We start from the raw sequence: 57,671 nt of genomic DNA, 5'->3' as shown, positions 1-57,671 counted from the left end.
CTTTACCTGATTCATCGGTAAGACGGAGGATAATACCTTCACGAATATCCCACTTACCATGATTAGTGGTAAGCGATCGCAAAAATCTTCGCTGATAAGGACGAAATTCAAATCTGTAGTCATTAGTCATTAGTCATTTGTCATTCTCCCTCTACTCCAATGCTCCATGCTGAATGCCCAACTAAAGCATAAATCCCAATCCCAACAGCAAGCAAGCCCAGAAATGCACGGCTACAGCGATGAATTTACAGTTACTAACTTTGTCAGGCTGATTGTGATTTTCTTGGACGTGGCGGCATAATTTGAAGGCAAAGGGTAAACTTACCCAACTTAGTAACGTCCAAACTGGAAAAATCCCCAATAGCACAAACAGCAAGGTGAGGGGATAAATGCTACCAGTAAACAAAACTAAAAGTTGAGCACCTTTTGCTGTTCCGAGACGGACGATAGGCGATCGCTTGCCTGCGGCTATGTCATCCTTAACTTGGTGAAAGTGCGAGCAAAACAAAATTAAGGTTGTGGCAATCCCAACAATCACTGAGGCTGCTAAACTTGTCATTGACCAAGTTTGGGTTTGGCTGTAATATGCTGCCTCCACTGCTAATGGGCCAAAAGCAAAAAAGCAAATAATCTCGCCTAAACCCTGATATCCTAAGCGAAAGGGAGGCCCTTGGTACGTATAGCCTAAACCGCAGCACAGTAAAATTATACCGATAACAGTTAGGTCATGTTGCCAAAAGGCGATCGCTAGTATGCCCAGCAACCCCAAACCTAAACACAAATTTCCTATCCAAAATATTAATGCTTTATTGCCTGTTAAGTTCACCAGAGAATGGTGCTTATTTTGATCGATACCTGTTTCGGAATCAAACACATCATTACTGATATTTTCCCAGGCAATAATTAAGATTGCCGCAGCTACAAAAGTAGAAAAGACTACACCATTGAAAATTTTAGTTTCGGCAAATGCTACTGCTGTTCCTACCCAAATGGGCATAATGGCAACGCTATACATTGGCGGTTTAATCGCTGCCATCCATAACTTGGTGTTGGGATATAAAATTTGCTTGGTAGTCATCAGTTGTGATTAATTAAATTACCGGAATATTACTCACACTTGAGATTTTATGATTTCAAGAGACGTTAGATATGGATGATATACAAACAACTGTCACTTTTACTATGGCTTGTTAACTTTGTGTTATTAACACTCACCCTCACGTTGCAGTCTCAGGCTTAAACTGTCTTATCATAGTCTGAGAACACCACAAATAAGGCAAACCCTACGCTGGTGAAATGGCAACTTAATATATTACCTGTAAAAATACGACCACGATTAATTACACTTTAGGAAGTTAACTTAAAAAAAATTTACTATCGTTAAATCCATGACAGTTTTACCATGTCGTAGCAACTTCTTTGTAGAGCACAAAGATTTATATCAATTTCTGGTAGCAGTGCAAGAAAAGTGCGTCAAAAATGATTGCAAACAAATTGTCAGTATCTCCCAAGAAATTGATTTAGTTGACCCTTTACTTGTATTGGATAAACTTACACAAGCAAATGAAATAAATTTTTACTTTGAGGACAGAGGTAAAGGAGAAGCGATCGCAGCAATTGATGCTGTAGCAAAATTGCAGATTGATGGCTCAGACCGTTTTAGTCAAGCAGAATATTTTATCAAATCTTGTCTAAAAAATATAATTAATTTTGGTAACGCAAACCAACCTTTTTCTGGGCCTCACTTTTTTTGTTATTTCAGCTTTTTTGATAAAAATGCCCAAGTAGATTATCCATTTCCATCTGCTACCATTTTTCTTCCATGTTGGCAAGTAGCCGTAAAAAATCAGCGTTGCATATTAGTAACAAATATAATTATCAATGCAAATGTAAATATTGAAAAATTGTTGGAAAATATCCAAAACAAAATTGAATTTATCCAATCTTTAGAATATTACTCTGCTAATATTGATTACTTCCGAAGAAATTTCTATAAAAAATCTGTAACGAATGCTACACAATTTAAACGTTCAGTAGTATCTGCTTTAGAAAAAATTCGGTCTAGCCATTTAAGCAAAATTGTCTTAGCAGATATATTAGATGTCAAGTCAAGCAACTACTTTGACTTAGTTAAATCATTAAATAATCTTAGACAAAACCATCCTAATTGTTATATTTTTTGTACAAGTAATGGCAAAGGGCAAAATTTTATTGGTGCAAGTCCAGAAAGATTAATTAGTATTAATAATCAACAGTTAATCACTGATGCTTTAGCTGGTTCTGCACCACGAGGTAAAACCCCTGCTGAAGATGCAACTAATGCCAATCGCTTACTAAATAGTGAAAAAGAAAAGCACGAACATTCCCTAGTGCTTGATTTCATTACACAACGCCTATCCCAGTTAGGTTTATTACCGCAAATATTAGCACCACGGCTGCGACAATTATCGAATATCCAGCATTTATGGACACCAATCAGTGCTATGGTTCCTGCTGACATACACCCATTAAAGATTGTTGGACAATTGCATCCTACGCCAGCCGTTGCGGGTGCAGCACAAGATGTAGCTTGTGCTGAAATTCGTCGTTATGAAAACTTTGAAAGGGGTTTATATGCTGCACCTTTAGGTTGGATAGATTCTCAAGGGAACTGTGAGTTTATTGTGGGAATTCGTTCAGCATTAATTGATGGCGATCGCGCGAGATTGTATGCTGGTGCTGGTATCGTGGCTGGCTCTGATCCTGACAAGGAGTTTGCAGAGGTGCAGCTTAAACTTCAGGCGTTATTGAAAGCGTTAGTTTAAAGTTAATTACTAATCTTGTATGCCAGCTAAAGATATTTACCACAATTCTGTTAGAAACGCCCTTGAAAAAGAGAGTTGGCATATTACCAATGATCCATTTATCTTAAGATGGGGTACAAGAGATTTATATATTGATTTAGGTGCTCAAAGCTAATAGCAGCAGAGAAAAGCGGACATAAAATAGCAGTAGAAGTTAAAAGCTTTATCAGTGCTTCTCCAGTAACCGATTTAGAAAAGGCTCTGGGACAACATATTTTATACTACGATATTCTCAGTCGCTTAGAACCAGACCGCCGCTTGTATCTTGTTATTCGTCAACAAACATACTCAGAATTGTTCCAAGAACCAATTGGTAAGATATTGATAGAAAATCAGCGTCTTTGTTTACTCGTCTTCGATTCAGAACTAGAGGTGATTCTAAAATGGATACCTTAGATAATTATCGCAAAATAATTGAAAAAATATTAACCGAATATGCGCAACTTCCCTATGCTCATGGAGAACTAGAAAGACAGCTAATTATTGATGAAAATGCAAACCATTACCTACTACTCACACTTGGCTGGGAAAACAAACAACGGGTACATGGGTGCCTTGTCCACATTGATATTATCAAAGATAAAATTTGGATTCAAAGAGATGGTACCGAAGATGGTATTGCTAACGAATTCGTCAGTGTCGGCATTCCTAAAGATCGTATCGTTCTAGCCTTTCAACCTACCGAAATAAGAAAGTATACTGATTTTGCTGTTACATAAATTTTAAATCTGGCGATCGCGCGAGATTGTATGCTGGTGCTGGTATCGTGGCTGGCTCTGATCCTGACAAAGAGTTTGCAGAGGTGCAACTTAAACTTCAGGCGTTACTGAAAGCGTTAGTTTAACATTCAAAAAAAGACGTTTTTAAACAGACTATTTGAGTTGATTTTAATTATCCAAAGAATTGTAGGCTTCATTCAGTTTGGTGGCTGACTCTTCTAATAAGCGTTGTTCATGAGCATTTCTTGGTAACACCAGTTGGCGCTCAATACCTTGGGAGCTAATGATACATGGAAGTCCAAGAACTACTTCACCACCAACTCCATACTTAGAATCTGCTCTGGCTGATACTGGAAATATCTGCTTTTCATTTCGCAGGATGGTATCAACTAACTGACAAACTACTATTGATATGCCATAGCTAGTATTTCCTTTACGTTCAAAAATGTTATAGCCTCGCTTACGAGTTAACTCTGCGTACTCTTGCTGAATTTCTTCCAGCGTTGCTCCTTGTGGGATAGGAAATTCACTTAATGCAATTACCCCAATAAATGCACTAGACCAAACAACAAATTCACTGTCTCCATGTTCTCCAATCACATAAACACGAACGTCTTGTTTACTAACGTTCAGTCGCTTACCAAGTTGATATCTCAGTCTAGCTGTATCAAGAACGGTTCCTGAACCAAAAATTAGGTTTTCTGCTCTTGTGGAATTAGCTATCGCAATCCGTGTTAATACATCCACTGGATTGCTAACAATAAGTATGATTGAATTCGGTGCAACTCGATCCAATTCTTTTATTGTTGAACGCACGATCTCTGCATTATCGCTCAATATATCTAATCGGCTTTGTCCTTGTTTTTGCTGCACCCCAACAGTCACAACAATGATATCAGAATCCGCTAAATCTTCATACTGATTTGACGCTATAATCTCCATGTCTTTAAGTAGGGGAATGGTGTCTTCAATATCCCATGCTTGCCCCTCAGCTTTTGATAAAGTTCGGTCAAAAAGGACGACTGTTACACATTTACCGAGTAGCACTAAAGCATTTGCTACATCTGCACCCACATTCCCCGCACCAATAATACCGACCTTAGATATTTTGTTACTCATGCCAAATCTATTTTTTTGTAACTGGCCCGATAGGTTAATGTTAACTCCCGAACTAACCCTTTCGAGTCAAGATTCTTGAAGCGATTGCTTCGTCTCAAAGATTTGATGTGTTGACGTAAGACAGAATTGATGAATGTTTTGTGTTCGACACCCTGGAATTGAAACCAAGCTATCATTTTGGATCAATCTGAATTAAGTTCTGTGCTTGAGTTTCTGGCAATCTCAACATTGCCTTCTCAAAAAACTCATTGTTTAATAAGGGAATATTCAGAATAATCAACGTCGTCATCTGACATCGATTTCAATGCTTCCCAATTAGGATATGAGATATTGTTTAAATCGTTGGTACTCGTTATGTTTTAGTTTCAGTATAGTAGATGCTTTATGAAAATCGAAGTGGTAAAAGCTACTCAACAACAGAAGTCAGTGCTGTGTAATTTAATGGAACTATACCAGTATGACCTGAGTGAAATAGAAGCTAAAGATGTAGATACCTACGGCTTGTTTGGTTATCGATATCTTGATTAATATTGGACAGAACCTGAGCGACACCCATTTCTGGTTAAAGTTGATGATAAACTGGCAGGGTTTGTACTTATTAATCAGCACACTTACCTTTATCGAGATAACAATGCTAGGTCTATTGCTGAGTTCTTTATCCTCAGAAGATATCGAAGTCAGGGCATTGGTGAATAGGTAGCTACTCACATTTTTGACCAGTTTACTGGCAGTTGGGAAGTACGGCAGACTGCTTTTAACTTAGGTGCACAAGCCTTTTGGAGCAAGGTAATTAGTCAATACACTAATGGAGCCTTTGACGAGGTTTTTTTAAATGATCACCGATGGCATAGCCCAATTAAAACCTTTGACAACTCAGAAAAACTATTAACATAAAAAATACACCGATTTATCCGGTGTATTTTTAGCGTTACTAAAGCCCATAATTTTGAGAATCTTTTACACCAAATCCTGATGAATAAAAGCTTTAGCATTCGCCCCGGTGTAAGTAGCTACAATATGTCCATCGCCAGTCATTTGATATTTGTATGTGACTAATCCTTCTAAACCAACGGGGCCGCGGGGAGGCATTTGTTGCGTACTAATTCCTACTTCTGCGCCGAAACCATAGCGGAAACCATCAGAAAATCGGGTAGAACAATTGTGAAATATATTTGCTGAATTTACTAGTCCAAAGAAAGTTTCAACAGATGTTAAATTTTCAGAGATAATGGCATCGGTATGACGAGAACCATATTCGTTAATATGAGCGATCGCATCTTCTATAGAGTCTACAATCTTTATCGACAAAATAAAATCGCTATATTCTGTTTCCCAGTCTATTTCTGTTGCAGTTTTGATGTTAGGTAAAACTTCCAAGGTGTGTTTATCACCTCTTAATTCCACATGGCGTTCTTGCAAAGCCTCAGCAACTTTCGGTAAAAATTCTCTAGCAATTGATTGGTGAACTAGCAAAGTTTCAATCGCATTACAAACAGCAGGATATTGCGCTTTTGCATCGACAGTAATCGGAACTGCTTTAGAAAGATCGGCGGTTTTATCTATATAAATATGACAAATACCGTCGGCGTGACCTAGTACAGGAATGCGCGTATTTTCTTGTACAAATCTGACAAAGGAATTAGAACCTCTAGGAATAATTAAATCTACATACTTATCTAATTTCAAAAGTTCTAGAGTTTCTTCTCTAGTTGTTAGTAAGTGTACCGCATCTGGGTTAACAGCAGTTTGAGATAATCCCTGTTTAATTGCCTTAACTATCGCTTCACAAGAACGCACTGCTTCCTTTCCACATTTGAGGATTACACCATTTCCCGATTTGATTGCTAAGGAAACAATTTGAATCGCTGCTTCTGGACGGGCTTCAAAAATAATCCCCAAAACACCTAAAGGACAAGTGATGCGCTTTAGAACTAAGCCAGTGTCAAGTTCGCGGTGAATCTGGACTTTACCAATTGGATCGGCTAGCTTACCAACATCTTGCACCCCTGCGATCGCATCTCTTAATTTATGTTCATCCAACTGCAAGCGCTTATAAAGTGGTTGGGGAATTCCTTCAGCAGTCGCAGCTTTACAATCAGCAACATTTGCTTGTAAAATTTCATCTCTAGCTGATTCTAAAGCTTGAGCGATCGCAACAAGTGCTTGATTTTTGGCCTCAGTGGAGAGAATTGCTAGTTTACTTGCAGCTTGGCGGGTTTGTCCTGCGATCGTAATTAAGGGAGAAGCAATATCAAAAATAGTCATAGTACAAATCTTTACTTTTTCTTCATCTTATCAATCTCAGGTTATGTTCATCATTCGTCTTCCTCCAATCGGGTGAACCATTTGGGTAATCAATAATTACTCTCATCGGGTGAAGCAAGACTGGGTTCAAAACATTTATTCTCTAAATATCAAACATGGGCAAAGAAGTAGTAAGTTTACAGCGTCAAAAATATTATAAGTATTATTACTGTTTTTATTTGAAAATCTTAAAAATGATTTATGCGTTCCCCAGGCTAGAGAGACATAGTTATGTATGTTTCTCTAGTCTTTTACTTAAGTAAATATTTTATACTGTCATTAATTAAATTTTTCCGAAATTGTAGTGACGATCGCTGAATCTATTGAGTATTGATAGATCAAATACCACTCCTTCACTAGGGAGATCCTATGTCATTGCAATCTGCATTAAATGCCTTAAACCAAAAACGTTATCAAGAAGCGGCGGAATTACTCGAACAATTCTGCCGCGATTGCGCTGAACACAATTCTTCAGATTATCTTTCAGCACAGATGTGGCTGATCAAAGCCTATCAAGCCACAGGCGAAATTGAAAAAGCCAAGGCCCTGTGTCAAAAGCTAATGATGAGTGAAAACCCACAAGCTCGCAGTTGGGCAGAACAAGCTAGTCAATCCCTTTGCCAAACACCATCTAACGTTAGCCAAAAAGCTGGTCGCGCCGCCACAACTGGGATGAAATTAGCGATGGGGGGAGTGGGTGGTAGTTTGGCGTTAGCTTCTGGTGTCACCATGACCTTGTTGTTTGGCATGGTGTTGGCTTTAGGTTTGAGCTTAGTATTTATTTTGGGTAGCGATAATCCACTCCAAGGATTAGCGATCGCTATTGGTATTACCCTAGTTTTTAATATCGCTGCCTTTTTCATATCTCCATTCATCATGGACTTAACTCAAGGCTGGCTTTACCAAACTCGCTGGGTAGAGTTGGCAGAAGTTGAAACCCTCAGTCCAGAGACAGCTAAAGTTATTCGCCAAGTCTGTGAGCAGAAAAAGCTGAAAACGCCTCGTTTGGGAATTATTAACGACCAAAACCCCACGGCTTTTACTTATGGCTCATTGCCGAACAGCGCCCGCTTAGTCGTCAGTCAGGGACTTTTCACATACCTCGATGACGATGAAATTGCTACCGTCTACGCTCACGAGCTGGGGCACATCGTCCACTGGGATTTTGCAGTGATGACAGTAGCTTCTACCTTAGTGCAAATTTGTTACTTGATTTACAGTACAGCCAGAAGATTTGGGCGCGGCGGTGGCGATAGCAAAATTAAAGATGCAATGCAAACTGCTGCCTTGGTTGCCTACGTGTTTTATGTCGTCGGTACTTATCTACTGCTGTACCTCTCTCGCACACGAGAATACTTTGCTGACCACTTTGCAGCCGAAAGTACGGGTAATCCCAATGGATTATCCCGCGCTTTAGTAAAGATTGCTTATGGAATATTAGAAGAAGGTTCGCGGACACAAGAACCCAGCCGTTTAATTGAAGGAACTCGCGCCTTGGGTATCTATGACCATAAAGCCGCCGCTTCCACAGGAACCGCCTACCGGATTGCATCCGATACTCAAAAAGTTGGTCGCGTCTTTCTGTGGGATATGTTTAACCCTTGGGGCTGGTGGATGGAGTTAAATTCCACTCACCCCTTGACAGGCAAACGAGTTCGTGCACTAAGCAACTATGCTGAACAATTGGGTTTACCGACTGAGTTTGATATGGGGCGAGTTATTGGAGAAGGTAAAAGTCTGAATAAAAGTAGGCTTTACGGCAACTTCTTTTTAGATGTTGTATTGTACGGCGCTGAAACAATTGGTTTCTTCGTTGGCTTGGTAATGGGTGTGATTCTGTGGTCAAGTTCCCCAAATACAGGTTTAGTATTGGGTGCGCCACTAATTGGCTTAGGGATTGGAATTCTCATCAAAGCCTTGGTGATGTTCCCCAATTACAAACAAGCACCAGAAACCGATATTCTCACCCTGATGTCAGACGCTTATGCCAGTCCGTTGCGTGGACAATCGGCAAAACTTGAAGGTCAACTAATTGGTCGTGGTGACGCTGGTTATAAATTTGGTTCCGATTTAAAAATTCAAGATCGTAGCGGAATGCTTTATCTGCATTACGCCTCACGCTTTGGCCCTATCGGCAATTTTCTGTTTGGGATGAAGCGAGTCCAAAGCTTGATTGGCGAACAAGTTGGGGCTGTGGGTTGGTTCCGTCGAGGTGTTGCGCCTTGGATGGATCTAATTCAACTCCAGAGTAAAAATGGCACCATTGTCAACAGTTACCATCGCTTCTGGTCATTCATCCTTGGCGGTGGATCGATTATGCTGGGAGTGGTCTTGGCTATGTTTTTGAGCCGCAGCTAGCTGAGTTTCTAGCCTGCTGTCAAAGCATTTCTCAGTCCATCCAAGCTTTAATTTGTCAGGAGGTAGTTAGTAACTGCCTCCGTTTTTTTTAATAAGTCAAAATTGGCACAACCAAGTTGCTGATTAACAACGAACATGATATTTGATACAACGTGGGCATGATAAATAGATTATGCACACAAGCTTAAGAAAATTCTGATGATAAATGCGATCGCTATTAGATTTCGCCAACTTATGGCTGGGAAAAACAGCCCGATTGGCAGATATGACTCAAAAAACAAAATCAAGCTTTCTTTAGCACTGTATACCTGCATAGGATTAATAGGTGGAATTCTGACATTGTTATTAATCGCGTCCCCAGGAGTAGCGCAAAAACCACAACTCCAACAACCGTTATTAGTAGCTACACGAGTTATACCGCCTTTTGTGATACCAGACAAAGGTGAGCTATCGGGATTTAGTATCGACCTCTGGCGCAGCATCGCTAACCAAATAGGTGTAGAGTCTAAATTTATTGAATATTCCTCTGTGCCGGAACTGCTTTCTGCTATTAAAGACAACAAAGCCAACTTGGGAATTGCAGCTATCTCGATTACAGCCGAACGCCAGCAGAATTTTGATTTTTCATTACCCATTTTTGCTGGGGGGCTGCAAATTATGGTGAGAAACGCAGACAGCAACAAAAGTGCCTTCCCAAATCTTTTGCAATTGTTTTTCTCTACTAGTCTCTTGCAGGTAATAGGCATTGCCCTAGTACTAATTGTAGTAGCAGCCCACATTATTTGGTTATCTGAGCGTCATCACAAAGATGGGATGATTCCCAAATCATACTTTCCTGGCATTTTCAAAGCCTGTTGGTGGGCAGCAGCCACATTAGCAACCCAAGCTGATGAAATGCCCAAAGGAGTAATGGGACGCCTAGTAGGTATTATCTGGATGTTCATCGGAGTACTTTTTGCCGCCTACTTTACAGCCAGCGTGACTACCTCATTGACAGTGCAACAACTTCAGGGTGATATCAGGAGCATAGACGATTTACCTGGCAAGATAATAGCTACAACTGGGGGTAGCACAGCCGCCGCATACCTGCGAGAACATAAGATTTCAATTCTAGAAGTCCCCAAGATTGAGCAAGCTTACAATGCTCTGCAAACAAAAAAAGCTGATGCTGTGGTGTTTGATGCGCCTGTACTCCTCTTTTATGCTGCCAATGAAGGCAAAGGGAAGGTAGAGATTGTTGGCAGTATCTTGCGTGAAGAAAGCTACGGCATCATTCTGCCCAATAACAGTCGCTACCGCAAACCAATTAATCAGGCTCTGCTGAGTCTTAAAGAAAATGGCACTTATCAATCGCTATATGATAAGTGGTTCAGTGCTGAAAAATCTTGAAGAAGGGAATTGGGAGTGGGGAATGGGGAGTGGGGAGTGGGGAATTTGAGCCTTTGAGCCTGAAGCTTGAGTTTTTGAACCTGAAGCTTGCACCTTTGAACCTAAAAGTTGCACCTTTGAACCTGAAGCTTTAAGTTCTAAGCCTCCCCAGTCCCCAGTCCCCAATCCCCATTCCCTATTCCCCATTCCCTACTCCCCACTCCCCTGTTGAGCAAGTTGAGCTTTTGCCTGTTGCCAGAGAGTTTCTAACTCATTCAAACTGTAATCAGAAAGAGGACGGTCAACAACCGCCTCCATTTTTTCTAATCGCTGCACAAAGCGCTGATTTGTGCCTTGCAAAGCGGTGCTAGGATCGAGATTATGCCAACGGGCTAGCTGAATAACTGCAAATAGTAAATCGCCTAATTCTGCTTCTTGTCGTTCGGGTGTTTCCTCAGCTAAAGCTTGCTGGAACTCTCCCAACTCCTCATGAAACTTATCCCAGACCCCCTGAATATTTTCCCATTCAAACCCGATCGCCGCAGCCTTTTGAGAAATCTTCATCGCCGCCGTCAGTGGGGGAAGGGTACGTCCATAACGAGCGAGTTTAGCACTAAATTTTTGCGTATCTGGAGATGCTTCGCCCTTTTCCGCAGCTTTGATTTGTTCCCAATTTTGCCGCACCTCATCCACACTTGCCACGGACACATCACCAAACACATGAGGATGGCGGCGAATCAACTTTTGGGAAATCCCCTGAGTGATTTCCTTGAGAGAAAATTGCCCAGATTCACTAGCGATTTGGGCTTGTAATACCACCTGTAATAATAAATCGCCTAACTCTTCTGCGATCGCATCCTTATCCCCACTCTTAATCGCATCCACCACCTCATAAGCTTCCTCAATCACATAAGGTGTCAGCGTTTCGGGAGTTTGAGCCAAATCCCAAGGACAACCACCATCAGGCTCACGCAACTTCGCCACCACCTCAATCAACTCCTGCAACGCCGCCAAACTCTCATTTTTATCTTCCATACCTCTGCGTACCTCTGCGCTTCCCTTAGCGTCCCTTTGCGTTAAAAAAAATTACTTCTTCACTCTCGGTCGACGACCGCCACTCCTGACTTTCCGCCTCTTAATTTTGCCACTAGGAAGCAACCCCCGAACCCCCTGTTTTTGCACGCGTTTGTATGCCGATCCCCCCCAATCGCTCAGAGAATGACTCATCGCACCGAGTTCCAACCCTAAAAACAGGGCGATATATTCAGTATCGTAATCCACGAGCGATCGCCCCACAGTTTGTCCCAAATCCTGCCAACTAAAACTCAGATTCCACAACCTTTGGGCAATTACCAAAATGAAAATTGCCAAAATAGCAAGCAAACACCCCAGATAAAGTATCCGCAAAATCGTGCCGATAATCGGCCCGTGGGATAAAAAAGAACGATGGCGGAGACTTTTTTGATAAGGTAGCCAAATCCAGCGTAAGAAACCCCAGCGTTGGAATTGCACAGAGTAAATATCCAAATCAGGGCCAAACATCAGCCCGCCAAAGAGAAACCCGCCTGCAACCAACAAAGTCGCATTGCTACTGCGAGTCTGCCAGAAAGTAACGCCCGCCACGAACGGCAGAGCATACATAGTAATGCGATCGTGCGTCCGACCAGAGGGCATCCTAAATCCTGAGTAACTGAATACTGAGTCAGTATAAGAGAAAAAAAGATTTTCTTAAAACTACTAGCGCAATGCGAAATGTTTTGCTATATTGGTTAATGATTAGTCAAACGGGCGGTTAGCTCAGTTGGTAGAGCGCCTGCCTTACAAGCAGGATGTCATCAGTTCGAGTCTGGTACTGCCCATACTTCAAAAGCCGCAAAGATTGCGGCTTTTGAAGTATGGAGTCGTAATCTTGTTTTGCGATTTCCGGTAATATTACTGTGCCAAATTACCTGAAATTACCTGAAATCACAGAGCAATTTTAGATCAAATTTAGTGCAGTGAAACTGACCATTGAGATAATCAACGAGCGCTTAAAATTAGCCAAAATTGGAGTAGCAGTACAGCAAAGGGGACTCACCTGCTTGGTAGTGGGCATACAGCGTGATGGCAACTTACGGACTGCGCGATCAGAAATATTCTTTTGTAAAATCTCGACTGTAGCGCCTCACATTTGCCATGTGCTGGAGGGTAAAACAGGAGAGCGAATTTGCTACCTTTCCTTATAGTAGATGGATAGGCAATGCCTGCGGCGGTAAACTACGCTTATGGAAAGCAAGCAGTGAGCGATCGCTCCTTGCTTCTACGGTGGGGGAGAAGAAGGCGATCGCACTCTGCATGTAATTGGCTTATGAAAAAATTTTTCAGATGGTCACGCGTATAATGGAAAATTATTCAGGTATTGAGGCGATTAATACGACAAGTTCAAGGCGAAAGTAAGTTCTGTTCTATAAAACGCTACTACTCGTCCAACAAACTATGATTTTTTGAAGCGAGTTCTGCCAGTTGGAATCGCAAGGACTTACGGAAATTTTTTGCTTGCCTGTTGGTCAATCCCTCTGGAGTAGATTCTTCATCTAATCCAGTGATGCCGCAATGACCCTTTGCACCTGGACGACGATCCTGGATCTTCTTGCCGTTAGACTCCTGAAATAAATGCACCCAGATAATATTCAATAGCCCTGAATATTTATTGTTTTCAGCAACAACTTCAATGTTGCGAACTTCAGCAACATTCAAGCAAATAACTAGCTTGCACGGTGAATTTTCTTGCAAGAAGCTATAGGCTTGTTCTGCTGTTGTTAAAGATTCGTCCCAGACGCTTAAGTGAGGAGGAGGCGTTTTCTTGTCTAGGGAAGAAAGCTCGAACGCTTTAACTTCATCTAGCTGAATTGCTAGGACGTTTCCTTTTTCCCGATAGTCCTTTGGCACATTAGATAAACGAAGTACACGGCAACTGTTTGGAAGTGGGGTTAAGTTGCGCTTTGGTGTAAAAATATTTGGTAAATCACCAAGCAAAAAGCGCAACTTTCTCAAGAACTGCGGCAGAGAACTCTTGTTCAAGCGTCGTGTCTTCTCCCCATACTTCACTAGTATTTCTGTTCTGGTAAAAGAATTCTAGCGCTTTGTTGCTAAAAATTTCACACTCAAAATAATGTTCGCCTTTTGACCAAGCATACATGAGATTATCGCTTTGACCAGGGCAAGCATCTGGTACTTCTAAACACAATCCTTTTAACAAGAAATATTCTTTTAGCTTTTCCCATGTCTGCCAAGCGGTATCAAGCACTGATATTGTAAACCCGTCTATGCCAGTAGAATTTGCTTGAGGTCGCAATGTGTCAAGATACGCTTTAAGCTCTTGATGACGGTGTTCACTATTCTCATCGAATTTCTTTAGTAATCGCTGGATCGGTGAATATGTTTGATTAGAAGGTTGAAATACCTCACTATCGCAAAAGACGGATTCAGTCCTTTGAAGTGAATAGCCAGCTATTTTAGATTGGTACTTCCAATCTCTCGCAGATGAAGTGCTGCCTTTCTCAAAAATTCCAACGCCCGTTCCTTGAAAAACTGGTGCAATTTGACCACCACTCTCTCTCAGGAGAAGCTCGTAAGGAGCTAATTTTTTGTATTCATGAGAAGGTAGTGTTTGTTCCGAATTGGAATGCCTATTTTTCGCATAGTAAGCTTTATTTGACACCGAACAGACTCCTTGTATTATCAGTTATCAAGTTTTCAAATACTTGTCTCTGTCTCTGTTTTAATTCATGCAAATTGGAAAGTGCTTCTTCGAGAGATAGAGGCTTTTCTATCCAATCTTGGGAAATATCCAAATCAAGCATAAAATCAGCTTGTCCCTCACGAACTTCAGCATCTGTCAAAACTATTACTAGCCTGATTGGGATATCATCATAGATTGACTCGATTCGAGTCACGAATCCTGACATATTACTTGGGATGCCATCTGGTATCTGAGGAGATGAGGTAAAATACTCCTCTAGTTGAACCACATCTACAAATGGAATAACTATTCGATTTATGTAACGGAGGGCAATACGTGTCACTCCAACAGGCTTGGACACCTCTAAATAAGCTTCGAGTGCCTGATCAATTCTTTTTTTAAAATCATCCCACCCCTCATAAGGGCGAAGACTATGGACGCTAAGTAAATCAGGCCCTACGCCTACTAACCTTTTAGTGTCTACAGACGAGAACAGCAGCTTGGTAAGACTAGTCCTTGTTGTAACTTCAGGATTTGCGGGCATTTTCCCAGCGAAGATTTCAGCTGCTATCAAATTCTGTTGCCGCGGCTCACCTGGATAAAAATCCCTTATTTTTTCATAGACTAAACCTGGCACTGTAAGATTCCATTCCGTACTAGGAGCGAAACGGAACTCACAGACCGCTTCTTCTATTGGTGGATTAAGATAGTCGCCGCGTGTCATAAATTACCCAACTGCAACATAACCTCACGTTTTTAGTAAAGTACAAATTTAAGAGTAAAAATAACGATTCCTGTTTACTAATCTTAAAATATCTCTGTCCGCTCTTATAAAAAGTTTTTCATAAACTTCAACAATGGCGCGGTACTCATTATCTTTGCTACTCGCAGTTATTCATGATGTCAGTAACCTGGTTTTAACCCCAGTAGTGCCAGTGACTTGAGAAAGTGCGATGAACCGTTGACTCGCCGACCCCTACAATACTTGCAACGTCAACGGTTCTGAGTCCTTTTTTTTCTCTTAAGTCTTTAACAAAGTTTGGGGGTTTAAGTCCCCTGTCTCTATAGACAGCAGGTTTTGTGTCGGGGTTAAATCCCCGTTACAAAACGTAATTGCGAATTACGAATTGCGAATTGGTTTAATAGCAACTGCTACTTGCACCGCCGCCAACAGTCGCAGCCGTAAACGGATTTGTAAGAAATTACAGATTCTGGCTGAGTTGGTAGGGCAATTCCCAAACTAAGCCGCGCCAGATACCCAGTGATGACCAGATAATTCAGGTGCGATCGCCGTCGTGACTTTGAATTGGTGTTACATCAAAGGTTGAGCAATACACGCTCTCAAAGCTGCTCTTGAAAGTCAGGAGTAATTGTGGTATTGGGTAAATGATATTACACAGCAAAACGTTCTTGGTTCAGGGGAATGGTAATTAAAAACCAATATGACTACATTGTGATTGGTGCAGGTTCGGCAGGCTGCGTTGTCGCCAACCGGATGACAGAAGAACCTGAAACCACTGTGTTGTTACTCGAAGCAGGCAAAGAGGATACAAAACCGGAGATTCAAATCCCGTCGGAATGTACAAACCTACCAGGCTCCGAGGTGGACTGGGGCTATTTCTCTGAACCAGAACCCTACCTGAATAACCGCAAAATCTTTTGTCCCCGTGGCAAAGTCTTGGGCGGCAGCAGTTCGATTAATTTCATGACTTATATTCGAGGTAATTATCACGATTATAACCACTGGAGGGAATTGGGAAATCCCGGTTGGTCGTACCTTGAGATATTGCCCTATTTCAAAAAATCTGAGAACCAACAACGAGGTATTTCCAAATACCACGGTATAGATGGCGAGTTGAGCGTGACCGATGTCATTTCCCCATCTGCAATATCCCAACGATTTGTAGATGCATGTGTGACAATGGGTTATGACGAAAATCCTGATTTCAACGGAATGCAGCAGTCAGGTGCGGGGCCTTTTCAGGTGACTATCAAGGATGGTAAACGACACAGTACTGCTGCTGCATTTCTGGTGCCAATTCTCAAGCGTCCCAATTTGACAACAATAACTGGAGCGTTAGTGACTCGGTTGCTTTTTGAGGGAACTTGCACTGTTGGGGTGGAATATCTGCACGAGAACATACTGCACCAGGTCAGGGTCAACAAAGAGGTGATTTTAAGTGCTGGCGCGTTCGATTCGCCCAAACTGCTGATGCTTTCCGGCATTGGCGATGCAGAGTACCTGCAAGCAATGGGAATTCCGGTCGTTGTTGATTTACCAGGTGTCGGACAAAACCTCCAAGACCACATTTGCGTTTCTGTGCCATACGAGGCGACTCAGGATTTACACAGTAATGGGATCGCTGAAACTGGATTGTTTTTGCATAGTCAGGGTCATCTAGACGCTGCGCCAGATTTAGAGCTGATCTTCGCTCCCATTTTGAGGGTACCTCCTGGCTATCCCAACTCTGGTTTAGGTTTCACGGGTATAATGGTTTTGACTCATCCCCAAAACATTGGCAGTATCAGTCTGCGTCCTGCCGAAGGCAGCAGCGCTGACGCTCGTTCGCCCTTGGCGTCTCCCCTTGGGAGAAGACTCGCTACCGCTTCGCTAACGCTATCGCCCGATCCCAAAGATACACCAATGATTCGGCTGAACTATCTGCAAAGTCAATCCGATGTGCAAAAGCTAGTTGACGGGATTAAATTAGTACGCAAATTGTTTCATACTAGTGGCTTTGATGAGTTTCGAGGCAGAGAAGTTGCGCCTGGTGCAGATGTGACTAGCGATGAAGCACTCGTTGCATACATCCGAGAAGTTTGCAGTACTGTGTATCATCCTATCGGCACCTGCAAAATGGGAACTGATCCAATGGCGGTTGTAGACCCCGAACTACGGGTACATGGGGTTAAGGGGTTGCGTGTCGTCGATGCCTCAATTATGCCAACTTTAATCACGGGACATACGAACGCGCCGACAATTATGATCGGCGAAAAAGCAGCCGATTTAATTAAAGCCGCTCTTCGCGTTTCACAGCAAGTAACTTTATTCTAGTTATTTCTAAAGTATTCCGGAAACAGCAGGGAATGTCAGAAAAACTAAATAAAAGGACTTACTGAGTAACCAGGTCATGACCTACCACATAATCGGTAAATTACTACAAGGGCGTTACCAAGTTGTCCAAAGCCTCGGTGCAGGGGTGTTTGGACAAACATACATTGCTGTAGACGTAGATTATCCAGAGAATCCCAGATGCGTTATTAAGCAGATTAAAGTTAGCAGTTCCGAATCGGGCTACTTGGAGATGTTGAGGCTGCTGTTTCTGACAGAAACCCAAACCCTCAAGCTTCTGGGAAGCCATGACCAAATTCCTGAATTCATCGCCTGTTTTGAAGAAAACGAGCGATTTTATTTAGTACAAGAGTGTATTGAAGGACATGCGCTGACTGCGGAATTGCCCATCAATCAACAATGGGGCTGTTTATGGAGTGAAAGCGAAGTTGTAGAATTTTTGATCGATGTTTTAGGTATTCTAGAATTTGTCCACTCTCAAGGCGTGATTCATTGCGATATCAAACCGGAAAACTTGATTAGACGTACTGTTGATAACAAGTTAGTTATGATTGACTTTGGCTCAATCCAGTCGATCGATTTTGGCATAGGTGCAGAATTGCCTATTTATAGAATTCCCGTCACTTCATTGGGATACATACCGCCAGAACAATTTATTGGTCAAACACAGCCCAACAGTGATATTTATGCTTTGGGTATGATTGCCATTCAGGCTTTAACGGGGCTAGAACCACTACAATTAAAAACCGATCCTTCTACTAATGAAATTTTTTGGCGTTCTCAAAACACGCCAGTTAACGATTATCTAGCTGCTGTTCTCAGCCAAATGATCCGCTACAATTACCAAGACCGCTTTCAGTCTGCGGGTGAAGTGTTGCGGGTACTCAAACAAATAATCTGGGAACCTCAGCCATCAGAAACATTAGAGGAAAATTCTCAATTTACCCTTGAAGTAGCGAAAAATCCGGCGTCTGGAAAATCATCCCCATTATTAACGGGAATGAAAGTAGGATTGGCAGCTAATTCTTTAGTAATGGGATTTGGTGTATATTCTTTAGTTAATACTGCACCTGCATATTCAGAAACAGATACTTTATATAAAGCAACAAAAGAATATCAAGCAGGGGATTTGGAAGAAGCGATCGCACTCGCTAAATCAATTCCCTCTTACAGCAATGTTTATCCAGAAGCACAAGCTACAATTGAAGAATGGCAAGAGCAATGGCAAGTAGCTGCACAGCAATACGAAATAGCACAACTAGCTTTTAATGAGAGCAGATGGTCAGATGTTCTTCATGCTGCTAGGAAAGTTCCAAAGATTTTATATTGGCAATCTAAAACAGATAAAATAGTTCAGCAAGCATCGGTCAACATTGAAGCACAGACGCAAGATTTATTAGCGAAAGCCTACGAAAAAGCCGCTGAAAAAGATTTTTCTGCCGCCTTACAATATCTGCGTCAAATTCCTCAAGAAAGTCATGCGGGTGCTTTAGTTCAAGACAAGTTAGCTGAATACAATCGAAAGCGGCAGATTAGAGCAGCCTACTTTTTACAAAAAGCGTATAAAAAAGCATCTATTGGTGATTTCAATCGCGCTGTAAAATTTCTCAGAAATATTCCCCAAGATACTCTAGTTTATGCTCAAGCTCAAGTCAAATTGAATGAGTATACTCAAAAACAACGCATATTGATTGACAATCAAAAAATAGCTTCTGCAAAAAGAACAAATTTCTTCGTCCCGAAAAACTCAATTACTAAAGTTGAATATCTTCAAGGAGCAAATTATCTTCAAGAAGTTAATATTCGGTAAATTTATTAATTTGTAATGACCAAAGAAAAAAAGGATACAGAGCAAGTCAATTTATTTATCGAAAAGAAAAAATGCAAAGCAACATTAATTCAAGCCCCCGGATTTATCCGTGGGGCCTTCAATTTTGAATGCGTGAATTTCGTTTCATAAGTATGTCGCAGTGTTTCAATATCAACTTGACTAGGTGGAAGGCGATCGCTATCACTTATTATTCCAGCATTGTTCACAAGAATATCAAGTTTTTCGAATTCGCTCTCGATTTGTTTAGCCGCAGAGTTGATTGTTTTTTGGTCGCTCACATCAAGTTGAATTGTTCGAGCATCGATCTGGCTGAAACGAAATTTATTCGCCGCTTCTTGACCACGTCCTATATCTCTTGAACCAATAAGAACAGTCGCACCTCTAGAACCTAGTTGGCGGGCAATCTCATACCCAATACCTTTGTTTGCACCTGTAATCAGCGCAACTTTACCTTTTAAATCTTCTGACATATTACTTTTCTATTTTGATTGACCCTGACAACTGTTACTATCTTTGACCAAGTTTAGTATACAAGTAGTGTCTATTAACACAACATTCAAGAGTGATTGGCTGTCATGTTTGCACTAGTAGTAATTCACACCTTAGATAGCTGTTGCGATAATATTTGCAGCTTAAAGTAGCAATTGACTCAAAAATTCTTGAAAAAGGTAGATATGCAAACCAAACAGCTTGGCAATTCGGAGCTTAACATTACCCCAATCGGCTTTGGTGCTTGGGCGATTGGTGGAGGTGGATGGGCTTTTGGCTGGGGAGAGCAAAATGACCAGGAATCGATCGCAGCGATCAATTGCGCTCTTGACCTCGGCGTTAATTGGATTGATACCGCAGCTGTCTATGCACCAGTCACTTCATTGCAACCGCCTTATTCGCTGGTTAAGCGCGATGTCGAAAAGGAGATTTTGCCTTTTTGTCAGGAAAACAACATAGGTGTGATTGTTTATTCACCGATGCAATCTGGTTTGCTTACAGGAAAGATGACACCTGAGCGGGTTGCCAATTTCCCAGATAATGATTAGCGCAAAAATAATAGTGAATTTCAGGAGCCACGTCTATCTCGTAACCTAAAGCTAGTCGAGGTTTTGCAGCACATTGGTCAACAACACGATCGCTCAACAGGTGAAGTTGCGATCGCTTGGACTTTAAATAATCCGGCGGTGACTGCGGCGATTGTTGGCGGACGCAATTCCAAGCAGGTGGAAGGAATCATTGGTGCTGGAGAATTTCGTCTCAATCAGCAAGAACTAAATGATATTGACACTTTCCTGAGCGAGAATCCATAAAATCTCTGGTGGAAAACCTCACAAACCCCACGGCTTTAGCCAAGGGTTTATTCATACTTTTATAGCACAAGCCTTGTTGATTAGGACATCAACAGTAAAACTTAGACACAAAAAGACTTTTCACCCAGTTCCCAGTTCCCAGTCCCTTGCTATATTCAGCAACCGCTAAAAGTTCTTTCACTTTGTCGCTACACCGATAATATCAGGACTAACAATTGGCAATTGTGCATCAAATCGCTCATAATTGATGCTACTAAAACCAGCTTTGCCTAATGCTATCCAAGTTTCTCTATCTGGATGACAACCATTACCTATCACTTTCCCAATCGGACTAATTGTGTTTTGTAGTTGTCGCAATAAACTTCCTTGAGGTGCGGCAACATGTTCAATAAATAAGAAGCGTCCACCTGGTTTAAGTACTCTTAAAATTGCCTGCAATGTATAATCTATATTCGGCACTGAGCATAAAACCAATGTACTAATAACAGTATCTATGCTGTTATCTTCGGCATCTAACCATTCAGCATTACCAATGCGGAGGTCGATGTTTAAACCCAGTTTTTCTGCTTGTTTTTGCAGAGAAGAATGCGTCTGTGAATTTGGCTCAATTCCTATCCAATGGATATCTTTAGGATAGTAGGGTAAGTTAGTGCCTATTCCGGGGCCAATTTCTAACACTTTACCTTGGAGATTAGCAAAAAGAGAACATTTGCGATCGCTAATAATTTTATCGTATTTGCTAGTACTTGAACCCATCATCGAAGCAAGAAAATGTTTACCAAGGTTTGCAAAAAGATTATTTTTTGAATCTCCAATAATTTGGTTTACAGTCATTATCTATTTCCTAATTTTTGAGCCGAGGAATTGGGGTGCTAAACAATCATTTCTAGCCTCAAGGTACAATACTTCGTGTTTCTTGTACCTCACCCATTAGACTCACCTGATAGGATGAATTTAATTAACGTATTATGCGTAGCGACTGACCGCAAGATATCACACAAAGGACAAAAGGATAGAGGCGTCTATATATAGGGCGATGAGCGATCGCTTGAGAAAAGCTAACATAACTGCGGATGTTATAATCCAAAGTGGGTTTTGCAAAAGAGCGTTTATTAGACTCCAATTGCTCTAATGAAGTACGAGATCCCAAATTTGGCAGCGGTCATAACTGAAATTGTACAACGAATAGTGACATAAAAATTAGCTGAAAACAATTATTTCATTCAAGAAAAACTATGAGCTTTAAACTTCAAGCTTTGCAACTTCCGACTCTCCAGAAAAAATCCGAAGGGCTAATTGTAACTGCTTGGCAGAAATTTCTTTTAGATTTCGACTTCGCGATTGCTGCCGTTGATGGAGATTTTGGGAATATTACAGCTCAAGCAACTCGCGATTATCAGACTAGTAACGCTTTAACAGTAACGGGAATTGTCGATACTGCTACTTATAAAAAAGCGATAGAGCAAGGTTTTGCAATTTATTTTGCTATCTATACCGATGCTGGAAAAAAATTCTTAGCTTATCTTAACTTTGGAGAAAATGAGGTTAAGGACTTACAAAAAAGTTTAACAGCGATCGGTCGTTTGAATCCGCCGTTAATAGCTGATGGGGACTTTGGCCCCAACAGTACAAAAGGACTAGCTGAAACTTATAAAATAAGAGACATCAATTTTCGAGCCGAATTAGCTCAACAGCTTTCTGAGACAACAAAAACCAAGCTTGGCATTGATTTGGAGTTGGCTTTAAACAACATAACTGAATACGCTAAAAAATTAAGACAACGACTGAGTGGAAAAGCCTGGGTTAATTTTTTCCCAGACAGCGACTTAATTGATGATTTAGCTTCTCCCTTCCGTCAAAAAGTACAAGCTTTTGAGCAAGCATTAAAAAATGCTGGAGCTAATATCAGTATATCTTCAGTATTCCGCCCCTCAGAACGAGCTTATTTAATGCACTATGCTTTCCGTATTAGTAATAATGAAATTGCTGCCAAAGATGTTCCACCGATGCCTAATGTAGATATTAATTGGCTACATTACAGCAATGCTGGTTCTGTCCAAGCTGCTAAAGAAATGGTGTCTGTTTATAATATTGCTTTTCGACCTGTTCTTACCTCTCGTCATACCCAAAGATTAGCAATTGATTGGGAAATTACTTGGTCAGGAACCTTAAGTATCAAAAACGCTAGTGGAACTACAGTTAGTATTAATCAGCCACGAACGAGTTATGAAAATTCTACTTTATGGCAGGTTGGCCGTTCTTACGGTGTGATTAAATTATCTAGCGATCGCCCCCACTGGTCTAATGATGGACATTAATGGATGGAGGAACTGCATATATGGAGAACGCAGTTCCAAAGTTCAAAGTGAAATTATTGAAGAATAATTCAGGAGTTGAGCAACGAAAGCTCCACCAAGGCTTCAGAATAACTCTTTGTGGGGGATTTCTATTTGCATCTCCCAACCTCTGCATATTCTTTGAGTACGGTAAACCGTATTTGCTCGTTAGTTCCCAAAGATTAATTAAATTGTTAAGTTTAGTTACATAAATAAGTAAAAAAATGCTGTAAACATTGCTAGACAGGAGAAATTATGAGAAGCCCTAGTATCCTTGACGATCAAGACAAGCTGAACAACTTTGTGTCACCGTTAGCAAGTCTTCTCCCTTGGCTCTAGCGCCAAGGGCGATAGCGAAGCGTAAAGCTTTCTCTTATCTTTCAGAGACGCTAACGCGAACGCCAACGGCATGGCAACTCTTGGAGATGCTGCGCGAACGTTTACTTAGAGCGAGTCCGCAAGCGTCACAGCCCATCGTTGACATTGCTTAGATTGGACGAATACACCAGCATTTTGACCAGTCTTTAATCAAGTTTCTCAAAGCGTTAAGGAAAATGAGAAACAGGGGAGGCTGGGTAAAACCAATGCCCAATGCCCCATACACAATTTTCAAGTTAGTTTTCATTTTAAGGATTGGTAACATCTATGGGAATTAAAGAACAGCCTAAGTCACCTCGGTTTCGGATCGTTGCGAATATATTACTGGCAGTATCAGGGCTATTCCTGATCTTAAATTTATTTTTGCCCGGTTTATTTGCTTCTAGTCCTGCTGGTGTTCCCTATAGTCTATTTATTCATCAAGTACAGGAAGGAGAAGTCAGCCGCGTTTCCGTTGGTCAAAACCAGATTCTTTTCCAACTAAAAACAGAAAATTCCCAACCGGGCCAGGTGTTTGCAACTACACCAATCTTTGATTTAGAGTTACCCAAACTCCTAGAAGAAAAGGGAGTTGAGTTTGCTGCTACACCGCCACCCAAAAATACTTGGTTTACAACCCTCTTAAGTTGGGTGATTCCACCACTGATTTTTATTGGTATTTGGCAGTTCTTTCTCGCTCGTGGTGGTGGCGGTGGCCCTCAAGGTGCGCTTTCCATTGGTAAGAGCAAAGCTAAGGTTTATGTTGAAGGCGAATCTGCTAAAATCACCTTTGCAGATGTGGCTGGGGTAGAAGAAGCAAAAACTGAGTTAGTGGAAATTGTAGATTTCCTCAAGACTCCGGCACGATTTACGCAAATTGGCGCTAGAATTCCCAAAGGTGTGTTGTTAGTTGGCCCTCCAGGTACTGGTAAGACACTTTTAGCGAAAGCCGTAGCAGGAGAAGCAGGAGTTCCATTTTTCAGCATCTCTGGTTCTGAGTTTGTAGAATTGTTTGTCGGTGTGGGTTCTTCTAGAGTCCGAGATTTGTTTGAACAGGCCAAAAAACAAGCTCCCTGTATTGTATTCATTGATGAATTGGATGCGATCGGGAAGTCTCGTAGCAGTAACGGCTTCTACGGTGGTAACGATGAGCGAGAACAAACCCTCAACCAATTACTAACCGAGATGGATGGGTTTGCGGCTGGGGATGCAACGGTGATTGTGCTAGCAGCGACCAACCGCCCCGAAACCCTAGACCCTGCATTGCTGCGTCCAGGTCGCTTTGACCGCCAAGTGTTGGTAGATCGTCCCGATTTATCTGGTCGTGAAGCAATTCTCAAGATTCACGCTCAAAAGGTAAAATTAGGAGATGATGTAGATTTAAAAGCGATCGCTACTCGTACCCCTGGTTTTGCTGGCGCAGATTTGGCAAACTTGGTAAACGAAGCTGCATTATTGGCAGCGCGCAATCTGCGTGAAAGGGTTGCTCAAGAAGACTTTGCCGAAGCAATTGAGCGGGTAGTTGCCGGTTTAGAGAAGAAGAGTCGCGTGATGAACGACACTGAGAAAAAGATTGTTGCCTACCATGAAGTTGGTCACGCAATGGTCGGGGCGCTGACAACAGGAAACGGTCGTGTAGAAAAGATTTCGATTATTCCTCGTGGGATGGCTGCTTTGGGCTACACTCTGCAATTACCAACTGAAGACCGCTTTTTGATGAATGAAGCAGAATTGCGGGGTCAGATTGCAACTTTGTTAGGTGGACGTTCCGCAGAAGAGGTTGTGTTTAACAGTATTACCACAGGTGCTTCCAACGATTTGCAACGAGCTACTGACTTGGCAGAACGGATGGTAACAACTTATGGTATGAGCAAAGTCTTAGGGCCACTGGCTTACCAACAAGGACAACAAGCAGCATTTTTGGGTAATGGTGCGCCGAATCCCCGACGGGCGGTGAGTGAAGACACATCCAAAGCCATTGATATCGAAGTCAAGGAAATCGTAGAAACAGCCCACGAACAAGCCCTAGAGATTCTCAGACAGAATCGAGACTTGCTAGAAGCGATCGCTACTCAACTCTTAGAAACAGAGGTTATTGAAGGCGAAAAACTGCACAGTTTATTGAGTCAAGTGAAACCCATAGCTAATTCGTAATTCGTAATTCGTAATTCGTACACAAGAGGAACGCAGAGAATAACTTTGCGTTCCTCTGCGTTAAACCTCTGCGTTCCTACCCTCCGGGAAGGCGTTCGCGTAGCGTCTCGTAGAGAAGCGCCTATGCGTTTTTAATACTCTGGAACTGAAGGATCGATTTCTCGACTCCAAGCGGTAATTCCACCTTTAACATTCGTCCCCACAATCCCGGCATCCTTGAGAATGGCAAGAGCTTTTGCCGATCGCCCACCCATCTTACAATGAGCAATTAAGCGGTGGCCGTTTAATATTTCCTTCACCTTAGCAACGCCATTTCCATTTTCAATGTCTGGTAAGGGCACCAACACTGAACCCGGAATCTTAGCAATGTCGTACTCATGGGGATTGCGGACATCCAGCAGTACAAAATCCTTCGCACCACTATCCAACAACTCTTTCAAATCCTTAACAGTCATTTCTTGACTTTCCATCTGCTGTTTTGCCTCCTCTGCCTTAGCTTGTGGAATCCCGCAGAATTCTTCGTAGTCTATCAGCTTTTCAATCACTGGGCGAATCGGGTTCGGACGCAGCTTTAACTCCCGAAATTTCATATCCAAGGCGTTGTATAGCAGCAATCGCCCGCTGAGAGTGTTGCCTTGTCCCAGAATGATTTTAACAGTTTCGGTTGCTTGGATTAAACCAATAATTCCTGGCAAAATTCCTAGTACGCCACCTTCTGCACAAGAAGGAACCATCCCTGGTGGTGGTGGTTCTGGGAAAAGGTCACGATAATTCGGGCCACCTGCGTAATTAAATACAGTAGCTTGCCCTTCAAAGCGTAAAATTGAACCGTAGACGTTGGGCTTATTCAGCAATACGCAGGCGTCGTTAACTAGATATCTGGTGGGGAAGTTATCAGTACCATCCACTACGATATCGTAAGGTTGAATCAGCTCCAGGGCGTTTTCGGAAGTTAGGCGGGTTTCGTATAAATCAACTTGACAATAGGGGTTAATCTCGTGAATGCGGTTTTTTGCCGATTCAATCTTGGGTTTACCCACCCAGGATGTCCCGTGAATTACTTGGCGTTGCAGATTGGAAGTATCGACAACATCAAAATCGACAATCCCGATGCGTCCAACACCCGCCGCCGCCAAATATAAAAGTAGTGGTGAACCTAATCCACCTGTACCGATACACATTACACTAGCGGCTTTCAGGCGCTTCTGTCCTTCTAGTCCTACTTCCGGTAAAATCAGGTGTCGGGAGTAGCGTTCGTAATCGTCTTTAGTCAACTGGATTTCGTCCAGATTGGGATTGAGCATAGCAGTTATGATGTGGGAAAGCGGAATATTAATCCTATCGAAAAACTGGATCTTATACAGACAGGACTTACGCAAGATGTGGCTGAAAACCTGATTATTGCCTAGCGGTAATTGATGAATTACCGCTACTTTCATTATGTTTTGCGTAAGTCCTAATAGAAATAGGAATCGAAAGACGAATTTTCATCTGTGATAGCAGCGAAAACCGCGATGAGTGACTGTCTTTAAACTAAGCCAGTTATTTTATATTTTCAATTTCCTCTGCTTGAAACTGATGAGTATCATCAAGGCTCCAACTTTTGAGTTCTCCAGCTTTGCCGTTTTGGACGGAAACTATTATATACGAGTATCCCTGCCAAGCGTATAGGCGATCGCATTCTGAGGGTATAGCAGGATGATCTGGATGAGAATGAAAAATGCCGATAATGTTGAGTGAGCGATCACGTGCTTCCCTTTGTGTTTTTAACATAACTTCGGGTGCGATCGTATATTGCCGTCTTTTGCTTTCTGTTATGCCTTCCCCTGGAAACTCAGCCGCCGCTTCTGTATTCCAAGCATTTTCTGTTGGCATGACTTCTACCACAGTTTTGCCCTCATTAGCCAGATAGCCTAAAATTATACCACAGCACTCATCTGGGTAAGTGCTTTCGGCATGGGTGCGGATGGTTTGCAAGTGTTCTTGGCTAAGTTGAATCATGTCTGCGTTTGTAATTGTAGCAACTTCTAATAATTTTTGCTTAGATACAACATTATCGGCGTTGCTGAACCAAAATATGACTTGTAGCTAAAGAGCGGCAGCTGTACTAGTAAAAAATCGCGGCTCAAAATTTAGTAATAGTGATATAGTTACTGCAATCGGTTCTGATGAAGAGCAGCCATCGGACGCAAGGGGGAAAGTTCGGTGCAAATCCGGCGCTGTCCCGCAACTGTAAACCAAAATTAGGTAAGTCAGGATGCCCGCCGGTTAGAATCAATTCGTTTACATAAATCTGCGAGGTACAGATTATGAAAAGAAAACAGGCGTTAGTCAGTCTAACCCTGATGGGAGTTATCAGTTTTTATCTAGTAGTTGGTTTACCCAAACCCGCTTATGCCATGCACATTATGGAAGGTTTTTTACCAGTGCAGTGGGCAATTTTTTGGTGGGTTGTGGCATTACCTTTTTTTCTACTAGGATTGCGTAGTCTGACTCGCATTACCCAAGCTAACCCACAGCTGAAACTACTACTAGGCTTGGCTGGTGCTTTCACTTTCGTGTTGTCAGCGTTAAAAATTCCTTCTGTCACAGGTAGCTGTTCTCATCCTACGGGGACAGGGTTAGGTGCGGTGCTGTTTGGCCCCCTTACTATGTCGGTTTTAGGTAGCTTAGTATTGTTGTTTCAAGCTTTGTTACTAGCGCATGGCGGCTTGACGACGCTGGGTGCAAATGCTTTTTCGATGGCGATCGCTGGGCCATTTGCAGCTTATTGGATATATAATTTAACAATCAAGTTGGGTGGTAAAGAAAAAATTGCGATATTTCTAGCAGCTGCGATCGCAGATTTACTCACCTACATTATCACTTCTATCCAACTCGCCCTAGCTTTTCCTGCACCTGTTGGTGGGTTTATTGCTTCATTTACCAAGTTCGCCGGAATTTTTGCTATCACTCAAGTCCCCTTAGCAATTAGTGAAGGATTGCTAACTGTATTGGTGTGGAACTGGCTGCAATCTTATAATCCTCAAGAATTGGAATTGCTAAAATTAATCAAACGGGAACCCCAAGGAAATGAATCAATCTAAAAAAGGGTTGAGTAACTGGCTGTTGGTAGTAGCTGTATTAGCCTTAGCAGTTGCACCGTTAATATTTGTGCGTGGTGGCGAATTTGCCGGTTCCGATGACAAAGCAGAAAAAGCAATTACTGAAATTCAACCTGGATATAAACCCTGGTTTAAATCATTTTTTGAACCCGCTAGCAAAGAAATAGAAAGCTTATTATTTGCTTCGCAAGCAGCTTTAGGTGCGGGAGTAGTCGGTTATGCAATTGGGTTGTATAAAGGACGTTCTCAACAACAAAAACGTGAAGAATGAGCCTGCAAATAGACACTTTAGCTTACACTAATCGGCTGCGAAGATTGCCACCAGAACATAAACTGATTTTTGCATTTACTACTCTTGCTATTTCCCTTGCAACCCATCCGCTAGTGCAAATTTTGATAACGCTTTGGATGAGTACTTGGACAGTTATTTATGCAAGAATTCCGGCTGGAGTTTATTTTCGGTTGTTAATGTTCACCATAGTTTTTTGTTTGACGAGTTTACCAGCTCTAATGGTGAATGGAGTTGCCATTCCTGATTTACAAAACGTCAAATTAGATTCGTGGTATGGACTAACTCTCGGACACTTCTATATTTATATCAGTCATAGTGGCAGTACCCAAGCATTGGGAATTTTAACTAGAGCATTAGCCTCTGTTTCTTGCTTATATTTTCTCATGTTAACTGTCCCTTTCACGGAAATATTACAAACTCTGCGTTACTTGCGATTTCCAGTCCTGTTAACCGATTTATTATTACTAATGTATCGGTTTATTTTCATTCTGCTGAACACAGCCAGTGAATTATGGACAGCACAAAATTCTCGTGGTGGCTACTGTACTTGGCGTAATGGAATGAAAAGTTTAGCACTACTAATTGGACAACTATTACAGCGAACCTTACAACGATATAATCAGTTCTCTCTCGGATTAGAAGTACGGGGTTTTGTAAGTGAATTTCAAGTTTGGCATCCCAGGCGCTATCGTCCTCAAGTGCGATATATCATCGAAGCCATTTTCGGCTGTGTAGGATTAATAGGATTAGAGTTTTGGCGAAATGCAGGAATATTTACTCGAATTTGAGCAGATACATTACACCTATCCCGGTGCACAACAATCAGCTTTAAATGGTCTAACATTGAAGATTCCATCAGGTCAAAGATGTGCATTAATTGGTCAGAATGGTTGTGGTAAAACGACACTATTTTTATTAGCTAATGGTCTATATAAACCTGATTCTGGCATTGTGCGTTGGTGTGGTGAACCATTAAATTATCATCGAAATTCTCTTGCTAAATTAAGGCAGAAAATCGGTTTAGTATTTCAAGACCCAGAACAACAGTTAGTAGCTTCTACTGTTGAAGAAGATATATCTTATGGCTTGTGTAATTTGGGTTTACCAGAAGCAGAAATTAAAGACCGAGTAGAGCAAGCATTAGTTGAATTTGAACTGACTGTTTTAGCAGAAAGACCAGTGCATCATCTGAGTTTAGGGCAAAAAAAGCGAGTTTCTATAGCTGATGTGATGGTACTACAACCAGAACTGTTGGTGTTAGATGAACCTACTGCCTATTTAGATGTCAAGCAGACTCGAAACTTGATAGCAACTTTGAAAAAAATTCATCGAAATGGAACAACTTTAGTAATGGCAACCCACGATTTAGATTTAGTCTATCGTTGGGCAGATTGGGTTTTTGTCATGGATAAAGGGCAACTGATGCTCGAAGGTAAACCACAAGATGTATTTAACCAGCGCACACTTTTAGAAGAGTTAGAGTTGGGCGTACCATTGATGTATGAGATGTTATTTGATGGGTTATCTGCTGAGTCAGCAGTAGTTAGAGAACGAGTGCGACAACGGATATTAGAGTCATTTCGCAATTTTTCCTAATTATACTCTAAATTGCTTTTTTTCATGAGAGTGATGCAAGAGCGCTAAGTCTTTAGCCGCACACGATATGACCAAAGAAAAAAAGGATACAGAGCAAGTGAATTTATTTATAGAAAAAAATGCAAAGCAACATTAATTCAAGCCCCCGGATTTATCCTGGTCGTGCTTCAATGCGTGAATTTTGAATTTTGAATTCCCCGCAGGGGTTGACTCCTACTCTATTGTTGTGAATCATTATCAGAATCTTCTTGTAGATTCTGTTGTTCCGGCAAGCCACGTATTCGATTCATCTGAGTTAAAGCATATCGTGCTGTTGCTTGCACATCGGCATCTGGGTCTTCTAGCGCATGGCGCAACATCTGACTCATTTGACCCATCATGTCATAAACGCGCGTCAGGTCACGGATGGCATTTTGCCGCACTTGTGGACTTTCATCTTGAATTGAAATTGCTAAAGCACGGTTCATCGGTTTGAGTGTGCGGATGCCAATTTCTGACAAAGCTGCCAAAATTAAGCTACTTTCTTGAGAATCAGCATCAATTATCAGGTCAACCAGATGCTGAATTGCCCGCGAATCTCCCTGCTGACCCAAATCCCAAATAGCCTTACGCCGCTTCGTTGGGTCAGAACTGCGTAAATCTTGAATTAATTCGTCAACGATATTGAGTTTAGCAAGACGGGAAGTTTTTTCTGGTAGCAGTAATTGTGGGGAAAGTGGTGGTGTAGTTGTTTGTAAACTGGTGACAGTTTCCAGTAAAGGTGGTGTAATCAGGTTTTTGTTAGCTTCACTCAAACTTTTAGGCTCCGATATTTCGGACTTTTGCACTTGCTTTACCTTCTGAAACCACCTCAACAGATAAATAAGTGCGCCAGTACATCCTAGAACTCCAATGGCAAATACTAACCACCAGACAAAACCTCTCTCGGATGGTTTGGGATTTGCAGAAGTCGGAGCAATAGAGGTAACTTTTGGAGAGGTAACTATTGGAGAGGTGACAAACTGCTTTTTAGCTGTCAAAGCTGCTTGCAGTTTCTCCTGAGTCGCCGGGCCAGCAATCCCATCCAATTTTAAACCCTTTACTTTCTGGAATTTAGTTACAGCGATTTCTGTATTGGCGTTGTACTGTCCATCTACCACACCACTATAGTATCCCAACTGCTTTAATTGGGTTTGTAGTCTCTGCACATCTGATTTTCGACTACCATATCTCAAAACAGCCGGACTAGGAGTAACTGTCGAACTAGCTTGTGCAAGTTCTAAAATTTTAGGTGCTAGGTTAAGTGTGGCTGCGCTTGAGCGATTTGGGTAAAAACCCACGCCAGAAAAACAGGTAAATATCAGAATTGAAAAACGGCATAGCCTCATATTGCAAGTTTCAGCCTGAAAGTGCTTTTCAAGTCTTCGATACCACAATAGCTTCTAGACGACCAAATGTTAACTGTCATTTTTAATTGGGAATTGGGAATTGACATGGAGCATTGGCAAAAAGGAGGCAGGAGGGAGAAGTTCTTTAATTTTAAATTTTTAATTTTGAATTGATTTCTCCCTCATCTTTCTACTTAATTACTAATTACGAATTATTTTAACAAGTTAGGGTAATATTTCTGGTTCAGATTCTCTAACTGCTAGACTTATGGGGTTCAATTTTTTAGCAGATGCTTCTAAGACTGGTTGCTGTATATTAGCTAGTTCGCCGACAGTAACTGTGTCGTTTTGTCCTGCTAAAGTATCACGTTGGTTAATGAGATAGATGCTGATTAAAGTGAGAAATACTCCTACCCACTGCAACGGACTGAGGACTTCTGAGAGGAATAGATTGCCGAATAGTAGCGCAAAGACGGGTGTCAGGAAGGTGAGAGAACTGAGACTTGTGAGACTGCCACTAGAGGCAAAGTAGAAGAATAATCCATAAGCGATCGCACTGCCAAATACGGTAGCATAACCCAAAGCCATGAAATCAGATCCTCCCAGATTCTCCCACTGCTGGGATTCAACAACTGAAGAAATTCCCCATAGTGGCAATCCGCCTAAAATCATGTGCCATCCTGTAGCGCTTACAGGGTCAGCATGTCGGCAGACAAACCGAATCAATACTGTTCCCACTGCCATTGATAGCGCTGCTAACAGCATTAACCACTCGCCACTAGCAAATAAATCTTGCCAGTTGCCAATTGTAATATTTGCGCCTGAGTCGAGAAAATGTAAAATCCACTCATCAGGTAAGCCAATTAAACTAATGCCTGTGATGCCCAAGCCTAGCCCCAGCCATCCCCATAAACCGATGTGTTCTTGGAATAGCCACAATGACAGCAAGGCAACAGCCAAGGGTTGCGAGTCAATCATCACAGACCCCAAGCCTGCACTAGTTCTGACTAATCCCTCTGCCAAAAAGCCTTGAAACAGCGTCCCATCTACTAGAGCAAATAAGCCAATCCACAGCCATGCAGCCCAACCCTTCGGCTGGGGTTTACCTATGAATGCTGCTGCAATCAGAATTAACATCCCTGCTGGTATCAGACGCACACCTGCCATGAATAGTGGTGTGGTATGGGGTATCACTCCTTTCATGGCTACCATTGCCGTCCCCCATAGGAAAAAGGGGGCGATTAACAACAAGGGGGCGAAGGGAAGTCGAGATGCACTGAGTTTCAGTTGCATGGGTTTGCTGATGCCTTTGTTTAACAAGCACAAAAATTGCTTTACCCAATTTTACCGAATTATGTAGTTTTGCGATCGCATAGCCCGTCGTAGACATCACATTGCGTCTTGGAGACGGTGAAACTCTCCAGCCTGAGTACATGGGTAGGGGCACAGCCATGTTCATTGGTGTCAACTTAACCAGGACTTACGCAAGATGTGCCTGAAAACCTGATTATTGCGCAATACAGTTCAGTTAACGCTAAAAACTTTAAACTGTGTAGGTTGGGGAGCCACTGCGTTGGATACAGCAGATTGCAAGTAAGTGAGGTACAAAATCCAGGACTAATTTATCAGATATAAAGAGTTTCTACCTCTTCCCTCCTGCCTCCTGCCTTCTGCCTCCAAACCCGTAACTTTGTACTTCATGCAAATGAAAACTGCTGTAAGTTCCCCGGCTTGTACCCCTTCGAGGAAGCAAGCTACGCGCAGCGTCTCCCCTTGGGAGAAGCAAGTGGCGTTTGAGGAACGAAACCCAACATTTCTGGGGCTTTGTTGGGTTGCACTTTGCTTAACCCAACCTACAATTTTTCTTAACTGGATCTATGCAAAAATCCCAAAAGCCTCTTTCCCCCAGCAAGAACTGCCCCCTGCGGTCTAAATGATAAGTCTTTGACCGGACATAATATCACTCCATACCGCTTTCCTTAAACATTCCCATCAATTTACGTTTACGAGCGTGGGTTTGGATCAAGTTTTCCCGATAGCTTAACCAGTCAGCTTTCTTACCAGATTCCAGGTAGGCATTACGCGCTTTTTTTAACCATTCAACTGCGTAATAGTAGTATTCGGCTTTACCTGCATCCATAATCTTTTCGGCACGGCAACGAGCATTGGCAATCACCCAACCAGGATTATGAGGGATAGCAGCATCCATAACTCGGTGAATTAACTCTGAACGATCAGAACTTAGTTCACTAGCGATCGCAATTGCATCATCAATTAGCCCTTCATGCAAGAATATATCCACCTTGGCTGATTCTGTTCCCCAACTACTATAAGTACGGACAATTCTCAGCAGGTCTGTTTTGACACTTTCCCAGTTTTCCCCAGCCCATTCTGCCATCCTTTGGTAGTCCACAAAGGAGGGCTTCATTTGAAAAGCTGCCTTGATTGCTAATAAAGCAGCTTCACTATTACCCAACTCAACAGCTAAATCACTTGTCCAAATTCCCAATTCGTACTGACAATTACCCGGTAAATTTAATCCACTCTGGGCTATATCTAATGCTTGCTGTAATGTCCCCTGAACGCTGAGTGTTTTCGCTAGGGCAAAAGCTTCTTCCATTGAATTCATCTGGGTTTGAGCAGCATCAATTGCTTCTTCCACCCTGCCTAAACGCCCCAACATTGTCAGATATTGCTGGGTTTGCCCTTCCGCTTCTGCTAAATACAGGTATTCTTGATAACGTTCTTGACGTTCGAGAATTTTCAGGCGAATTAATGCCAAATCATCAGCATAATCTGGTACGTCTTCTTCCCAAGCTCCCCTTTCAGTAATGTTACCTTGGAGAACTTGCACCAGCGGCGGATAATCCCAACCTTGGCGTAAAGCCTCCATAACTAGACCAAAATCAGCATTCCACTCATCCTGCCAAGCTTCTAAATTTATTTGAATATCAACTTTTTCTTCTGGAGTAAGTTCGGCGATGAGAATTGCTTCACACCAAGCATTATTTAATTCCACAACAATTTCATCATTTTCAGCGCCGTATTCGGCAACATCATCCCAATTTTCGGCACAGGTAGAGGTAATCGCTTCTAAAATAGCGATCGCATTTTCACTTTCTCCCCGTTCGCTAAAATTTACCGCAGTTTGCACTACACTCAGCAAATCTTCGCCAATCGGGTCTTCTTCGTATCCCTCCTCAAAGTAGCGCACGGTATCCTTGAGAATCTGCCGTACTTGCCGCCGAAACGGGGCGGGATCAAGAGTATTGCGGCGCACGAATTTTATGGTTGTTTGGTTGTCAGCAGGATTCGTCATCCAACTTACATGACGGTCAATCGCCTCAATTAGGGGGGGGTATTCTGCTACCAACTCTTGCAGCAGCCTTTGAGTTTCGACATGATCCAGGCGATTTAGTAGTTCTTCAACGGTGGGGCGCTGCTCAATATTTTCTGAATTACGCGCACAAACGAGCATCGTCGCTACAATGTGTTTGCACCACCCTTCATAGTCGTAGGCACAGGTGCATTTTACTGAGGTTAACCCACTGCTATCGAAATTCAAATTGACATGATAAGGTCTAGCTTCGGTACCGACAACATCTGCCTGAAGCAGATGACCACGTTGGATAACAGCATTAACAGCACCAGCGTTATAATATGCCTCGCCCCGCTGGAAAGATTTGGCGTTGGCATGACGGCGGATAGTAAATTCACTAATTTGGGGAATAGACATCGAGCGATCGCCTGCGTAAATCTTCTGGATCAATCCTAAATCCAGCTTAGTGTTACGCTAACGCGCTGTAAAGAAAAAGCTGTGGAGAGTTGCGAAGATCGGCCCCTGAAGGGGATAAGGGGTAATTGGGGAGTCTAGATGAGACTGCAATTTCTATTTATAGCACAAGCCTTGGTGGTGGGGACATTAGACACCAAAAGACTTTTCACCCAGTCCCCAGTTCCCAGTCCCCAGTCCCTTGCTATATTAACTAGCTCAGAACTGAAATCAGCTTTATTACCCTGCAAATACTCACTTAATTTCTTGTCGCTTTTCTGGGAAAACCAACCCATATAATGAAAATATCCATATTTTCGCCAGAAGTGAGTGAATCATAATTTGAGTTAGCAATACCCAAACCTGAAATCAGTGAACAGTCAACAGTAAACAGTCAGGGTAATGTAAGGTGAGGGATTTAGAGTTCAGCGATAAAATTGATAACTGATAACTGTTAAAAGGGTTGCGCTGATTGTCGGTCAAGTTGAGAATAAATAGGCGAAGCACACGGGGAAACTAACGTGAGTCAAGGATATGATTACGATTTAGTAATTATCGGCGCTGGTGTAGGCGGACATGGTGCAGCCTTACACGCCGTAAGTTGTGGTTTGAAAACAGCAATTATTGAAGCTGCTGATATGGGAGGAACCTGTGTTAATCGGGGCTGTATTCCTTCTAAAGCGCTACTGGCAGCATCTGGACGTGTGCGGGAGTTACGCAATGCCCACCACCTCAAGTCACTGGGAATTCAAATTGGTAGCGTGGAATTCGATCGCCAAGCGATCGCTAATCATGCTAATAATCTCGTCTCAAAAATTCAAGGCGACTTAACCAACAGCCTCAAACGTCTAGGAGTCGATATCATCAGGGGTTGGGGAAAAATCGCTGGGGCACAAAAAGTTTCTATTACCGGAGACGGCGGTGAAAAAACCATCACAGCCAAAGACATCATCCTTTCGCCCGGTTCAATTCCTTTTGTACCTCCAGGAATTGAAATAGACGGCAAAACTGTCTTTACCAGCGACCAAGGTGTGAAGTTAGAATCACTACCAGACTGGGTGGCGATTATTGGCAGTGGTTACATCGGCTTGGAATTTTCTGACATTTACTCAGCTTTGGGTTGTGAAATCACCTTGATTGAAGCCTTAGATCAGTTAATGCCAGGATTTGACCGCGATATTGCCAAACTTGCCGAACGGGTGCTAATTACTCCCCGTGATATTGAAACGAAAGTCGGGATATACGCCAAAAAAGTCATTCCCGGTTCACCCGTGGTGATTGAGTTAGCAGATTTCAAAACCAAGGAAGATGTAGATGTCATCGAAGTAGATGCTTGCTTGGTGGCTACAGGACGCATCCCAGCGACCAAAAATCTTGGTTTAGAGTCAGTGGGTGTAGAACTCGATCGGCGGAATTTTATCCCAGTAGACGATCGCATGGCAGTGCTATCAGCAGGTGAAGTCGTGCCGCATCTGTGGGCAATTGGCGACGCGAATGGGAAGATGATGTTAGCACATGCAGCTTCTGCTCAAGGCATCATCGCGGTAGAAAATATAGTTGGGAGGGAAAGAATAGTAGACTATCGCAGCATCCCCGCAGCAGCCTTTACCCACCCAGAAGTCAGTTATGTAGGCTTAACTGAAACAGCAGCGAAGGAGTTGGGACAAGCCGAAGGGTTTGAAATCGCCACCAGTCGGAGTTACTACAAAGGAAATTCCAAAGCGTTGGCAGAAAATGAAGCCGACGGTATTGCCAAGGTGATATATCGCAAAGACACCGGAGAAGTCTTAGGAGTCCACATTTTCGGACTGCACGCCTCAGACTTAATTCATGAAGCGTCAGCAGCGATCGCAAACCATCAATCCGTCCAAAGTCTGGCACATCTAGTTCACGCCCACCCGACACTCTCCGAAGTCCTAGACGAAGCTTATAAACGAGCCATTTAGTCATTAGTCATTTGTCCTTTGTCAATAAACAAGGACAAATGACCACTGACCATTCCCCATTCCCCATTCCCCATTCCCCATTCCCCATTCCCCATTCCCCAATTATGCAAATCCGTCGTCGTTCCCCTAACCCAGCTATTGATGTATCAATATTGCGTTATCAAGCTGCCGTGCCTGATTCAGCGCCAAACAATATTTTGGAAGAGATTGTCTGGCAAAAAGAAGTAGAATATGACCTGATGCGGGAAAAAGTTCCTTTGCCAGAATTGCAGAAGCAAGTACTAACTGCGCCACCAACCCGTGATTTTGTCGCTGCTTTGCGCCAAGGTAAGACAAAACCAGCATTGATTGCCGAAGTTAAAAAAGCTTCTCCCAGTAAAGGCGTTTTACGAGCAGATTTTGACCCAGTAGCGATCGCCCAATCTTATCAGCAAGCCAAAGCTAGTTGTCTTTCTGTACTCACAGATACCAAGTTCTTTCAAGGCAGCTTTGATAACTTAGCCAAGATTCGTGCTGCCGTAGATTTGCCCCTACTGTGTAAAGAGTTTGTGATTTATGCTTACCAAATATACTTGGCACGAGTTCAGGGTGCAGATGCTATTTTGTTGATTGCAGCTATCCTCAGCGATCAAGATTTGAAATATTTCCTGAAAATTGCTAATAACCTGAAAATGGCAGCCTTGATTGAAGTCCATAGTTTGGCAGAACTTGACCGTGTGTTAGCCTTAGATGGAGTCTCCTTGGTAGGAATAAATAATCGCAATTTGGAAGATTTCTCTGTTGATCTGCAAACTACTTGCCAACTTTTGGCTGCAAGGGGTAGACAATTGCAAGAGAAAAATATTCTTGTTGTCAGCGAGTCAGGACTACACAACCCAGAAGATTTGAGTTTGGTGCTGACAGCAGGTGCATCTGCTGTACTGATTGGAGAATCTTTGGTAAAACAACCAGATCCCGGCGCTGCGATCGCCCGTATATTACCGAGTAATTTTTGAAACAAACACCCCACCTGCCCTAAAAGACGCAGGGCAACTGCACATAATAGTTGAACAATTGGGCAAACTATGCGTACATACGCAGCACTTTGCCATCAAATATCATCAATATCTTTGCCAAATCTTCATTGCTAATCAAATCAAAGCCATAAGCAACTAGTTATTTATTATGTAACAATTTATTAAAAAGAAACAAACTGTGACTAATAGAAAATCCCAAATATGAAATCAAAATTTAACTTCATGGAGCAAATTCCTCTACCTTCGCCTATTCACTACGAACTTATACTTCAACTCTTAGAAAGACAAACTATGTTAGCAGTAAATGATAACCCAGATTTACGGCATCAGGTTAATCAGCTAATTATTACTCTCCGTAAAGCTGCTGTACAGCAAAAGCGACTAGAAGAAATTTGCGAGTTTTCCTCTGTAAGTATCGATCACCGTTGGTCAATCAACCATCATAACGGTAGCAAAGTTGTTGCCCCTGATTGAAAAAAATTGTCATCTTTATAAGATTTTAGTTCTGAGAAAGTTCATCTTGATTTAGACAAAACTGTAGATCAGTTAAAATAAAATATTGATGAGATTCTCTCGAATTTGACGAAAGATGAAATACAACAGCATTGATGAACTCCTCAGAAATAATCAGGCTTGGGTTGCTGAAAAGCTAGCTTTAGATCCAACTTACTTTCAAGAATTATCTAGTGGACAAACACCACCTTTTCTATACATTGGGTGTTCTGATAGTCGTCTGGCATTAACAAAGTTTACCCGTACAGAACCAGGAGAGTTATTTGTACATCGTAATATTGCCAATCAAGTCTCTCTAACGGATATAAACTTTTTAGCCATTTTAGAATACGCAATTTTACACCTGAAAGTGGAACACATTATCGTTTGTGGTCACTACGATTGCGGAGGAATTAAGGCAGCTTTAGAAGGGAGAACTATCGGAATTCTTGATAACTGGGTAAATCCAATTCGGGAACTGTATCTACAGAAACAAGAAGAAATTGATATTTTGCCAACAAGAGAAGAACGTCTAAATCGCTTGGCAGAAATCAATGTTGTGGCGCAAGTAAAAAATATTTACCAAACTTCCATCATGCGTCAGGTACTTTATGAGCGAAAAGCACCTATGGTTCATGGCTGGGTACTAGATATACACACTGGCTTAATCAAAGATTTAAACGTTTCAACTGTGCAATGGCAATTGCACATCTGCCCCTTGCTTCTAGAGTTTAGACTCTATGCCATGTTAAAAAGTTAGAGTTACAGCAATTTTCAGGTAATTGAACCACATAATCCGATAGACTGAAGAGATAGCGTTGTTTAAATAAATGTCAGTATTTTACTCAAAGGATTTGCGTGAGCGTGTGATTATGGCGTATGTGGAAAGGGGCTATTGTAGTCATGGATAACCTGAAAGTTCATTACGCCGAACGTGTAAGGGTTGCAATTGAGTCCGTCGGTGCAAAAGTCAAGTTTTTGCCCTCCGACTTTCCAGATTTATCTCCTATAGAATTATGTTGGTCGAAACTGAAGCAATTTCTTTGTTCCTGTGAAGCACGCACACTGGAATCATGATGGCCTTGCAATGGCTGTTGCTGTCAATTACATTACTGAAGAACCATTTTACTGCATTGGCTGATTTGCAGTCTTGGTTAGAAGGGCGAACAAATTAAACTATTTCTTCCTGTTTTTGACTTAAATACATGGCAATTCCTTTCTCGTAGTAAGCTGCTTCATTAATAAAAATAGGATAAACAGTAGACTCACCCTCATAGAAAATATCTTTTCCTTCAAAAGTCAGAAACATTGGATCGCCTGGATGCAAAGGTTCATAATCTCTAAACTGAAGCTGGGGGTGAATCATGGCTTGAATTTCTCCGCGTAGGCGCAGCCCGCCGTAGGCATCGCTTCTCGGATAATCGATAGTCTGAATGTATTTATAAAGTGTAAGGTGGTTGCTTGTCTGCGTAATTTTCCCCTGGTTGCACCCTTCAAAATAATCTAAAACTGCATAAATAAGCTGTTCTGTTTCTTGAAATAATTCAGCGTTTAAAACATTCTGAGCCACAGCCCCAACTTCTATAACAAAACCCAATTCACACAAAGAACGGAGAAAACCATTTTCTTTGGATTCCTGATTAATACAGATTTTCACTAAAGGATTGATAGAACTTAAATAAGCACCTAACCGCAGCAAGAAAGGATGCATATTACAAAAAATCAGACTTAAGCCCATATTGGCAGTTGTGCTGTGCAAATCAACAATTACATCTACAAAAGGCTGATTTGGCGGTTGCAATATCTGTTGAATTGCTTTTGCCCGCATATCTTCATAACTTGAGAGTTGGGAATTTTGTAAGCCTTGATTAGTGAAACAACGATTTAAATCCTTGTCAATGTATCGTTTGCCTTCTTCAATAGCTTTGAGATTACCAAGTAATGCCAGAGTTTCAAAACTTGCCCTGTTAATTAAATTAGGATATTGCTGAAACTTTTTGACTAAATGTACTCCTGTTAACTCATTACCGTGGTTTCCTCCAACGATCGCAACTCGTTCAATCTGACTCATAACAACCTCATATTTAAAAAACTACCCTACGGTTATTGAGAATGGTGCAAGATCCAAGATAGAAGTATAGCTTCTGCTGACTAAATCTTGTAAAAGACTGACGCGATGTCTACGACGGGCTACGCCTACGCTCCATGTTCGAGTCAAAATATGATAACTGTTAAGCTGTTGGTTTTGGTATAAAAGAGGAGCAAATTTATGGAGAAGAACTTTCAAGCGATGCCTGCTCTGGGCTACGCCTACGCTGAACTTTACAAAAACGCCCTGCTCAACGACGTACTCCCCTTTTGGGAAAAATATTCTCTTGATTGGCAGCAAGGCGGCTATTTCACCTGCCTCGATCGCGAAGGCAAAATTTATGATACAGACAAATTCATCTGGCTGCAAAACCGCCAAGTATGGACTTTTTCGATGCTTTACAACCAGCTAGAAAAGCGCGAAAATTGGCTAAAAATTGCCAGCAACGGCGCTAATTTTCTCGCCCAACATGGCAGAGATAGCGATGGTAACTGGTACTTTGCCCTCACCCGTGAAGGGAAACCATTGGTTCACCCTTACAACATCTTTTCTGATTGCTTTGCGGCGATGGCATTTAGTCAATATGCACTTGCTGGCGGCGAAGAATGGGCAAAGGATGTAGCCATGCAAGCTTACAACAACGTATTGCGCCGCAAAGATAACCCCAAGGGCAAATATAATAAAAACTATCCCGGCACACGCCCAATGAAATCATTGGCTGTACCGATGATTTTAGCCAACCTGACTCTAGAAATGGAGTGGTTGCTACCAAAGGAAACACTAGAGAATGTTTTAGCTGAGACAGTCCGCGAAGTAATGATCGATTTTCTCGACCAAGAACGGGGATTAATGTCCGAAAACGTTGCCCCTGACGGTTCCCACATAGATTCTTTTGAGGGACGCTTAATTAACCCCGGTCACGGTATCGAAGCGATGTGGTTTATCATGGACATTGCCCGTCGCCAAAACGACATCAAAACTATTAACCAAGCCGTTGATGTGGTGCTAAATATCCTAAATTTTGCTTGGGATAGCGAGTACGGCGGACTGTATTACTTTATGGATGCAGATGGTCATCCGCCGCAGCAATTGGAATGGGATCAAAAGCTGTGGTGGGTTCACCTAGAGTCTTTGGTTGCATTAGCGATGGGCTATCGCTTGAGTGGGCGTGAGGTGTGTTGGGAATGGTATCAAAAGATGCACGATTACGCCTGGTCACATTTTGCTGATTCAGAATACGGTGAGTGGTTTGGCTATCTCAATCGACGTGGAGAAGTATTGTTAAACCTCAAAGGTGGCAAATGGAAAGGATGTTTTCATGTACCGCGTGCATTGTACCTTTGTTGGCAGCAATTTGAGGCATTGCAAAGCCTGCGGCGGTAAACAATGCAGTAAGTTTAATCTTTGCTAGTGACAAGTACTATTGGAAAGATGTCTCATGAATGCTGTAACACCTAAGCGATTTACGATCGCCCAATACCATCAATTGATTGAACTTGGATTTCTGACTGAGGGCGATCATATTGAATTAATTCGAGGAGAACTGATTCAAATGACAGCTAAGGGAATGCCTCATACAGTTTGTAGTTCTATTTTATGCCGTCAATTGGATCGGCTATTAGGCGAACGAGCAGTCATCCGTGGACAAGATCCGATCACCCTTCCTAATCAGAGTGAGCCTGAGCCGGATGTTGTTATTGCACGAGGAAGAGATGAAGATTACCTTGCTCATCATCCGTATCCCGAAGATATTTTGTTAGTAATTGAAATTTTGGATAAAACCATAGATTACGATCAAACAACCAAGCTGTCTTTGTATGCAGAAGCCGGAATTTATCATTACTGGATTGTGAATTTATCGGCTCGTCAACTTGAGCGTCATAGCCAGCCATATCAAAATGCTCAAAGTAAGTTTAGCTATCTCAGCAAGCAGATTTCTCTATCTAATCAGTCAGTGCTGATTCCTGGATTTGAAGATGCATTATTAGACTTGAATCGATTGTTTCCAGAGAGTGCTAGTGAATGATTTTGTTGGTGCGATCGCGTAAAGAAGTGTTGTATCCTCTCAAATATCTTAAATGAATATATTAATTAGAGATACGTTTAAATACTGTTGCACTATCCTTATCATATTTCAACTTCACCACTATTTCCACATCACAACCTAAAACATTCAAAAATCGGAACAGTTGCTCTGTTGAAAAGCCTGATAGTTTTCCCCTTATTAAAGCAGAAATCTTGGGTTGATCAACTCTCAATAGTGCGGCAGCTTCAGCTTGGTTCATGTCTTGTTTAGCGATGATTTCACTGATTTGACGTGCAAGTTATGCTTTCACAAGTAGTTCATCAGGGTTCGCTAAACCTAAATCTGCAAACACATTACTGCTACTTGTTTGTACGCTAATTTCTTCAGTCATTTTTCTCTTCCTTTTGTTTCTGGCTATAGTTTTGTATGTGATGTTCTTTTGCCCGCTTCAGCCTTGCTTTAATTAATTCGATGCTAGTTTTGGCATATTTCGTTAATGATAATATGTTAAGGTTTGCCTCGACAAAAGATTTATTTAAAAGACTAATTGTATAACTCTTTGTCAAACTGCTTTTGGATGAAAACCTCTTTAACAGATGTGTGTCTACATGTTAGTGTGATCGCTCGTTTTCTAAATCGAGTTAAACTACTTATGGTTATTAGACAAACTCAACACAAAATGATTTAATTAAAAGTATTGCTTAAACAAAAAACTCTTAATATGAGAAAACTGTCTCTGATTCTCCCCTTAGCTATCCTAGCTTTTGGCAGTGTAGTTGTTAAGAGCCAAGAAACCTCCTCACCCAATGCTTACACTCAATCTGTTACCCGTGAAGTTTTAGCAAGTGGTTATCCAACTGGCGATCAAAAGCAGATTCTTGAGCTTGTACGCTATACCATCGCACCAAGAGCAAAACTCCCTACTCATATTCATCCGGGAATGCAGATTGAACAAGTAGAGGCGGGAACTTTAACTTATACTGTTGTGGAAGGAGAAGCTAAAGTAACGAAAGCTAACGGCACAGGATTGATTCTTCAAAAAGGAAAAACTATGCAGCTTACAGTGGGAGATTCTTTAGTTGAATCTGCCGGCATGGTTCATTATGGAGAAAACCAAACAAACAAACCGATTATTCTGTTGTCTGCTTCTCTATTTAATGCTAATCAACCAAAAGCTATTTTAATCAATCCTGAAAAAAGATGAATTTGATGAGAGATTTCGACTTTTGTCAGAGGTTTACTCATTAGTCTTTGAAATGGCATCACACAGATGACGATATGAGTCGCCAAAGTTAGCTTGTCGCAGGCATTGCCTCCGTGGTCGGATACGATTAAACTTGGTTAGCCCTACCCCACACCATACCCTGTGTATTCTCTGGCATAGACAGGCTGCAAGCCTAATACAATATCTTGTTTTAGTACACCCATTGCTACTAATTCATCAGCAATCAACTTATCAGTTTGGTTACGTTGAATCCAAATTTTATCGTTCTTAATATCCAAATGCATCACGCAATTATAAATACGGTGATGTTTGTCCCATCCCAAATCAATAATTTGATAATGGTCGTGTTCTGTATCAAAAAGTATTTGCGTCTCAATTTCGTCGTTTCTCGGTCTAACATCGCCGTATTCAGTCAATAGTTGTTGAATACACTGACGATAAAATGCTAGTTTATCCATTTAACTATTACCTCATTCACTGGATCGTATACAATCAACTTTATTCGGTATTGCCGCACTGATGCTTGGGGTAAATTACGTTGGAAAAACGATTCATAAGCGGCAATTGGCACTACTAAGTATAATATACGTTCTCTTTCACTAGCTTCTAAAACTAAACGGTAGTTCAAAAATTGACCCAACGCCAGATGAAAATCAAGCAATGCTGAGTCACTCAAAAAACTTTTAATTTCAACCGCAATCTTTTCTCCTGCTTTTTCAGCCGCCAAGAGTCTTTCTGCACCTAAATCTATTCTAACTTCATCCTGCTTGCTAAACTCGATCCTTAATGGGTCATCTGTAATTATCCACTGCTGTTTCTGAAGACCCTTCTTAACTGCTTCATGGAATAAGTCTTTAGCTGACATTTTTACTCACACACTTTTTTCCCTTATTTTAAATCAGCGTAGTAAATTGTCTAAACTAATTACCCAGAATTTTAATCTAGACCTGTTAATAGATATTAGATCGAATTTTGGAAAAATATTCCCCCTAAATCACAAGCTAAATTCGGCTGCGCCATCTTCATCAACATCTGCATCCTTACCCATAGCAGTAGGCTTAAATTTAGAGCCATGAATTAATTCACCAAACGCAATTCCTGGATTTTGGTGAAGAATATTTAGCACACTCATAAAATCTCGCACAATTTCCCCTGGTGTCAGTAATGCTTCTGCACCCAAGCGATTAATAATTTCTTGCACAAACTCCTTCAATTCACGATTTGTCAAAGTCTGTTCATACGTAAAATTGAGTGCATGAATCTCAGCTAAACGTTGCAAAAGCGTCAAGATTTCTGCTTCACTCAACGGATTTAGCCGAATCACTGGCCCTAAATATTCCTGAACATTAGCTTGTGCAACAAAACGACTTTCTTTTGTACGTCTTTGCCAAGCTTGGTCTGCAAAAAGTCCCCGTTTGGGGTCTTCTAAAAACTTAGTTGTTCCACCAACAACAATGCCAAGATGTTCTGCTTTACATTGCATGGTGTCGTTAAACATTGCCAGGAGTCGATTATAATTCTTTTCTCGTGTAACGGTGGTAGATATTTGATATAAATGTACGGCTTCATCAACTAAGATTAATAGTCCTTTATAGCCAATCTCAGCGACAAACTTCGCAAACAGTTTGATGTAATCATACCAACTATCATCATCAATAATTACCCGCACTCCTAAAGCTGCTTTCGCCTCAACTTTAGTAGTAAATTCTCCCCGCAACCAGCGCATCGCTGCATTTTTTAAATTATCATCATCCAATCGGTAGCCACGCCAATAAGCGATAATCACGCTACCAAAATCAAAACCGTGAACTAAGTCTTCAATATACTGAACTACTTCCCTAATTTTCGATTCAACTTGGTCATCAAAACCATCGTCATTCGGACGCATTTCAGTTTCTTTAACCACTTCTTGTTGAATTTTATTAATCCATCCTTCTAAAATTGAGACTAACGCACCACCATCAGGACGAGTTTTTGTTGCTAGGTGGCTCATTAATTCTCGATAGGTGGCGACACCTTCATTATTGCTTCCAGCTAATCGACGTTCAGGAGATAAATCAGCATCAGCTACTACAAAACCTTGCTCCATCGCTCGATTGCGAATTAGTTGCAGTAAAAAACTTTTCCCTGAACCGTAGTTACCAATTATAAAGCGAAATGCTGCGACACCTTCTGCAATATCATCGAGATTTTGTAATAGGCTTTTGAGTTCTTTTTCTCGCCCTACTGCGATATATTCAACTCCCACTCTTGGTACTACCCCCGCACCAAGAGAATTGATTAAAGCAGTGGAGATTTTCTTCGAGATTTTGAGCTTTGCCATGTATTACACTTCACTTTATTCTAAACGCAGAAGCACGCAGTCAGTAGGTAAGATATTCACCTTACTACTAATCCGACGACGGCAATCATAATTTAATTTGACGAAGCATGTCTAGCCATGAGGTCTTCATACATTGCAATCATTTTTTTGACATGGGTCATATATTCCTGATAAACTTCTGGAATTTCCGAATTTGAATCAATTATTAATTCACCAATAGTATCATTTGCTCGTTCATTTATAGAATCGATTAATAAATTTGGCATAGTGATGTTTGCTTCGGCAATTTTTTTAATAGTACTATTGGGATTATCTTGTTCAACTATAGCTTTTAATACTTGTAACTCATGTCCTGGGAGGTTTTCGAGAAAATTAGTCCATTCTTCAGGTATGTTTTCTGATGTCTCAACTTCTGAAGTGTCAATAACATCTGAAGATTCAATTATTTCGGAAAATGGAAACAACTCAATATCATCTTCTTGGGAATTATTAGACAAAGGCTCTGGATTGAATGTTTCTACTTGTTGGAGTAATTCCCATACTTGATTTTGTAATGAGTCTCGTTCTTCTTGCAATAATGAAACTTGTGCTTGTAATTGCTGTAATTCGGCGTTATGTTCTGCTAGTTGGGTTTTTGAATAATTCAGGATAGCTTGGATATTTTCTCTTTCGGTTTTCGTTGATACAAGCAATTGATTATTTTGGGTTGTCTCAACTTCTAATTCTTGAATTGCAATTCGCAGTTCGTATAATTTTTCTTCTAATTGGGGTTTGAGTCTGCCTAAAAGAGTTAAATTACTTTCAACTTCTTGTTTCTCGTGTTGTAGCTCGGAAACTTGACTTTGCAATTGGGTGATTTCCGCACGAAATACATTACAATTTGACTCTAAACGGCGCTTTTCTGCTGTGAGGATAGAAAAAGCATTGTTCAATTCAGTTTGATTGTTCTGCAAATTATTAATTTCAGTTTGCAGGTTACTAACTTCTGTTTCTAATTGCTTTTTTTGTCCTGCAAATGTTCTTAATTCTCGATGTAAACTATCTCTTTGGCTACGGCTTTCTATGACTTGATTTTGCAGCTGTTGTGATTCAGCATATAATAAATTATGATGTTCTTCAATTTGATTGATTTCTCTGACAACACGAGCCTTTAATCCCTCCATATCTTTAATTCGTTTGCGGAGAGAACCTAAAACAAACATTTCATAATTTCTGCGTCGTTTGTCTATGAATAATGCTGTTGTATGGATAGTAACGGCAGTAATTACACCTGTGAGAAAGGCTTTATTAAAATCCCAGTTTGGGACAAGGCTAAGACCAAAACTCACACTAAAGGCAACTATCACTAGTATAAATCGATTGCTGATCGTTACTGATTGCATATTGCTGGTTTTTAGCGTAGTTAAACTATCTGAATAAGTAGCTCTCATAACTAATTTGTAATTCGTAAATTGTAATTCGTAATTAAAATACACATAGAAAACTGCTTAATACTAAGTGTTGGATGTATTGTTATTTGTAGCAAAAAGTGTTAAATCTGCTTTTAAAAAATCAACAAACTGTCGTGCTGTACGTCCAGAACGACCATTATGGCGAGTTGCCCATTGTAATGCCTGAAATTCCAAATCTTCTTGGGTAATATTAATTTCAGCTTGTGCGGCTAGATGTTGTACAATTTTTAAATAAGTTTTCTGATTGGCTGGTTCAAAGGTCAAGGTTAAACCAAAGCGATCGCTAAACGAAAGTTTCTCCTGCATCGTATCCCAGGCATGGATTTCCTCGTTATCCTTAGGTGCAGGTCTATCCACAAAAAACTCCCGAATCAGGTGGCGACGATTGGAAGTAGCATACACCACTACATTTTGAGGGCGCGCCGTTAAATTACCTTCTAAAACTACCTTCAGGGCTTTAAAGGCATCATCATCTTCTTCAAATGAAAGGTCATCGACAAAGATAATAAATTTTTGTGACACACCCCGTAAATGTTCCACAATTTCTGGTAAGTCTTTTAAATCTGACTTTGCCACTTCCAATAAGCGGAGGCTGCGATTGCTATATTCATTCAACAAAGATTTTACTAGAGAAGATTTGCCAGAACCGCGACTACCGTAAAGTAATACATGCAGTGCCATCTCTCCTGATAATAAAAACTCTGTATTTTTCAGCAAAGCATCTTTTTGAGATTCGTAACCGACAAGCGCACTCAGTTTAACCGGGTCAGAATACCTAATACCGATAAACTCCCCAGATTGCCAGCGTAAGGCGCGATATTCTGCAAATAAACCAGAGCCACATTGCCGATAATAAGCTGCTAACTCTTCTACAGCATTACCCCAATTATCTAACTCTTGTAGATATGTAGTGAATTTTGTCTCTACTCCTACCAATTCTTGCTCTTTATACCACACTACTGGTGAAATCGGCATGTGAGCTACGCCTTGTACCCACTCGCTCAAAGAAGCGCTGCTACACTCATAGAGACTTTGCAATGCTTGTAAATCATGCTGAACTGCTGTTACTAAAGCTGGGGGCAAATCTTCAAATTCTTGCACTCCCGCCAGCCTAGTAAAAGGATTCTCAGAGAAGAGAATTTGAGTAATTAAATAGTCTTCCCAGTTTTGATTTCTAGCAGCCAAAGCGTGAAAATAACTGCCGTAGGCTTGGAGACAACCCCGTGCATCGGCTTCAGCATAACGTATAGTTTGCAACAGTTCCAGAAATGCTATCCCCACTTCACCTTGCAGAACAGATTGGTACAGTAAAAGTGAGGCTGCTTGGCACTGGAGATATTGAACCTTTGTATATGAGGAAGTACTTGCCATTGGCATCGCTTGATTATCCATTAATCAATTGTGTGGTATAGCTAAATAGCTATGGTAAATTGTCTGCTGACCCTGGCAGTAAAGTCAAAGTCTACATAGGTTTTAACAATGAATTTAGGTATAGTTGCTGCTTTTGCCTACGGCATATTAGCGATTGCTGGTGGCGTTATTGGCTACATTCAAGCTACAAGTAGAGTTTCACTCCTAAGCGGTAGCATTAGCGGTTTATTACTAATACTTGCCGCTTACTTTCAACTCCAAGGACAAACTTGGGGTGCAATTTTAGCAGTGTTAGTTACTGCTGTTTTAGTAGTTTTCTTTGCATTTAGACTGATAAAAACACGCAAGTTTATGCCTGCGGGATTAATGACAATTTTGGGTATACTGGCATTGGCGGTGATGGTGAATCAATTTGTGGCTTTAAGGTAGCATTAGTCTCTCAGTAATAACCACCCTCCTGTTTTTTTGGTATGGCATGACTTTCCCTGCTTTGAATTATATTAGTACATTTATATTACTTAGATAGTTCTATAAGATGCGCTCATGTAGGCTTTGTTTGCGATCGCCCATAGTCATCTACAATTTGTAGGTGACGAAAATAACGTGATAACAAGCTTTACAGACATCAATTCTGAAAATTAAATCAAAAAATAATTATTAATTGCCGAAAAACTCCGGTTTTTTTGGCTTCGTGATGATAAATAAAAGTAATAGTGTTGAATCTCGTGCTTCGTACCGCAAAGGATTACTGAAATTCTTCGCTGCTTTGAGGATGACTACTAAACATCAAATAACATCTGCCGCCAATCAGTTTTTTTGCTGGGGATAATTCTTTGCCACAAAAAAAGGCTCTACCACAAAACTTACTGTAGATGTATCTAAGTAACTATGCTGATAAAGTGTAAAGATGTCAAAGTATCTTGGAGCAAATTTTAAAGGAATTGCAAAGGACTTGGTGCCATTTTGGCAGGTTTTTCTCCCAAATATGGGATATTAGTAGATTGTAGAAATCTTTATTGTTAAGCTGTTGTGCATACAAGTTGCACAATTTAAATTGTGGGTAAGAACTTCAAACCCTCTCCCCTGCTCCCCTGCGGTCTCAACGTGTAAATTAAGTACTTAACAGCTTATTCACATCTCTCTTCTTGCATTAGTTCCTATCTACTGAAAACTCTTAAAACCAAGCAAATTTGACACGATAAGTTTAAGTAATTTAATGAAGTAGGAAATAATACATGGTATTATCACTGTCTTCTCATAACGTTATTCAGTATCTGCAAGACGCGGGTCTGTGTAGCTCAGAAGATGGCCCATCAGACAAATCTGAGTTGCCAGGAAGTAGTCAGAACAATTTCAATTTACTAGTGACTTTAGCAGATAATCGTCAACTACTCCTCAAACAAGGACGTAAAGTTAACAACAATGACGGCGCGCCTCATGAATTGTTTCAGGAGTGGCTGTTTCACCAGTTGCTACAACAGTTTCCAGTTCTAGGTAATACTTCAGCAATCGCGCCATTGGTAGTGCATTTTGACGAAGCAAATTCGATTCTTGTCCGTAGTTACTTGAGTGAATATCTAGAACTTGGGATATTCTACCACAACAATGATATTTTTCCACAAGAAATTGCCTCTGCCATCGGCACTACTTTGGCAAGACTGCATCGTGCCACCTACAACCGCCGAGAATATCGGGATTTTATGGCAACTGCTCCTCAAGGTGAGTTTCGCTATGGGTTTTACAATCCAGCCCAAGGGGTAGGTTCAATTGGACCAGAGATTTTTGGGACTGTTACCACGGATGCACTTAAATTCTATGTTCTCTATCAACAGTACGAGAGTTTGTCATCTGCGATCGCAGATTTGGCATATAGCTGGAATCCTTGCTGCTTAACTCACAACGACCTGAAATTGAACAACATTTTGGTTCATTCCAGGTGGGAGCAACTAGACAATTGTCTTGTACGACTAATTGACTGGGAAGCTTGTTCTTGGGGAGACCCAGCCTTTGATTTAGGAACTTTACTGGCAAGCTATTTAGGAATTTGGCTTAAGAGTCTGGTTGTAGACCCCACCATTGAGTTAGAAGAATCTCTACATTTGGCGTTAACACCGTTAGAGATTTTACAACCTTCAATTATTGCCTTAATTAGGGCTTATATAAATGCTTTCCCGATGATTTTGGAATACCGCAATGACTTTATTTCGCGGGTTATCCAGTTTGCGGGGCTGGGACTAATTCATCAAATTCAAGATATGATTACGTGCCAAAAACACTTTAATAATGCTGAACTCTGTATGTTGCAAGTAGCTAAAAGTTTACTTGTAATGCCAGAACAAGGTGTACTGACCATCTTTGGGATATCAGAGTCAGAAATCTTGAATTCTATGGCAAAGATTCATAAATTTCCTCAGCCTGTAAAGGAACAGCAGTTACTTCGGATTTATTACGAAAAAACTCGGCTGCGTGGTTGTTAAACCAATTCGCAATTCGCAATTCGCAATTCGCAATTACGTGTTGTAACGGGGATTTAGAAAGCAGCCCAACACTTATGCCTTGATAGAAGTCGGGGATTTAAACCCCTACACTTTGTTAATACCAAAGGATAAGACCGCGCTATCAAACCAGTCACACATACTTAAATTCTGAATTCTGAATTCTGACTCCTGAATTCTATTTTTTAAAGTTTGATTTCTAAATGGATTAATGCTAAATTCCTCTATCAATCAATCACTAAATTCTCTATTTGATATTGCTCAGAATATCCAGATTGAGTCCAATTTTTGTATTTACCATCCCAATTATCAACCCTTCGCTCTGCCGACTAAAATAGCCGATAGATTTCAGCAAAATTCCGTAGATTTACAACATAAGTATCTTACTCTCCTACTACGAAATTTTCTCTATGGAATCTATTACAATGGCTCCCTGCAAAGTACTTTGGCAGTCAATACTGATAATACTAATCGACTGCCAAAGCACAATTTAGCAGATAATTCTATTTTGGAGATTGACTGGGACTTTTACGAACAACTGCACGCTAGTAATCACGGCATAGGTTACTTTGACCCTCGATGGCAGGTGTTGCAAAAAGAACCCGATGGGACTATGGCGGTGACTAAAGGCGGTTTAACACTTTATGTTGAGCCAGACTGCCATTTAGAATCCAGTAAAAAATCTACCAAAGTCGGTGATATGGTAGCAATCTGGATGCCTAAAAATCGACTGCAAAACGGCTGTTACTTAGCAGTTAGCAATGTCGGACAAGAACGGCAGAGTAACCCAGACGCAGATTTAGGAGGAGGGCGAATCTACTTTAACTTTACGGCATCTGGTGCGATCGCTCTCATGGAAAGCTTGACGCTGCAACTAAATACAGCCTCGATTCCCTTTAGCTTTCAGGTTCTCCACAACCCTTTTGCATACGGACGCTATGATTCGGGGCTACTTTACTTTCAACTCCCCGACTATCCAGCAATCCGCACAATCCTTCAGACTGTTTATATCGAAAATCAATCCCATTTCCAGCCCGAAATTCCTTTGTTTACCAAATTTTTAGCTCCAGGGTTAGGTTTAGCCGAAGAACCAACCCAAAAATTTGCGGCACAAGAAAGTTTTGGGATGAACCGTTGCCAAATCGTCGCTAATGCTTTATTGGAAGCTTGGCAAAAAGGTAAAAATGCGATGGAGGAACGGATGAGGGTTATTGACCAACACTTTGCGCGGCATTTAATAGATTTGCAGCGTCCTTATCTCAATCCTAGTTCTGAGGATATATATAAGCCGTTAAATTGATTGATTGGGCATGGGGCATGGGGGCAGGGGGACAAGGGGACAAGGAGATAAGGGAACAAGGGGACAAGAGGACAAGGGGGTAAACAAAACTCCTAACTCTTAACTCTTAACTCCTAACTCAGCACTCAGCACTCAGCACTCAGCACTCCTAATGCCCAATCCCCAATTCAAAATTCCACAATAACTGGCACATGGTCGCTAGGTTGAGTTAACTTTCTGGGTGCAACATCAATGATGCAACTTGTCGCACGCTCATATAGCATGGGTGTCAGATAGTGATGGTCAATGCGCCAACCTAAGTTACGACGGAAGGCGGCAGAGCGATAATCCCACCAGCTATAATTTCCACCTTCTGTGGTGAATTTGCGAAAAGCATCGGCAAATCCCAGTTTCAGAATATCCCGTAAGGCTTGGCGCTCTGTTTCTGTTGCCATAATGTGATTTTCTGTACTCACTTGCTCGTGAATATCCTTATCTTCTAGGGCGATGTTGAAGTCGCCGCACACACAAATTGCAGATTCTGACAACACCAGCAATCGCAAATACTCATGTAGCGCTGTCAACCAGCGCAGTTTGTATTCATATTTCTCAGTTCCTACCGCCGCGCCGTTAGGAACATATAAGTTTACAATCCGAACACCATCTATTACACCTGTAATTACACGCTTTTGCTCGTCCCATTCGTGATGTAAATCTGGCAAAATCGCCCTAAACCCGCTACTGACATTGAGGAGTGGCTGGCGGCTAATCAAGGCTACACCGTTATAAGATTTTTGTCCTGACATATAAAGGTTATAGCCTAACTGCTCAAAAAGCGATCGCGGAAATTCAGCATCCACAACTTTGGTTTCTTGCAAGCAGAGAACATCAACGGGATTTAGGGTTAACCAATCGATAACCTGTTCAAGGCGAGTGCGAATTGAGTTGACGTTCCAAGTAGCGATTTTCATTAGTTAATTATCAGAATTTTTGTAAATTACTAATTACAAATTATGTAATTATTGTACAATTGCTTAATATTTATAATTTTTGTTCTTTTTGCCAATTACCTTTAAATGAAGCTTTAATGACTTGATCCCATTGAGTATTTTAGTATTTTCAGCTACAAAATATTCAATTTTGTCAGTTCTGATACAAAACATTCTACCTCTTTATGATCCCCAAGACAGATGCAACAAATAATAGATTAGCTATACGGTTAGAAATGTAGCTCAGAGTTGACTTTTGCCGATAGTCAGTTAGATTTGTTAGTAGAAAATTTGCGGTACGGTTAACCGTTATTGCGCTTTTGATAGCCTGTTAGGTTAATTTAAATGTCAAAAGAGTAAGTACAAATGCTCTTTACTCATAAAATAATGATGTCACTCATTATATTGAGGACAATTTCATAGACTGAACCAGAAAAACTTATGAAAATCGCTCAAGTTGCCCCCTTATGGGAAAGGGTTCCACCTCCTAATTATGGAGGAATCGAACTGGTAGTGAGTCTCTTGACTGATGAACTTATTCGTCGCGGTCATGAGGTAACTTTATTTGCCTCTGGTGATTCTCAAACTTTGGCTCATTTAGAAGCAGTTTATCCACGTGCATTACGCTTAGACCCAAACGTGAAAGAGTATGCAGTGTATGAAATGTTAGAACTAAGCCAAGTTTACCAACATGCTGCCCAATTCGATATTATCCATTCTCATGTAGGGATTTCGGCATTACCTTTAGCGAGTTTGATAACAGTAACCTCTACAGTCCACACCCTGCACAATAATTTTACAACTGACAACCGTCACGCATTTAGCTACTACCAAAAGCAACCATACATCAGCATTAGTAACTCGCAGCGTCAAATCGATCTTAATTATGTTGGCACGATTTATAACGGAATTGAGCTAGCAGATTACCCATTTGTAGCCCAACCCTTAAAATCTGCATATTTAGCGTTTTTAGGTCGTTTTTCGCCAGAAAAAGGCCCGCAACATGCGATCGCCATTGCTAAACAGAGTGGTTGGCGCTTGAAGATGGCAGGAAAGGTTGATGCAGTCCATTCGGAGTTTTTTGAACAAGAGATTGCCCCCCACATAGATGGTCAGCAAATCGAGTATCTCGGTGAAATTAACCACGCCGAAAAAACTGAACTTCTGGGCAATGCTGCGATAACTCTTTTCCCCATTAGCTGGCAAGAACCTTTTGGCTTAGTAATGATTGAATCAATGGCAACTGGTACACCAGTGATTGCCATGAATTTCGGTTCCGTACCTGAAGTGATTGCCCACGGGAAGACAGGTTTTATCTGCAATAGCTATGCAGAAATGGCGGCAATGATTCCACCAGCTTTGGAACTCAATCGTCAAACCTGTAGAAAACACGTAGAAAACAACTTTAGTGTTAGCCAGATGGTTAACCGATATGAAGCTGTTTACAGACAAATTATAAAAGACCGCATAGAATCGAATGGCCGCATTCATGCAGCTAACATCCAATTTTAATCAACTGCTTTTTTTACTTAGCTTAAAACAACAATTTTTTTTGAAGGAGGACATTGGTATGAGTACGAGAGCCAACAATTGCCCATGCTGCGGTGGTTCCCTCCTGCGTCATGCCCGTCATGGTGAACTATATTGGTTTTGCCTGTCGTGCCGACAAGAAGTACCGCTATTAACTGCTACTCGCCTCCCGAATGTGGAAACCCGGAACACCGGTGTGCTTCCCCAGCCAGTGGTGAATACCTAGTTCTTTGACATATAAAATCTACTAAAAATCAATACTGATTTAGTATAGACCTATCAATTAGCTTCAACTGATAAAATCGGATGGAGCTAATTGATAGGTTTAAAGTTTTGTTAGCAGCGTTACTTCATGGTCAAGAAGATTTACGCCTAGAGGAAGTTTCTGACCCCACTCCGGCGGTGGGCGAGGTTGTAATCCAAGTAGGGGCAGCAACAACTTGTGGTACAGATTTGAAAGTTTGGCGGCGTGGTGGTCATGCCAGAATGCTGATACCGCCAACGCTATTTGGTCACGAAGCTGCTGGGCGAATTGTTGCTGTGGGTGCAGGAGTGACAAATTGGCAAGTAGGCGATCGCGTCGTCGCTAATAATTCTGCGCCATGCATGAAATGCTTTTTTTGTCAACGTCAAGAATATTCCCTATGTCCAAATTTGACCTGGAATAATGGGACTTTTGCCCAATACCTAAAAATTCCCGCACCGATCGTAGAGCATAATTTGTTGCAGATTCCTGATGAGTTGCCGTGGGAATTGGCAGCGATGACAGAACCTTTAGCTTGTGTGTTGCATGGGGTAGCGCGTTCTAATATTAAGTCTAAAGATAAAGTAATCGTTTTAGGAGATGGAGCGATCGGGCTGATGTTTGTGGCAGCATTGAGTGAAAAAGCTGAGGTTTTGCTGTGGGGAGGTAATAACCACAGACTAGAAATTGGTCAGAAATTGGGTGCAACCCAGACCTTTAATTATCATCAAATTCCAGAGATTCCCAGTGTAGTGAAAGAACTTACCCAAGGATGGGGTGCAGATGTAGTAATTGAAGCCACTGGTGTCCCAAGTGTTTGGGAAACAGCGATCGCTTGTGCTCGTCCTGGTGCAACAGTCAACTTATTCGGTGGATGTCCACGGGATACCAGCATTACCGTCAGTACTGAACAGCTACACTATAACGAACTTACCATCAAAGGCGTGTTTCATAATACACCAGAGTATGTGCGATCGGCCCTTGCACTCATAGCTAGTCGCAAAATTCCCTTTGAGTTACTTATTAGCGAACAGCGACCATTAAAAGATTTAGAACAGGTGTTTTCTGATATGAAGGCGCGTAAAGTAATAAAGGTGGCAATGATTCCTTAATTTTTTGCGGCGTACAGCAGATGATTTGGGTCTAGCCAAACAATGTAGAAAATCTCGTCAAGAAAGAATCCATGAACCCTACCATGTTTATTTGAGGAGATGGAAAACTGATACGGTATGTCAACCAATTGTTCTTCATTTGGCAAACCAAATGCCCTCTCGCTGATATCTTCCCACTTGATGGGATGACATCTGAGGGTACTGCTACGATTTACTAACAACTCTTGAGCCGTTAGACTAGATAGAGCTTTTAATCGATCAACCAAGGTCAGCCAGTAGATTGCTTCTTTTTGGCTACAAGAAAACTTGCTGTTACTGTCCTGATAATATTTAAACGAAAAGCTGATGCCTTGAGTTGGCTTCAGCTTTGTTGGTCTAATACCTGATGTGCCGTCTTTGGCAACCTCAGTCTTTTTAACGTGAGTTCGACGGAACTAAAAAATGGCAGGAGGTAGTGCAGGCAAATCT

Annotated in this window: 53 protein-coding genes, 1 tRNA gene, 4 pseudogenes and 1 riboswitch (1 of these 59 running past the window's edge); of the genes and pseudogenes, 33 read left to right on the top strand and 25 right to left on the bottom strand. The window is 41.4% G+C overall.

The genetic code is table 11. The features are described from left to right. Both RMY63_RS05185 and menA read right to left on the bottom strand, forming a co-directional pair. On the bottom strand, positions 1–130 hold the start of the coding sequence (locus RMY63_RS05185) for an o-succinylbenzoate synthase (RefSeq protein ID WP_322727676.1). It extends 890 nt beyond the left edge of the window; 130 of the gene's 1,020 nt are visible here — the first part of the coding sequence; the start codon lies at positions 128–130; its stop codon lies off the left edge, out of view. A gap of 51 nt (positions 131–181) precedes the next feature. Then, positions 182–1,078 carry a 2-carboxy-1,4-naphthoquinone phytyltransferase gene (gene menA / locus RMY63_RS05180; protein ID WP_322727675.1) on the bottom strand — a complete coding sequence of 299 codons (897 nt, stop codon included), beginning with the start codon at positions 1,076–1,078 and terminating at the stop codon, positions 182–184. A gap of 310 nt (positions 1,079–1,388) precedes the next feature. On the opposite strand from menA, the gene RMY63_RS05175 reads away from it, so the two are divergent. The 4 genes and pseudogenes from RMY63_RS05175 to RMY63_RS05155 all read left to right on the top strand — a co-directional run. Continuing rightward, on the top strand, positions 1,389–2,804 hold the full coding sequence (locus RMY63_RS05175) for an isochorismate synthase MenF (protein WP_322727674.1): 1,416 nt from the start codon (positions 1,389–1,391) through the stop codon (positions 2,802–2,804). A 19-nt stretch (positions 2,805–2,823) separates the two neighbouring features. Then, positions 2,824–3,239, top strand: a pseudogene (locus tag RMY63_RS05165) (element excision factor XisH family protein). Further along, positions 3,227–3,562 carry a XisI protein gene (locus RMY63_RS05160; RefSeq protein ID WP_322727672.1) on the top strand — a complete coding sequence of 112 codons (336 nt, stop codon included), beginning with the start codon at positions 3,227–3,229 and terminating at the stop codon, positions 3,560–3,562. The pseudogene RMY63_RS05165 and the gene RMY63_RS05160 overlap by 13 nt, the downstream one beginning before the upstream one ends. An 11-nt stretch (positions 3,563–3,573) precedes the next feature. Beyond that, a pseudogene (locus RMY63_RS05155) lies at positions 3,574–3,687 on the top strand (chorismate-binding protein); the annotation flags it as partial. A 43-nt stretch (positions 3,688–3,730) separates the two neighbouring features. Here RMY63_RS05155 and RMY63_RS05150 read toward each other — a convergent pair. Continuing rightward, entirely contained in the window at positions 3,731–4,681 is a 951-nt protein-coding gene (locus RMY63_RS05150) for an L-lactate dehydrogenase (protein WP_322727671.1), read from the bottom strand. A gap of 384 nt (positions 4,682–5,065) precedes the next feature. Here RMY63_RS05150 and RMY63_RS05145 point away from each other — a divergent pair, with 384 nt between their 5' ends. Together RMY63_RS05145 and RMY63_RS41690 are read left to right on the top strand one after the other, a co-directional pair. Then, positions 5,066–5,209 (top strand): hypothetical protein, encoded by a 144-nt coding sequence (locus RMY63_RS05145; RefSeq protein ID WP_322727670.1) that lies wholly within the window; start codon positions 5,066–5,068, stop codon positions 5,207–5,209. Positions 5,210–5,230: 21 nt separating this feature from the next. Next, positions 5,231–5,377: pseudogene (locus RMY63_RS41690) on the top strand (GNAT family N-acetyltransferase); the annotation flags it as partial. 261 nt (positions 5,378–5,638) lie between these two features. On the opposite strand, the gene RMY63_RS05140 reads toward RMY63_RS41690, so the two are convergent. After that, positions 5,639–6,946, bottom strand: coding sequence for a glutamate-5-semialdehyde dehydrogenase (locus tag RMY63_RS05140; protein ID WP_322727669.1), 1,308 nt, complete (start codon positions 6,944–6,946; stop codon positions 5,639–5,641). A 408-nt stretch (positions 6,947–7,354) separates the two neighbouring features. Between RMY63_RS05140 and RMY63_RS05135 the strand changes: the two genes are divergently transcribed. Beyond that, positions 7,355–9,343, top strand: a complete 1,989-nt coding sequence (locus RMY63_RS05135) for a zinc metalloprotease HtpX (protein ID WP_322727668.1) — start codon at positions 7,355–7,357, stop codon at positions 9,341–9,343. 198 nt (positions 9,344–9,541) lie between these two features. Continuing rightward, the gene (locus RMY63_RS05130; protein WP_322727667.1) at positions 9,542–10,732 is read left to right on the top strand and encodes a transporter substrate-binding domain-containing protein; all 1,191 of its coding nucleotides are present in this window, start codon (positions 9,542–9,544) and stop codon (positions 10,730–10,732) included. Positions 10,733–10,921: 189 nt separating this feature from the next. Here RMY63_RS05130 and mazG read toward each other — a convergent pair whose 3' ends face one another. Together mazG and RMY63_RS05120 are read right to left on the bottom strand one after the other, a co-directional pair. Continuing rightward, positions 10,922–11,746 carry a nucleoside triphosphate pyrophosphohydrolase gene (mazG, locus tag RMY63_RS05125; protein ID WP_322727666.1) on the bottom strand — a complete coding sequence of 275 codons (825 nt, stop codon included), beginning with the start codon at positions 11,744–11,746 and terminating at the stop codon, positions 10,922–10,924. Between the two features lie 51 nt (positions 11,747–11,797). Then, the gene (locus tag RMY63_RS05120; protein ID WP_322727665.1) at positions 11,798–12,385 is read right to left on the bottom strand and encodes a metal-binding protein; all 588 of its coding nucleotides are present in this window, start codon (positions 12,383–12,385) and stop codon (positions 11,798–11,800) included. A 112-nt stretch (positions 12,386–12,497) separates the two neighbouring features. Between RMY63_RS05120 and RMY63_RS05115 the strand changes: the two genes are divergently transcribed. After that, positions 12,498–12,570 (top strand) — tRNA-Val (locus tag RMY63_RS05115). A 316-nt stretch (positions 12,571–12,886) separates the two neighbouring features. Next, positions 12,887–13,051, top strand: coding sequence for a hypothetical protein (locus RMY63_RS05110; RefSeq protein ID WP_322727664.1), 165 nt, complete (start codon positions 12,887–12,889; stop codon positions 13,049–13,051). A gap of 117 nt (positions 13,052–13,168) precedes the next feature. Here the strand turns inward: RMY63_RS05110 and RMY63_RS05105 are convergent, their stop codons facing one another. From RMY63_RS05105 to RMY63_RS05095, 3 genes are all read right to left on the bottom strand, one after another. Continuing rightward, positions 13,169–13,639, bottom strand: coding sequence for a hypothetical protein (locus tag RMY63_RS05105; protein ID WP_322727663.1), 471 nt, complete (start codon positions 13,637–13,639; stop codon positions 13,169–13,171). Positions 13,640–13,715: 76 nt separating this feature from the next. Then, a complete protein-coding gene (locus tag RMY63_RS05100; protein WP_322727662.1) occupies positions 13,716–14,411 on the bottom strand; it encodes a hypothetical protein in 696 nt (231 codons plus the stop codon). Continuing rightward, positions 14,401–15,156, bottom strand: coding sequence for a TIGR04255 family protein (locus RMY63_RS05095; RefSeq protein WP_322727661.1), 756 nt, complete (start codon positions 15,154–15,156; stop codon positions 14,401–14,403). Before RMY63_RS05095 ends, RMY63_RS05100 begins: the two co-directional genes overlap by 11 nt. A gap of 699 nt (positions 15,157–15,855) precedes the next feature. Here RMY63_RS05095 and RMY63_RS05090 point away from each other — a divergent pair. Together RMY63_RS05090 and RMY63_RS05085 are read left to right on the top strand one after the other, a co-directional pair. Next, positions 15,856–17,487, top strand: a complete 1,632-nt coding sequence (locus RMY63_RS05090; RefSeq protein ID WP_322727660.1) for a GMC family oxidoreductase — start codon at positions 15,856–15,858, stop codon at positions 17,485–17,487. 76 nt (positions 17,488–17,563) lie between these two features. Further along, positions 17,564–19,315 (top strand): serine/threonine-protein kinase, encoded by a 1,752-nt coding sequence (locus tag RMY63_RS05085; protein ID WP_322727659.1) that lies wholly within the window; start codon positions 17,564–17,566, stop codon positions 19,313–19,315. Between the two features lie 89 nt (positions 19,316–19,404). On the opposite strand, the gene RMY63_RS05080 is transcribed toward RMY63_RS05085, so the two are convergent. After that, complete coding sequence (locus RMY63_RS05080; protein ID WP_322727658.1) at positions 19,405–19,806, bottom strand: SDR family NAD(P)-dependent oxidoreductase; 402 nt, start codon at positions 19,804–19,806, stop codon at positions 19,405–19,407. 204 nt (positions 19,807–20,010) lie between these two features. Here RMY63_RS05080 and RMY63_RS05075 point away from each other — a divergent pair. After that, positions 20,011–20,637 (top strand): annotated as a pseudogene (locus RMY63_RS05075) (aldo/keto reductase). Positions 20,638–20,814: 177 nt separating this feature from the next. Here the strand turns inward: RMY63_RS05075 and RMY63_RS05070 are convergent. After that, the gene (locus RMY63_RS05070; protein WP_322727657.1) at positions 20,815–21,471 is read right to left on the bottom strand and encodes a class I SAM-dependent methyltransferase; all 657 of its coding nucleotides are present in this window, start codon (positions 21,469–21,471) and stop codon (positions 20,815–20,817) included. Between the two features lie 401 nt (positions 21,472–21,872). On the opposite strand from RMY63_RS05070, the gene RMY63_RS05065 reads away from it, so the two are divergent. Together RMY63_RS05065 and ftsH4 are read left to right on the top strand one after the other, a co-directional pair. Beyond that, positions 21,873–22,955 (top strand): peptidoglycan-binding domain-containing protein, encoded by a 1,083-nt coding sequence (locus tag RMY63_RS05065; protein ID WP_322727656.1) that lies wholly within the window; start codon positions 21,873–21,875, stop codon positions 22,953–22,955. A 663-nt stretch (positions 22,956–23,618) separates the two neighbouring features. Further along, positions 23,619–25,484 (top strand): ATP-dependent zinc metalloprotease FtsH4, encoded by a 1,866-nt coding sequence (ftsH4, locus tag RMY63_RS05060; RefSeq protein ID WP_322727655.1) that lies wholly within the window; start codon positions 23,619–23,621, stop codon positions 25,482–25,484. A 131-nt stretch (positions 25,485–25,615) separates the two neighbouring features. Here ftsH4 and moeB read toward each other — a convergent pair whose 3' ends face one another. Then, the gene (gene moeB, locus RMY63_RS05055) at positions 25,616–26,788 is read right to left on the bottom strand and encodes a molybdopterin-synthase adenylyltransferase MoeB (protein ID WP_322727797.1); all 1,173 of its coding nucleotides are present in this window, start codon (positions 26,786–26,788) and stop codon (positions 25,616–25,618) included. A gap of 238 nt (positions 26,789–27,026) precedes the next feature. Then, positions 27,027–27,485 carry a M67 family metallopeptidase gene (locus RMY63_RS05050; RefSeq protein ID WP_322727654.1) on the bottom strand — a complete coding sequence of 153 codons (459 nt, stop codon included), beginning with the start codon at positions 27,483–27,485 and terminating at the stop codon, positions 27,027–27,029. Positions 27,486–27,627: 142 nt separating this feature from the next. Then, a riboswitch (cobalamin riboswitch) is annotated at positions 27,628–27,768 on the top strand. Positions 27,769–27,793: 25 nt separating this feature from the next. Between RMY63_RS05050 and RMY63_RS05045 the strand changes: the two genes are divergently transcribed. Genes RMY63_RS05045 through RMY63_RS05030 form a run of 4 tightly spaced genes read left to right on the top strand, consistent with a single transcriptional unit; the run spans position 27,794 to position 30,476 of the window. After that, on the top strand, positions 27,794–28,570 hold the full coding sequence (locus tag RMY63_RS05045) for an energy-coupling factor ABC transporter permease (protein ID WP_322727653.1): 777 nt from the start codon (positions 27,794–27,796) through the stop codon (positions 28,568–28,570). Further along, positions 28,557–28,859 carry an energy-coupling factor ABC transporter substrate-binding protein gene (locus tag RMY63_RS05040; protein ID WP_322727652.1) on the top strand — a complete coding sequence of 101 codons (303 nt, stop codon included), beginning with the start codon at positions 28,557–28,559 and terminating at the stop codon, positions 28,857–28,859. The genes RMY63_RS05045 and RMY63_RS05040 overlap by 14 nt, the downstream gene beginning before the upstream one ends. Next, on the top strand, positions 28,856–29,668 hold the full coding sequence (gene cbiQ, locus RMY63_RS05035; RefSeq protein ID WP_322727651.1) for a cobalt ECF transporter T component CbiQ: 813 nt from the start codon (positions 28,856–28,858) through the stop codon (positions 29,666–29,668). The genes RMY63_RS05040 and cbiQ overlap by 4 nt, the downstream gene beginning before the upstream one ends. Then, positions 29,643–30,476, top strand: coding sequence for an ABC transporter ATP-binding protein (locus RMY63_RS05030; protein ID WP_322727650.1), 834 nt, complete (start codon positions 29,643–29,645; stop codon positions 30,474–30,476). Before cbiQ ends, RMY63_RS05030 begins: the two co-directional genes overlap by 26 nt. A 218-nt stretch (positions 30,477–30,694) precedes the next feature. On the opposite strand, the gene RMY63_RS05025 is transcribed toward RMY63_RS05030, so the two are convergent. The 3 genes from RMY63_RS05025 to RMY63_RS05015 all read right to left on the bottom strand — a co-directional run bounded on the left by RMY63_RS05025 (position 30,695) and on the right by RMY63_RS05015 (position 35,579). Next, the gene (locus RMY63_RS05025) at positions 30,695–31,843 is read right to left on the bottom strand and encodes a peptidoglycan-binding protein (protein WP_322727649.1); all 1,149 of its coding nucleotides are present in this window, start codon (positions 31,841–31,843) and stop codon (positions 30,695–30,697) included. 225 nt (positions 31,844–32,068) lie between these two features. Then, entirely contained in the window at positions 32,069–33,136 is a 1,068-nt protein-coding gene (locus RMY63_RS05020; RefSeq protein ID WP_322727648.1) for a DMT family transporter, read from the bottom strand. A 667-nt stretch (positions 33,137–33,803) separates the two neighbouring features. Beyond that, positions 33,804–35,579 (bottom strand): SWIM zinc finger family protein, encoded by a 1,776-nt coding sequence (locus RMY63_RS05015; protein ID WP_322727796.1) that lies wholly within the window; start codon positions 35,577–35,579, stop codon positions 33,804–33,806. 557 nt (positions 35,580–36,136) lie between these two features. Here RMY63_RS05015 and lpdA point away from each other — a divergent pair. The 5 genes from lpdA (at position 36,137) to RMY63_RS04990 (ending at position 40,146) form a co-directional block, all read left to right on the top strand. Then, positions 36,137–37,561, top strand: coding sequence for a dihydrolipoyl dehydrogenase (gene lpdA / locus RMY63_RS05010; RefSeq protein WP_322727647.1), 1,425 nt, complete (start codon positions 36,137–36,139; stop codon positions 37,559–37,561). Between the two features lie 104 nt (positions 37,562–37,665). Further along, positions 37,666–38,556 carry an indole-3-glycerol phosphate synthase TrpC gene (gene trpC, locus RMY63_RS05005; RefSeq protein ID WP_322727795.1) on the top strand — a complete coding sequence of 297 codons (891 nt, stop codon included), beginning with the start codon at positions 37,666–37,668 and terminating at the stop codon, positions 38,554–38,556. Between the two features lie 243 nt (positions 38,557–38,799). Continuing rightward, on the top strand, positions 38,800–39,051 hold the full coding sequence (locus RMY63_RS05000) for a DUF5340 domain-containing protein (RefSeq protein ID WP_265273732.1): 252 nt from the start codon (positions 38,800–38,802) through the stop codon (positions 39,049–39,051). A 115-nt stretch (positions 39,052–39,166) separates the two neighbouring features. After that, positions 39,167–39,829, top strand: coding sequence for a carbonic anhydrase (locus RMY63_RS04995; protein WP_322727646.1), 663 nt, complete (start codon positions 39,167–39,169; stop codon positions 39,827–39,829). Between the two features lie 119 nt (positions 39,830–39,948). Next, on the top strand, positions 39,949–40,146 hold the full coding sequence (locus RMY63_RS04990) for a transposase (protein ID WP_322727645.1): 198 nt from the start codon (positions 39,949–39,951) through the stop codon (positions 40,144–40,146). A gap of 94 nt (positions 40,147–40,240) precedes the next feature. On the opposite strand, the gene RMY63_RS04985 is transcribed toward RMY63_RS04990, so the two are convergent. Then, positions 40,241–41,140: an aspartoacylase gene (locus tag RMY63_RS04985; protein WP_322727644.1), complete on the bottom strand. Its 900-nt coding sequence runs from the start codon at positions 41,138–41,140 to the stop codon at positions 40,241–40,243. A gap of 198 nt (positions 41,141–41,338) precedes the next feature. On the opposite strand from RMY63_RS04985, the gene RMY63_RS04980 reads away from it, so the two are divergent. Next, positions 41,339–42,541, top strand: a complete 1,203-nt coding sequence (locus RMY63_RS04980; RefSeq protein ID WP_322727643.1) for an AGE family epimerase/isomerase — start codon at positions 41,339–41,341, stop codon at positions 42,539–42,541. Positions 42,542–42,596: 55 nt separating this feature from the next. Then, positions 42,597–43,184, top strand: a complete 588-nt coding sequence (locus RMY63_RS04975; protein WP_322727642.1) for a Uma2 family endonuclease — start codon at positions 42,597–42,599, stop codon at positions 43,182–43,184. Positions 43,185–43,245: 61 nt separating this feature from the next. Here the strand turns inward: RMY63_RS04975 and RMY63_RS04970 are convergent, their stop codons facing one another. Continuing rightward, positions 43,246–43,470 carry a helix-turn-helix domain-containing protein gene (locus RMY63_RS04970; RefSeq protein ID WP_416212487.1) on the bottom strand — a complete coding sequence of 75 codons (225 nt, stop codon included), beginning with the start codon at positions 43,468–43,470 and terminating at the stop codon, positions 43,246–43,248. A 435-nt stretch (positions 43,471–43,905) separates the two neighbouring features. Here RMY63_RS04970 and RMY63_RS04965 point away from each other — a divergent pair, with 435 nt between their 5' ends. Beyond that, positions 43,906–44,388 (top strand): cupin domain-containing protein, encoded by a 483-nt coding sequence (locus RMY63_RS04965; RefSeq protein ID WP_322727641.1) that lies wholly within the window; start codon positions 43,906–43,908, stop codon positions 44,386–44,388. 143 nt (positions 44,389–44,531) lie between these two features. Here RMY63_RS04965 and RMY63_RS04960 read toward each other — a convergent pair whose 3' ends face one another. The 5 genes from RMY63_RS04960 to RMY63_RS04940 form a co-directional block, all read right to left on the bottom strand. Then, complete coding sequence (locus RMY63_RS04960; protein WP_322727640.1) at positions 44,532–44,867, bottom strand: XisI protein; 336 nt, start codon at positions 44,865–44,867, stop codon at positions 44,532–44,534. Beyond that, positions 44,855–45,274 (bottom strand): XisH family protein, encoded by a 420-nt coding sequence (locus RMY63_RS04955; RefSeq protein ID WP_322727639.1) that lies wholly within the window; start codon positions 45,272–45,274, stop codon positions 44,855–44,857. Before RMY63_RS04955 ends, RMY63_RS04960 begins: the two co-directional genes overlap by 13 nt. A 129-nt stretch (positions 45,275–45,403) precedes the next feature. Next, positions 45,404–46,732, bottom strand: a complete 1,329-nt coding sequence (locus RMY63_RS04950; protein WP_322727638.1) for an ATP-binding protein — start codon at positions 46,730–46,732, stop codon at positions 45,404–45,406. Positions 46,733–46,824: 92 nt separating this feature from the next. After that, a complete protein-coding gene (locus RMY63_RS04945; protein WP_322727637.1) occupies positions 46,825–48,114 on the bottom strand; it encodes a tellurite resistance TerB C-terminal domain-containing protein in 1,290 nt (429 codons plus the stop codon). A gap of 111 nt (positions 48,115–48,225) precedes the next feature. After that, a complete protein-coding gene (locus RMY63_RS04940; RefSeq protein ID WP_322727636.1) occupies positions 48,226–49,575 on the bottom strand; it encodes an ATP-binding protein in 1,350 nt (449 codons plus the stop codon). A gap of 87 nt (positions 49,576–49,662) precedes the next feature. Between RMY63_RS04940 and RMY63_RS04935 the strand changes: the two genes are divergently transcribed. The 3 genes from RMY63_RS04935 (at position 49,663) to RMY63_RS04925 (ending at position 53,349) form a co-directional block, all read left to right on the top strand. Continuing rightward, complete coding sequence (locus RMY63_RS04935; RefSeq protein WP_322727635.1) at positions 49,663–49,983, top strand: TMEM14 family protein; 321 nt, start codon at positions 49,663–49,665, stop codon at positions 49,981–49,983. 806 nt (positions 49,984–50,789) lie between these two features. Next, on the top strand, positions 50,790–52,031 hold the full coding sequence (locus RMY63_RS04930) for a phosphotransferase family protein (RefSeq protein ID WP_322727634.1): 1,242 nt from the start codon (positions 50,790–50,792) through the stop codon (positions 52,029–52,031). A gap of 229 nt (positions 52,032–52,260) precedes the next feature. Next, positions 52,261–53,349, top strand: a complete 1,089-nt coding sequence (locus tag RMY63_RS04925; RefSeq protein ID WP_322727633.1) for a T3SS effector HopA1 family protein — start codon at positions 52,261–52,263, stop codon at positions 53,347–53,349. Positions 53,350–53,516: 167 nt separating this feature from the next. Here the strand turns inward: RMY63_RS04925 and xth are convergent, their stop codons facing one another. Continuing rightward, a complete protein-coding gene (xth, locus tag RMY63_RS04920) occupies positions 53,517–54,299 on the bottom strand; it encodes an exodeoxyribonuclease III (RefSeq protein WP_322727632.1) in 783 nt (260 codons plus the stop codon). A gap of 459 nt (positions 54,300–54,758) precedes the next feature. On the opposite strand from xth, the gene RMY63_RS04915 reads away from it, so the two are divergent. The 3 genes from RMY63_RS04915 (at position 54,759) to RMY63_RS04905 (ending at position 57,203) form a co-directional block, all read left to right on the top strand. Then, positions 54,759–55,829 carry a glycosyltransferase family 4 protein gene (locus RMY63_RS04915; protein WP_322727631.1) on the top strand — a complete coding sequence of 357 codons (1,071 nt, stop codon included), beginning with the start codon at positions 54,759–54,761 and terminating at the stop codon, positions 55,827–55,829. Positions 55,830–55,887: 58 nt separating this feature from the next. After that, positions 55,888–56,073, top strand: a complete 186-nt coding sequence (locus tag RMY63_RS04910) for a hypothetical protein (RefSeq protein ID WP_322727630.1) — start codon at positions 55,888–55,890, stop codon at positions 56,071–56,073. Between the two features lie 107 nt (positions 56,074–56,180). Further along, positions 56,181–57,203, top strand: a complete 1,023-nt coding sequence (locus RMY63_RS04905; protein WP_322727794.1) for a zinc-dependent alcohol dehydrogenase — start codon at positions 56,181–56,183, stop codon at positions 57,201–57,203. Here the strand turns inward: RMY63_RS04905 and RMY63_RS04900 are convergent. Then, entirely contained in the window at positions 57,200–57,469 is a 270-nt protein-coding gene (locus tag RMY63_RS04900) for a hypothetical protein (protein WP_322727629.1), read from the bottom strand. The genes RMY63_RS04905 and RMY63_RS04900 overlap by 4 nt on opposite strands. Positions 57,470–57,671: the final 202 nt, after the last annotated feature.

The sequence above is a fragment of the Nostoc sp. ChiQUE01b genome (assembly GCF_034531255.1).
In the GTDB taxonomy this organism is placed as follows: Bacteria; Cyanobacteriota; Cyanobacteriia; order Cyanobacteriales; family Nostocaceae; genus Nostoc.
The sequence above is the reverse complement of the archived record's forward strand: the minus strand, read 5'-3'. Positions and strand labels throughout refer to the sequence as shown.

Coding starts and splice junctions, on each gene's coding strand:
- menA (WP_322727675.1), bottom strand. CDS start 1,078: ATGACTACCAAGCAAATTTTATATCCCAACACCAAGTTATGGATGGCA.
- RMY63_RS05175 (WP_322727674.1), top strand. CDS start 1,389: ATGACAGTTTTACCATGTCGTAGCAACTTCTTTGTAGAGCACAAAGAT.
- RMY63_RS05160 (WP_322727672.1), top strand. CDS start 3,227: ATGGATACCTTAGATAATTATCGCAAAATAATTGAAAAAATATTAACC.
- RMY63_RS05150 (WP_322727671.1), bottom strand. CDS start 4,681: ATGAGTAACAAAATATCTAAGGTCGGTATTATTGGTGCGGGGAATGTG.
- RMY63_RS05145 (WP_322727670.1), top strand. CDS start 5,066: ATGAAAATCGAAGTGGTAAAAGCTACTCAACAACAGAAGTCAGTGCTG.
- RMY63_RS05140 (WP_322727669.1), bottom strand. CDS start 6,946: ATGACTATTTTTGATATTGCTTCTCCCTTAATTACGATCGCAGGACAA.
- RMY63_RS05135 (WP_322727668.1), top strand. CDS start 7,355: ATGTCATTGCAATCTGCATTAAATGCCTTAAACCAAAAACGTTATCAA.
- RMY63_RS05130 (WP_322727667.1), top strand. CDS start 9,542: ATGATAAATGCGATCGCTATTAGATTTCGCCAACTTATGGCTGGGAAA.
- mazG (WP_322727666.1), bottom strand. CDS start 11,746: ATGGAAGATAAAAATGAGAGTTTGGCGGCGTTGCAGGAGTTGATTGAG.
- RMY63_RS05120 (WP_322727665.1), bottom strand. CDS start 12,385: ATGCCCTCTGGTCGGACGCACGATCGCATTACTATGTATGCTCTGCCG.
- RMY63_RS05110 (WP_322727664.1), top strand. CDS start 12,887: ATGTGCTGGAGGGTAAAACAGGAGAGCGAATTTGCTACCTTTCCTTAT.
- RMY63_RS05095 (WP_322727661.1), bottom strand. CDS start 15,156: ATGACACGCGGCGACTATCTTAATCCACCAATAGAAGAAGCGGTCTGT.
- RMY63_RS05090 (WP_322727660.1), top strand. CDS start 15,856: ATGGTAATTAAAAACCAATATGACTACATTGTGATTGGTGCAGGTTCG.
- RMY63_RS05085 (WP_322727659.1), top strand. CDS start 17,564: ATGACCTACCACATAATCGGTAAATTACTACAAGGGCGTTACCAAGTT.
- RMY63_RS05080 (WP_322727658.1), bottom strand. CDS start 19,806: ATGTCAGAAGATTTAAAAGGTAAAGTTGCGCTGATTACAGGTGCAAAC.
- RMY63_RS05070 (WP_322727657.1), bottom strand. CDS start 21,471: ATGACTGTAAACCAAATTATTGGAGATTCAAAAAATAATCTTTTTGCA.
- RMY63_RS05065 (WP_322727656.1), top strand. CDS start 21,873: ATGAGCTTTAAACTTCAAGCTTTGCAACTTCCGACTCTCCAGAAAAAA.
- ftsH4 (WP_322727655.1), top strand. CDS start 23,619: ATGGGAATTAAAGAACAGCCTAAGTCACCTCGGTTTCGGATCGTTGCG.
- moeB (WP_322727797.1), bottom strand. CDS start 26,788: ATGCTCAATCCCAATCTGGACGAAATCCAGTTGACTAAAGACGATTAC.
- RMY63_RS05050 (WP_322727654.1), bottom strand. CDS start 27,485: ATGATTCAACTTAGCCAAGAACACTTGCAAACCATCCGCACCCATGCC.
- RMY63_RS05045 (WP_322727653.1), top strand. CDS start 27,794: ATGAAAAGAAAACAGGCGTTAGTCAGTCTAACCCTGATGGGAGTTATC.
- RMY63_RS05040 (WP_322727652.1), top strand. CDS start 28,557: ATGAATCAATCTAAAAAAGGGTTGAGTAACTGGCTGTTGGTAGTAGCT.
- cbiQ (WP_322727651.1), top strand. CDS start 28,856: ATGAGCCTGCAAATAGACACTTTAGCTTACACTAATCGGCTGCGAAGA.
- RMY63_RS05030 (WP_322727650.1), top strand. CDS start 29,643: ATGCAGGAATATTTACTCGAATTTGAGCAGATACATTACACCTATCCC.
- RMY63_RS05025 (WP_322727649.1), bottom strand. CDS start 31,843: ATGAGGCTATGCCGTTTTTCAATTCTGATATTTACCTGTTTTTCTGGC.
- RMY63_RS05020 (WP_322727648.1), bottom strand. CDS start 33,136: ATGCAACTGAAACTCAGTGCATCTCGACTTCCCTTCGCCCCCTTGTTG.
- RMY63_RS05015 (WP_322727796.1), bottom strand. CDS start 35,579: ATGTCTATTCCCCAAATTAGTGAATTTACTATCCGCCGTCATGCCAAC.
- trpC (WP_322727795.1), top strand. CDS start 37,666: ATGCAAATCCGTCGTCGTTCCCCTAACCCAGCTATTGATGTATCAATA.
- RMY63_RS05000 (WP_265273732.1), top strand. CDS start 38,800: ATGGAGCAAATTCCTCTACCTTCGCCTATTCACTACGAACTTATACTT.
- RMY63_RS04995 (WP_322727646.1), top strand. CDS start 39,167: ATGAAATACAACAGCATTGATGAACTCCTCAGAAATAATCAGGCTTGG.
- RMY63_RS04990 (WP_322727645.1), top strand. CDS start 39,949: ATGTGGAAAGGGGCTATTGTAGTCATGGATAACCTGAAAGTTCATTAC.
- RMY63_RS04985 (WP_322727644.1), bottom strand. CDS start 41,140: ATGAGTCAGATTGAACGAGTTGCGATCGTTGGAGGAAACCACGGTAAT.
- RMY63_RS04980 (WP_322727643.1), top strand. CDS start 41,339: ATGGAGAAGAACTTTCAAGCGATGCCTGCTCTGGGCTACGCCTACGCT.
- RMY63_RS04975 (WP_322727642.1), top strand. CDS start 42,597: ATGAATGCTGTAACACCTAAGCGATTTACGATCGCCCAATACCATCAA.
- RMY63_RS04965 (WP_322727641.1), top strand. CDS start 43,906: ATGAGAAAACTGTCTCTGATTCTCCCCTTAGCTATCCTAGCTTTTGGC.
- RMY63_RS04960 (WP_322727640.1), bottom strand. CDS start 44,867: ATGGATAAACTAGCATTTTATCGTCAGTGTATTCAACAACTATTGACT.
- RMY63_RS04955 (WP_322727639.1), bottom strand. CDS start 45,274: ATGTCAGCTAAAGACTTATTCCATGAAGCAGTTAAGAAGGGTCTTCAG.
- RMY63_RS04950 (WP_322727638.1), bottom strand. CDS start 46,732: ATGGCAAAGCTCAAAATCTCGAAGAAAATCTCCACTGCTTTAATCAAT.
- RMY63_RS04945 (WP_322727637.1), bottom strand. CDS start 48,114: ATGCAATCAGTAACGATCAGCAATCGATTTATACTAGTGATAGTTGCC.
- RMY63_RS04940 (WP_322727636.1), bottom strand. CDS start 49,575: ATGGATAATCAAGCGATGCCAATGGCAAGTACTTCCTCATATACAAAG.
- RMY63_RS04935 (WP_322727635.1), top strand. CDS start 49,663: ATGAATTTAGGTATAGTTGCTGCTTTTGCCTACGGCATATTAGCGATT.
- RMY63_RS04930 (WP_322727634.1), top strand. CDS start 50,790: ATGGTATTATCACTGTCTTCTCATAACGTTATTCAGTATCTGCAAGAC.
- RMY63_RS04925 (WP_322727633.1), top strand. CDS start 52,261: ATGCTAAATTCCTCTATCAATCAATCACTAAATTCTCTATTTGATATT.
- xth (WP_322727632.1), bottom strand. CDS start 54,299: ATGAAAATCGCTACTTGGAACGTCAACTCAATTCGCACTCGCCTTGAA.
- RMY63_RS04915 (WP_322727631.1), top strand. CDS start 54,759: ATGAAAATCGCTCAAGTTGCCCCCTTATGGGAAAGGGTTCCACCTCCT.
- RMY63_RS04910 (WP_322727630.1), top strand. CDS start 55,888: ATGAGTACGAGAGCCAACAATTGCCCATGCTGCGGTGGTTCCCTCCTG.